The organism is Nonomuraea terrae (genome assembly GCF_044465245.1).
GTDB classification, from domain to species: Bacteria; Actinomycetota; Actinomycetes; order Streptosporangiales; family Streptosporangiaceae; genus Nonomuraea; species Nonomuraea terrae.
Window position 1 is genome coordinate 560,876 of sequence record NZ_JBITLL010000003.1, and the last position, 54,420, is coordinate 615,295.

Genomic DNA, 54,420 nt, shown 5'->3' on the forward strand with positions numbered 1-54,420 from the left:
GATGGGCGGCCTGCCGACGAACCACCTCCTCCGGTTCGCCTACCCCGACGGGCGCGCGCTCTGGGTGGGCAGCGCCGAGGAGCCCAACTCCTGCGTGACGACCACGAACGGCACGGCCAAGACACCCGCGTACATCGGGCCGGGCCTCGCGGCCGCGTACCGCGAAGGCGTCTGGCGGCTCCCCCGGCGGGCCGACCCGTGCGCCGGCGTGCTGGGGCGGCGCGGGCAGGGTGAGTCGCTGGTGTCCGGGGAGCCGGTCGAGGTCCTGGTGTGCGCGCACGGCCGGAACGGCGACCCGCCGCGCCGGCTGCGGCACGGCGAGCGGCAGGCCCGCGAGCCGGCCGCGGAGCTCGACGCGTCCGGCGCCGAGCCGGGCGGCAACACGTGCAGCGGCCCCTCCCGCGACCACTTCTCCCTGGTGTTCGGCTACGCGGAGGGGCCACCGTCAGCCGCCGGCCAGGAGCCGGGCGGCGGGCACCACGACGTTCCCGTCGTCACGGACCCGGATCAGCAGGACGCGGTCGTCCGGATCCGGTAACACGCGCGGAAGCCTTGCCGGGTTCTCATAATTCGCCCCTTTTCTTCCGGTGGAACGGTCGCTTCTCCGCCCTGGTGGTCAATTTTTCTTGGGGATCGCGGTGCGGGGTGGTTCGTGGCGTGAGGGGTTCCGCTCACCTACGTTTTCGGCTGCAGATCACTTCTGTGTGTAACCGAAAGGGGACTCCATGTTCCGTCGTACCCTGGCGGGCGGGCTCGCGCTTGCCGCCGCCGGTCTCGTCCTGGCCACCGCCCCGGCGGCGAACGCCGAAATCTACGCCCCGTACACGAGGGCCGCGGCGATCGTCAACGCGAACGGCATGCTGATCAACTCCAAGAACGTCATCAACTCCCGGCGTGCCGCGACCGGAACGTACTGCGTGCAGGTCAGGAGCCGGGTGGACGTGGCGGATTCGCTGATCCAGCTCACCCCGCGGCACGCCAGGCGACTGCCCTTCATCGCCTACCGCAGCCCGTCGGCGGTCTGCGGCAACGAGGAGAACACGGTCACCGTCCAGGTGTACAGCACGATCACGAACCGGCCCGCCGACGGCGGCTTCGATCTCGCGATTCTCTGACCGGGGGCGATCGTGAAAACCATCCACCGCCTCGCCGCGGGGGCGCTCGCGGGCGCTGCCGTGCTGACGTTCACGGCTCCCGCCGGGGCCGACACGCCGTACGCCCAGGCGTCGGCGCTGGTCGCTCCCGACGGTTCGCTGGAGAACGGCACGAACATCATCCGCGCCTGGCGCGTCGGGGCGGGCGACTACTGCGTCGCGGTCGACCCGAGCGTCAACCTGGAGGAGACACAGGCGGTCCACGCGACGCCGGCGGGCCACAACCACGCCGTCCGTGTGCTGTCGGTTCACGTCGGTGCGCCGATGTGCGGGGACTGGCGGGTCGACGTCATCGGGGTGCACAGCAGGGACGTGCGCGACCGCGGGCGTGACACGGCGTTCTACCTGACCGTCTCCTGACGTCCTGAAGGGCGCCACAGCCGCGCCGGCACCGCGACGACGGTGCCGGCGTGATCCCCGGGCCCGGCCGCGAGACGTGATCCCCAGGCCCCCGGCCGTGAGAGAATAAGAGCACACAGCCCTCTCCGCTTCGGCGAGAGGGTTTTTTCGTGCCCGCGTATCCGTGGTGAGGCTCTTCCCGCGGCGGGCGCTCCCCCTTCTCACCCCGTTCAAGGAGTGCTCTCATGGACCTCGGTCTGACCTGCCCGCGTTTCCTGTGGCCCGGCGGCGACGCCGCCATCGGCGAGCGGTTCGCCGCCGTCGCCGGCGGCGCCGACCGGGCGGGCCTGCGCAGCCTGTGGGTGATGGACCACCTGTTCCAGATCCCGAACTTCGGTGCGGTGGAGAACCCGATGCTGGAGGCGTACGGCGCGCTGTCGTACGCCGCCGCGCTCACCTCCCGGGTCACCCTGGGCGCGCTGGTGACCGGCGTCGGCCACCGCGAGCCCGGCCTGCTGGTGAAGCAGGTCAGCACCCTCGACGCGCTCTCCGGCGGCCGCGCCGTGCTGGGCATCGGCGCCGGCTGGTACGAGGCGGAGGCCCGCGGGCTCGGCCTGCGCTTCCCGCCGGTGGCCGAACGGTTCGAGCGGCTGGAGGAGACGCTGCGGATCGCCCGGCTCATGTGGAGCGACGCGGACGGGCCGTACGAGGGCCGCCATTACCGCCTGGAACGGACGCTCAACGCGCCGCAGGCGAACCCGCCCATCCTCATCGGCGGCAGCGGCGAGAGGAAGACCCTCCGCCTGGTCGCCCAGTACGCCGACGCCGCCAACCTCCTGTACGGCGCCGACGTCCGGCACAAGCTCGGCGTGCTGCGCGCCCACTGCGAACGGCTCGGGCGGCCGTACGAGGAGATCGAGAAGACCCTGCACATGCGCATCGCCGAAGGGCAGAGCATGGAGGAGAGCGTCAAGCGGTGCGCGGACCTGGCCGCCATGGGCATCGACCACGTGATCGCGGCCGTGCCCGACCCGGCGGACGGCGCGTGGCAGGCGTACCTGGCCGAGCTGGCCGAGCGGATCGCCCCCATCACTCCGGCCGGTCGCTGAGACCCTCCAGGAGCGGCAGGCGAAGGACGAAGCGGGCGCCGATGTCGGAGTCCTCGATGGTGAGGGTGCCGTGGTGGACCTGGGCGATCTCGCGGGCGATGGCCAGGCCGAGCCCGGTGCCGCCGACATCGCGGCTGCGTGAGGCGTCCAGGCGGGTGAAGCGCTGGAAGACGATCTCACGCTGCTCGGGCGCGATGCCGGCGCCGTCGTCGAGCACCTCCATGACGGCCGTTCCGCCCTCGCGCCGCACGGTCACGGCGATCCGGCTGTCGGCGTGCCGTTCGGCGTTGTCCAGCAGGTTCGTGAGCAGCCGGGCCAGCTGCAGGCGGTCGCCGGAGACGACCACGCCCTCCCGCGTCGAGGTGGTCACGTGCTTGGCGCGCGCCCGCGCGGTCTCGTCCCTGACGAGACCGGCCAGGTCCACCGGCACCCGCTCGGCGGTGACCTGGGAGTCGAGCTTGTTCAGGGTGAGCAGGTCGGCCACGATGGCCTGCAGCCGGTCGAGGCTGGTCAGCACCTCGCCGCCGACCTCGCGCCACTCGGTGTCCTCGGGGTGCAGCAGGGCCCCCTCGATCTGGGTGCGCATCGCGGTGATCGGGCTGCGCAGGTCGTGGGAGGCGTCGGCGGCGAACCTGCGCTGCTGCTCCATCGCGGCCTCCTGCTGCCGCAGCGCCGTCTGGAGCCGTTCCAGTGTCTGGTTGGCGGTCCGGGCCAGGTCGCGGATCTCGTCGTCGCACTCTGGGACGGGGATCTGCATCCCGCCGCCGCCCGCGCTGATCTCGCCCAGCCTCCTGGTGATGCCGCTGACCGGCGCGAGCGTCCTGGAGACGACGCGGGAGACGCCGAACCAGGTCAAGCCGACGAGCAGCAGCGTGACGCCGATCTGGAAGAGCAGCGCCTCGAGGCTGACGTACCAGGGGATGGCGGGGCCGAAGGCGTAGACGACCCATTCGCCGTCCGGCTGGAAGGCGACCAGGGTCACGACGAGCTTGCACTCCTCGTGGAAGGCGGGCAGGCCGCAGATCTCGGCGCTGTCGTTCGCCAGGCCGCGGCGGGGGATCGCGTTCAGCTGGCGCGGCTCGCCGGACAGGTTGGGCGTCCACGCGACCAGGCGCCCGGCGGCGTCGACCACCTGGATGCCGTCGAGGCCGTCGGCGTCGAGCATCCGGGGCAAGGTGTTGTGCTTGACCATGAGGAGCACGCGTACGGCCTTGCCCGACATGTCGTGCGCCCGGATGTCGGCGACCTCGCTGCGGATGCCGAACAGCACGAACGCGCCGACGACGATGTTCAGCAGCAGCATGGCGATGCTGGCGAACAGCGCCAGGCGTGTCCGCAGCGAATGACTCAACCGTGTGCTCACGCCCCGTCCCCCGGGAGACAGAAGACCACGGGGGCGGCTTTCACCGCTAATTCCGGGAGATTCCTACATAAAAGGGCATGACAAAATCGCCGCGGCCGCACAACCGGCTGTCACGATGAGTGAGCGGATGGCCGTCACCGTCACGAACCGTATGCTGACAAAGAGTCAACCCGCCATTCGTGATTTTTCCTCACATGCGCACCTTGAAGTACATGTGCCCCATCGGCATAGTGGACGGGTCACAGACGTAGCCAGTCGTGGCGGACATTCTTCGGGGGGCGGTACCGGATCACGGCTGCCCTAGCGCACCAGAACGCGCGGAATTGGACATGATGCATGAGTTCGCCCCCGCCGATTCGTACGAAGCTGCTGAGGATCCTGCTGCTTCCGCTGGTCTCCATGGTGGCGCTATGGGGGTTCATCGCGTACTCCAGCGTCGATGAGATCAGGACGGTCTCGCAGACGCAGGACCGGTGGGAGGCCATCGGCGCGCCGGTGCTGCAGCTGATCGTCGAGCTGCAGCGGGAGCGGCAGCTCTCGGCGGAGGCGCCGGGCAGCACGGCGGCCCACCAGCCGCTGGCCGAGCAGCGGCGGGTCACCGACGGCCAGGTGGCACGGCTGCGCGAGGTGATCGGGACCGTGGCCGCCGACCCGGACAGCGGGCAGCAGCCCGAGCAGGTACGGGCGATGGTGCAGGCCCTCGACGGGCTGCAGGAGCTGCGCGCGTCGGCGGACGGCGGCGTGCTGGCGCCGCCGCTGACGATCATCCAGGCGTACGACGGCCTGATCGCCGTGGCCAACCGGCAGTTCAACGACCGCGACGTGCTGAGCGACGTCTCCTCCTTCCAGGCGGTGCGCGGCATGGCCGCCTACAGCACCGCCGCCGAGTACCTGGGCCGCGAGCACGCCGTGCTCACCAGCACGATCGTGCACCGCAGGATGACGCCCACCGACCGGGCCGCGTTCGTCGCCGCGATGACCGGCCGCCGGCTCGCCTTCTCCAACGCGGGGCGCGACGTGGGGCCCGAGCTGCGGGCCAAGTACGACACGCTGGTGGCGAGCTCGGCGTACCAGCGGCTGGAGGCCGTGGAGGACCTGCTGTTCTCGTGGGACACGGGCGGCACGCCACCGGTCGGCGCACTCGCGTGGCGCGGCGACGCCGAGACCGTGCTCGCCGCGATCAACCGCGACACCCAGACGGAGCTGGCCCGCGTCCAGGCCGAGAGCGAGGAGCTGAAGACGGGGGCGTACCTGCGGATCGGCCTCGTCGTGCTGCTGGGGCTGGCCGCGGTGCTGCTGTCGCTGGCGCTGTCGTTCCGGTTCGGGCGTTCGCTCGTGGACGAGCTGACGCGGCTGCAGAGGTCGGCGGTCGAGCTGGCCGAGCAGCGGCTGCCCCGCCTGGTCGAACGGCTGCGCCGCGGCGACGACGTGGATCCGGCCGCCGAGGCCCCCGTGCTGGAGCCCGCCGGCACGGCCGAGGTCGACCGCATGGTGGAGGCCTTCTCCGCGGTCCGCCGCACCGCGGTCGAGGCGGCCGTCGGCCAGGCGGCCCTGCGCAAGGGCGTCGGCCAGGTCTTCCTCAACCTGGCCCGGCGCAACCAGGCGCTGCTGCACCGCCAGCTCGCGCTGCTCGACACCATGGAGCGCCGGGTGGAGGAGCCGGAGGTCCTGGAGGACCTGTTCAAGCTCGACCACCTCACCACCCGCATGCGCCGGCACGCCGAGAACCTGATCATCTTGTCCGGCGCCTCCCCCGCCCGCCGCTGGCGCGACCCGGTGCCGCTGTTCGACGTCGTACGGGCGGCGGTGCTGGAGGTCGAGGACTACACGCGCGTCACCGTGGTGCCGATGCAGCACCCCGCGCTGCTGGCGGGCGGCGCGGTCACCGACGTGATCCACCTGGTCGCCGAGCTGGTGGAGAACGCCGCCGTCTTCTCCCCGCCGGACACGACCGTGCACGTGCGGGGGATGACGGCGGCCAACGGCTTCGCGATCGAGGTGGAGGACCGGGGTCTCGGGCTGACCGAGGCCGGCCTCGCCGACCTCAACGCGCGGCTGGCCGACCCGCCGGAGTTCGACCTGGCCGACAGCGACCGGCTCGGCCTGTTCGTGGTGGCCCGGCTGGCGGTGCGGCACGGCATCAAGGTGGTGCTGCGTCGCTCCCCGTACGACGGGACGACCGCGATCGTGCTGTTGCCCAGCACGCTGCTCTCCCCCGCCGAGCCGCCCGCGCTGACGCCGGTCCTGGCGCTGAGTTCAGCCGAGCAGGCGGGACGAGCCAGGCCGCCGCGTGCGCTCGGCGCGGCGAGCGCGCCGTCCACGTCGGGTACGGACCCGGACGTGCCGTCCAGGCCGCCGCAGGGCGGCGGGGTGGCCGTCGCCTCGGGGCCGCAGCCGTCCACCTGGTTCGAGCCCGGCCCGCCACGACGCCCCGCGCCCACCGAGCCGGGCCCGTCACCGGAGCGGCCGGGGCCGCCGGCCGGGTGGAGTGTCACGGTGCCCGCTCACGAGGCGGACGAGGACCTCGACGGGCTGCCCATGCGGATACCGCAGGCCAGCCTCGCTCCCCAGCTGCGCACCGACGCCCGCGCCGACCGGCGCGTGGCCGCGGAGCGTTCGCCGGAGGAGCTCGCACGGATCATGGCGTCCATGCAACGCGGCTGGCAGCAGGGCCGCAGCCAGGCGGGGCAGGAACACGACGCGCGCAACGGAAAGGACGACCATCCCGATGCCCGATTCCAGAAGTGAACTGAGCTGGCTGCTCGACGACCTCACCCAGCGGGTCCCCGGCGTCCGGCACGCCATCGTGCTGTCCGCCGACGGGCTGGCCATGGGCGCCTCGCGCGACCTGACCCGGGAGGACGCCGAGCACCTGTCTGCCATCTCCGCGGGCAGCCACAGCCTCGCCGCGGGCGCCGGGCGGCACTTCGGCCTGGGCGGCGTACGGCAGACGATCATCGAGCTGGACGAGGGCTTCCTGTTCGTCACCGCGGCCGGGCAGGGCGCCCGGATGGCCGTGCTCGCCTCGGGCGACGCCGATCTGGGCCTGGTGACGTACGAGATGGCGCTGATGGTCAAGCGGGTCGGCGAGCACCTGAGCGCGCAGCCGAGGGGGGCGGCACCGGCACCCGTCTGGAACGGCGCGGGCCGTGACAGGTGAGGATCCCGGGCCGCTGATCCGGCTGTTCGGGCTGACCGGGGGCCGGGCGCGCCCCCAGGGTGAGATGTTCGACCTGGTGGCCATCGTCACGACGGTCTTCGGGGCGCGCCCGCCCGCGGACCTGCAACCGGAGCATCACGCCGTGCTGGCGCTGTGCCGCAGGCCCAAGCCGGTGGCGGACGTCGCGGCACACCTGCGGCTGCCGGTCAACATCACCCGGGTGATCCTGGGCGACCTGCGGCGCGAGGGCCTGGTCGGCATCGAGCGCCCGCGCCCGGCCGCGCAGACGATCGACGAACGCATCTACAGGGAAGTGCTGGATGGGCTACGCAGCCTCTGAGCCGGGGACCACCGCGGTCGCCCCGGCCCTGGCCATCAAGATCCTGGTCGCCGGCGGATTCGGCGTCGGCAAGACGACCATGGTCGGCACGATCAGCGAGATCCGCCCGCTGCACACCGAGGAGCTGCTGAGTGACCGGGGCGTCGGCGTGGACGACACCTCGGGCGTCGAGGAGAAGATCACCACGACGGTGGCGCTGGACTTCGGCCGCATCACCATCCGCGAGGGGCTGTGGCTCTACCTGTTCGGCACACCGGGGCAGGACCGGTTCTGGTTCATGTGGGACGAGCTGGCGCTCGGCGCGCTCGGCGCGGTCGTCCTCGCCGACACCCGCCGGCTGCAGGACTGCTTCCCGGCCGTGGACTACTTCGAGCAGCGCGGCATCCCGTTCGTGGTGGGAGTGAACTGCTTCGAGGGCTCCCGCCGCTACGACCCGGACAAGGTGCGGCGGGCGCTCGGGCTCAACCCGTCCATCCCGATCGTGCTGTGCGACGTGCGCGAGCGCGCGTCGGTCAAGGAGGTGCTGACGACGCTGGTCACGTATGCGGTCGAAGGGCCCTGACCCCCACGGGCTACCCGGGGCGGCTGTGGGCGTGGGTGTTGCGGTAGTGGGACGGCGCGACGCCGTACGCGCCGACGAACGCCTGGCGGAGCGTCTCGGCCGAGCCGAAGCCGCAGCGGGCCGCCACCGCGGGCATCGTCAGCGAGGTGCCCGCCACCAGATGGGCGGCGGCTTCGAGGCGGGTCCGGCGGACGTACTGGCCGGGGGTCTGGCCGAGCTCGGCGAGGAAGAGCCGGGTCAGGTGGCGGGCGCTGACGCCGGCCACCGCGGCCAGGGCGGTGGTGGACAGGTCGCCGCCGAGGTGGCAGCCGACGTGGTCGACCACCCGGCGGACCAGGTCGTTGCCGGGCGGCGGCGCGGCGGTGAACATGCTCATCTGCGCCTGGTTGCCCGGGCGCTGGAGGTAGATCACCAGCTCGCGCGCCACCCGCCGGGCCAGTTCGGGCCCGTGGTCCTCCTGGATCAGCGCCATCGACAGGTCGAGCGCGCTGGTGACGCCCGCGGAGGTGACGAGGTCGCCGTCGCGGATGTAGATCGGGCCGGGGTCGACGCTCACCTCGGGGTGGCGGGCGGCCAGGTCGCCGGCCCAGCGCCAGTGGGTGGTGACGCGGTGGCCGTCCAGCAGCCCGGCGGCGGCCAGGATGGCGGCACCGGTGCAGACGGACGCGACGCGCCGGCTCTCGCGGGCGATGCGGCGCACGTGGGCGACGATCAGCGGGTCGTCGGCGGCCCGCCGGTGCCCCCAGCCGCCGGCGACGACCACCGTGTCGAAGGGGCCGGTGATGCGTTCGAGCGCGTCGCCGCCCGCCAGGGCCAGCCCGGTGGGCAGGGTGATCTGGCGCGCTCCCGGGGTGACGAAGGCCGTCCGGTACGGCTCCCGCGGCGAGCCGATCTTGTTCGCCATGCCGAGGCTGGTGGTGACGGCGGCGATCTCGATCAGCTCGGCGTCGTCGTAGCCCACCACGACGACCAGACGCTCGTTCACGCGCCGAGTGTAGTCCGACAGGACATGCCTCCCAATATTTACGACATATCACCGCAGCGCCTCGGCTGTCGGCGGCGCCCTGCTCCAGCATCGTGAGCATGACCGACACTCCTCACGCCCGGATCGCCCCCGCCGAGTCCCCGGCCGTGCCCACGCACCGGTCGTCGCCGGGCCGGGTGGTCGCGGCGCTCGCGAGCCGCTGGCCCACCTGGTGCGGGCTGGCGGCCACCGCGCTGAACCTCGCGGACGCGCGGGACGGCCGCTCTCTCGGGTTCGTCGTGTACCTGGCCGCGCTCATCTACCTCGCCACGGCGGTGATCGACCGGCCGGGCATGGTGTGGGTGCTGTTCGGGTTCTCGGTGGTGGCGGTGACGCTGCTGAAGGTTTTCGGCGTGGATCCATGGCCGCTCCTGATCGCCGGCGCGGTCACCGTCGTCGTCCTCGGCCTGACCGCCGGGCTGCTGCGCCAAGGTGGGCTCACCGCCGCGCAACTGCCCGCGATGCTGGTCTTCGGGGCCGCCGCCGTGTTCGCGCTGTCCCTCTCCCCCGAGGCCGGGGGCGCTCTCGTGGCGGCGGCCCTGATCGGCCACGCCGTGCAGGACGTCGCCGTCTGGCGGTCCGGCAAGGTCGTGGCGCGCTCGATGGCGGAGTTCTGCGCGGTTCTCGACTTCACGCTGGGGGCGGCGATTCTCGCCCTGATTCTCGTCCCGCTCGGCGGCTAGACTCCGGTCATGAAGGCCGCAGTACGCGCCGCCTACGGACCGCCGGACGTGGTGCGCGTCGCAGAAGTGCCCGAACCGGCGGTCCAGGACGGTGAGCTGCTCGTCGCCGTGCACGCGACGACGGTCAACCGCACCGACTGCGCGTTACGCGCGGCGAAACCGTTCTTCTGGCGGTTGTCCACCGGGCTCGTCCGCCCGAAGGCCGCGGTCCTCGGCAACGAGTTCGCGGGCCGGGTGGTGGCCGTCGGGCGGGAGGTCACGGCGTTCAAGGCCGGTGACCGGGTGTTCGGCTACAACGACGTCGGCTGGGGCGCGCACGCCGAGTACATGACCATCTCCCAGCACGGCACGGTCGCGCTCATCCCCGACGGGCTGGCGTACGACGAGGTGGCCCCCGGCCTGGAGGGCGCCCACTACGCGCTGTCGATCATCCGCGGCGCGGGCGTGCGGGCCGGGCACGACGTGCTGGTCAACGGCGCGACGGGGGCCATCGGCTCGGCGGCCGTCCAGCTGCTCCGGATCGCCGGGGCCCGGGTGACCGCGGTCTGCGAGCCGGTGCACGCCGGCCTGGTGAGCGGCCTCGGGGCCGAGCGGGTGATCGACTACACGGCCGAGGACTTCACGAAGGACGCCGGGCGCTACGACGCCGTCATCGACGCGGTCGGCAAGAGCACGTACGGCCGGTGCCGGCGGCTGCTGAAACCGCGCGGCGTCTACGTCGCGTCGGACCTCGGGCCGCTGTGGCAGAACCCCTTCCTCGCGCTGGCCGGCCCGCTGCTGGGCGGCAGGCGGGTGCGGTTCCCGCTGCCGAGGAACGACGCGGCGACGGCGCGGCATTTCGCGGAGCTCATGGCGTCCGGCGAGTTCCGGCCGGTGATCGACCGGTTCTACCCGCTCGACGACATCGTGGCGGCCCACCGCTACGTCGAGACCGGCCGGAAGACGGGGAACGTCGTCATCACCGTCTCGCGATGAGCTCGGCCTGCCGCGCGACCGCGTCGGTCAGCGCCGCGTCGGCCGCCAGCGCCGGGTCGAGGAAGCCGAGCACCGTGCGCGCGGCCTCCCCGACAGGCCCGGCGGCGGTGGGGGCCGCGTCGTCGCGCACCGGCACGCCGCCGCCGCGCAGGTGCAGCAGCCAGGCCGCGACGACCCGGACCGCCCCGTCCGGCATCCGGCCCGCCGCCCGCTCGGCGCGCAGCACCGGCAGGACGCGGACGGGCACCTTCCGCGACCCGTCCTCGGCGATCTTGGCGAGGGTGTGCCGGATGCGCGGGTTGGCGAACCGCTCCAGCAGCGCCGCCCGGTAGGCGGCCAGGTCGGGGCCGGGCAGGCCGAGGTGGCGCGTGGCCTCCGCCCACCACTCGGCCAGCCAGGCGCGGCAGGCGGGATCGGCGACGGCCTCGGCGACCGTCGTGTGCCCGCGCACGGAGCCGGCGTAGGCCAGCAGCGAGTGGCCGCCGTTGAGCAGCCACAGCTTGCGCCGCTCGTACGGGGTGACGTCGGTGACGAACCGGGCGCCCGCCTCCTCCCAGCGCGGCCGGCCCGCCGGGAACTCCCCGCACAACACCCACTCGGCGTACGGCTCGGCCACCACGGGCGCGGCGTCGGCCCGTCCGGTGGCGGCGGCCACCACGGCGGCGTCCTCCTCGGCCGGGTACGGCGTGATCCGGTCCACCATCGCGGTCACGTACGACGCGGCGCCGGTCAACCCGGTCAGCCCGGCCAGCTCGCCGACCACCCGCTCGGTGACCTCGCCGTTGCCCGGCAGGTTGTCGCACGACACGATCGCCACCGGCCCTCCCCCGGCGCGGCGCCGCGCGGCCAGCCCGGCCAGCAGACGGGCGGGCGCGGTGCGTACCGGGGCCTCGGGGTCGGCGCGCAGGGCGGCGAGATCGGCGCGGACGGCGGGCAGCCCGGTGTCGAGCCCGCCTCCGGCGGCGCGCGCGTAGCCCGCCTCGGTGATCGTCAGCGTGACCACGGCCGGCTCCGGCCGCCGCCAGTGGCGCAGCCAGGCGTCGTGGTCGCCGCCCGGGTGCGCGGCCGACAGGGAGCAGATCACCTCGTACGCGTCCGCGTCCGGGCCGCGGGTGACGAGGGTGTAGAGGCCGTCCTGGGCGGCCAGCCGCTCGGCGATGCCGGTGCTGCGGCCGGTGAAGGCGGCGATGCCCCAGCGGTCGGCGTCCGGGGCGTGCTCGGTGTACCAGGCCTGGTGGGCGCGGAAGAACCCGCCCAGCCCGAGGTGCAGCATGCGCACGGGCGCGGCGGGACGGCCGTCGGCGGCGCGGGACAGGGGCTTCACACGTCTCCCTGGGACGATCTTCCGTCACCTCCACCGTAGCCCGGGTCGGCGGCACTGAGTTGAGTCGATTGACTTAAAATGATGGGGCGGCTTGAATGGGCCTTTGGTCCACGATCGTGGGAGGCATCGTGAGCAACGCCGATGTGCACGTACCGGATTATCCGTTCAGCAACCCCACGGCGCTGGAGCCGCCTGAGGAGTGGGCGCGGTTGCGGGAGGGGTGTCCCGTGGCGCCGATCCGGCTCCCGAGCGGCGACCAGGCGCTGCTGCTGACCCGCTACGACGACGTGAAGCAGGTGTTGTCCGACCCCCGCTTCACCCGCGACCTCGACGCGCCCGACGCCGCCCAGGTGACCGCGAACGAGTCCGGCGGCGTGTTCGGCGGCATGTCCAGCATGAGCAGCGACAACCACAAGGCGTGGCGGCAGCTCATCGGCAAGACGTTCACCGCCAAGCGGGTCTCGGCCATGCAGCCGCGCATCGAGGCGATGACCGGCCACCTGGTCGGCGAGATGGTCAAGCAGGGCTCGCCCGCCGACCTGGTGGGCTCGCTCGGCTTCCCGCTGCCGGTGTGGGTGATCTGCGACCTGCTCGGCGTGCCCGACTCCGACCGCGACACGTTCGCGTACTGGTCCGACACCATGCTGAGCCTGACCAGATTCACCCAGGACGAGATCGACTCGGCGCAGGCCGACTTCGAGAGCTACCTGAAGGCCCACGTCGAGGCCAAGCGGGCCGAACCGGGCGACGACCTGATCAGCGAGCTGATCTCCATCGTGGGCTCGCTCGACGGGCGGCTGACCGAGCAGCTCATGATCGGCACCGCGAAGGGGCTGCTGGTCGCGGGGCACGAGACGACCGCGAACATGATCGGCAAGATGGTGGCGATGCTGCTGGCCGACCGTACGCGCTGGGAGCGGCTGCTGGCCGACCGCGCGCTGATCCGCACGGCGGTGGAGGAGAGCCTGCGCTTCGACGCCAACCCGGGCTTCGGCATGCCGCGTTACCTCAGCGAGGAGGTCGAGGTCGGCGGCGAGCGGCTGCGCGCGGGGACCACGGTCGTGTGCAGCATGGCCTCGGCCAACCGCGACGAGCGGCAGTTCGCCGAAGCCGCCACCATGGTGCTCGACCGGCGGCCCAACACGCACGTCGCCTTCGGCGCGGGCCCCCACTCCTGCATCGGCCAGGCACTGGCCCGCACCGAGCTGCAGACGGTGCTCCAGGTGCTGCTCGACCGCCTGCCCACGCTGCGCCTGGCCGAGCCCGCCGAGGCCCTGATCCGCCGCGAGGGGCTCGTGGTCGGCGGCCTGCAGGCGGTGCCGGTCGCATGGTGAACGTCGCCCGCGCCCGCGAGTCAGGCGGGCGGGCCGCCACGACCCGGGCGGCGATCCTCGACGCCGCCGAGCGGCTGTTCGCCGAGAACGGCGTGGCCGCGGTGTCCAACCGGCAGATCAGCGAGGCGGCCGGGCAGGGCAACCACTTCGCGGTCGGCTATCACTTCGGCACCAAGGCCGACCTCGTTCGCGAGATCGTCCGCCGGCACGCCGCCGCCGTCGAGCACCTGCGCGTGCGGATGCTGGACGAGGTCGCCGGCTCCTCCGACCTGCGTGCCTGGGTGTCCTGCCTGGTGCGGCCGTTCACCTGCCACCTCGACTCGCTGGGGGTGCCGAGCTGGCGGGCCCGCTGCATGGCCCAGGTCACGACCGAGCCGGCCCTGCGCGAGATCGTCATCGACGAGACGGTCGCGACGCCCGCCATGCGCGGCACGCTGGAGGGCCTGGGCCGCGCGGTGCCCGGCGTGCCCGGCCACGTCCACCGCGAGCGCTCCGACATGAGCCGCGTGCTGATCGTGCACACGCTGGCCGAGCGTGAGCGGGCCCTGCACGAGGGCGGCCCCACCACGCGCACCTCCTGGGAGGCGACCGCCGTCGGCCTCATCGACGCCGTGGTCGGGCTGTGGCTCGCCCCCGTCACCGCGCTCCCCGACGACCCCCCGACGACAACGGACACCTGAATGCGCGGCCTCGCGAACAAGAGCATCGTCGTCCGCGGCGGCGCCACCGGCATCGGCGCGGCGACCGCCGAGCGGCCGGCCGAAGAGGGCAGCCGGGTGCTGATCGGCGCCGTCCACGCCGCCGTGTTCACCTCCCGATGACGCCTGGTGACTGGCCTGCCGCGGCGTGCAGGGCGGCCAGGTGGCCGAACACCACCGCGGGGCCGATGGTCGAGCCCGGCCCCGGATAGGTGCGGCCCATGACCGAGGCGGTGGTGTTGCCGGCGGCGTACAGGCCGGGGATGGGGGTGCCGTCCTCGCGCAGCACACGGGCGTGCTCGTCGGTGAGCAGGCCGCCCTTGGTGCCGATGCCGAGGTCGCCGGGGTGCACGCGCATCGCGTAGAAGGGGGCCTTCTCCAGGGGGCCGAGGTTGGGGTTGGGTTTGACGCGCGGGTCGCCGTAGTAGCGGTCGTACGCGGTGCGGCCCCGGCCGAAGTCCTCGTCGACGCCGGTGCCGGCGAACCCGTTGAACCGCTCGACGGTGGCCCGCAGCGCGGCCGGGTCGACCTCCATCCCGGCGGCCAGCTCGCCGAGGGAGCCGGCCTTGAGCAGCAGGCCTGCGTCGTACCATCGCTGCCGACCGGCCAGCAGCGCGGCCGACAGGTAGCGGCGGGCGTGGCGGGCGTCGGTGACCAGCCAGGCGGGCAGCTTGCCGAGGGCGAGCAGGTCGTGCCCGAAGTCGATGTAGGACGCCGACTCGTTGGTGAAGCGCCGTCCTTGCGTGTCCACCACGATCGAGAACGGCATCGAGCGTTCCCACAGGACGAAGTTGGGGTGACCGTCGGGGCCGATCAAGGCCGAGCCCCACCAGGCGTCGTCCATCAGGGCCAGCGCCGCCCCGGCCCGCGCGCCCAGCTCGATCGCGGTGCCGAGATCGCCTTCGGGGGCCGAGGACCAGCCGGGGACGCCGTGGTGCTTCTGCCGCCACTCGGGGTTGTGCGCGAATCCGCCGGCGCCCAGGATGACGCCGTTCCTGGCGCGTACGCGGAGCGAGCGGCCCTCGCGGGAGACGACGGCGCCGGTCACGCGGCCGTCCTCCATGATCAGCTCGGTCAGGGGGGACGACAGCCAGACGGGAGTCTGCTGGTTGCGGACGACGTACATGAGGGAGCAGGCCAGCGCGCCGCCGGAGCCGAGCAGGCGCTTGCCGGTCGCCACGCCGCCCAGCGTGCGGAGGACGAGGCGGGCGCCGCGGACGAAGCCGTCGGGGCTGGACCAGGCGCGGGAGAGCTGCCACACGTCGTCGGTCATGACGGGCACCGGCAGGCCGTCCAGCGCACGGGAACGCCCGGCCCACGGCCCGAGCAGCTTGGCGTCGAACGGCCTGACCTCGATCGCCCGGCCGATCTTGCCGCCGGGCCGGTCGGGGTAGTAGTCGGGGTAGTCCTTCGAGCGGGCCCAGCGCACGCCGTGCCGGTGCAGGAACCGCACGACCTCCGGCGCCGTCCTCAGGAAGGCCAGCTTGCGTTCGCGCGAGGAGGCCGGGCCGACGTCGCCGATGACGTCCTCCATGTACGCCAGCGCCTCCTCCAGGGAGTCGTGCGCGCCGGCGTGCCGCATGAGGGGGTTGTTCGGCATCCATAAGCCGCCGCCGGAGATGGCGGTCGTGCCGCCCCACTTGTCGGTGCTCTCGACGAGCAGCACGTCGAGCTTCCTGTCGGCCGCCGTGATGGCCGCGCTCATGGCCGCGGCGCCGCTGCCGGCGATCAGCACATCGACGATCTTGTCCCATTCCTCTGCCATCGCGGCTCCTTTGCTCGAGCGTGCACGGTCGAACGGGCGCTTTCCGACGGATGCGGGAGACGTTGGAAGCTGCAGCGTAAGTCGGCCAACTTGTTAAATCAAGTGACTTATCAGGACTTCTGGTGCTTGACGGAGCGCCCGTCAGCGCTTACGTTTCCGGCGATCGGTGAAAATATCGTCACATATCCGAAACTTTCGGAAACGGCATCCCCTCCGGAGGTCATCTCGGTGAAGCCGCTGCTCATCGCCCTCGCCCTCATCCTCGCCGCCCCCTTACCGGCCCACGCCCACCCGAGTCAGCCCCGCGACCTGCGGGAGCTGGCTCAGCGGCACGGCATCAAGATCGGTTCGGCCGTCGACGTCGCCGCGCTGCGCGCCGAGGCCGACTACCGCAAGGTCCTCAACCGCGAGTTCAACCACGTCACCGCCGAGAACGCGATGAAGTGGGAGTCGGTCGAGCCGCAGCGCGGCGTGTACACCTGGGCCGACGCCGACGCCGTCGTCGAGAACGCGCGCCGCAACCGCCAGCAGGTCCGCGGGCACACCCTCCTCTGGCACAACCAGCTGCCCGCCTGGCTCACCTCCGGCGTCGCCGACGGCTCCATCGGCGCCGCCGAGCTGCGCTCGATCCTGCGCGACCACATCACCACCCAGGTCGGCCGCTACAAGGGCAAGATCAGGGCCTGGGACGTGGTCAACGAGGTCGTGGAGGAGGACGGCACGCTGCGGCGGAGCATCTGGCTCACCCACCTCGGCCCCGGCTACATCGCCGACGCCTTCCGCTGGGCGCACCGCGCCGACCCGCGCGCCAAGCTCTTCATCAACGACTACAACCTGGAGTGGAACCAGCCCAAGATCGAGACCACGCTGTCGATCGTCAAGGACCTGCAGGCCGAGGGCGTGCCGATCCACGGCGTCGGCTTCCAGGGCCACCTCGGCATCCAGTACGACTACCCCGGCGACTGGGCCAACGTCATGCGCCGCTTCGCCGACCTCGGCCTGGAGATCGCCATCACCGAGCTGGACGTGCGCATGGTGCTGCCGGTGACCCCCGACAAGCTCGCCACCCAGGCCGACTACTACCGCCGGGCCCTCACCGACTGCGTCAGCGTCAGGGCGTGCGAGGAGATGACCCTCTGGGGCTACACCGACCGGCACTCGTGGGTGCCCGGCTGGTTCGAGGGCGAGGGATCCGCGTGCGTCATGGACGAGAACCTCGCGCCCAAGCCCGCGTACCACGCGCTGCTGACGGTGCCCCGTCAGCGCCGCTAGCCGCGTCCGGCCGGACCCGGTTCGAGGCGCTGCAGGAGGCCGTGGACGAACCGGGCCCGGTGAGTCGTGCCGCCGTACGGGAAGTCGACCGTCCAGTGTTGCGGTGCGGGGCCGTCCATGTGCACGGCGCCGGGGAAACTCGCCCCCACGTCGGCCACCACGCACGCCCACGGGACGAGCTCGGCGAAGGTCAGCGCGGCGGCGCCGGAGGGCCGTACGAACCACTGGTTCCACAGTTGCCCGCCGGGACCGAGCAGCACCTCGAACTCCAGCCCCGGCCAGGACGGCAGCGGCCAGCGCAGCACCTGGCAGCGCAGGCTCCCCGCCGTCCTGCTCCCCCGGTACGGTGCCGGCCCGAGCGCCCGGCGCACCGCCGCCGCCTCTTTGGGCGCCCTCGGCGCGTGGGCCGTGCGCGTCCAGTGGGAGTGCGCGGCCCGAAGCTCGCCCCGGGACGCCCCCATGGCCTCCAGCGCCTCCTCGACCCGGCCGGGGTTGAGATCGCGCATACGATGCATCAACGCCAGCTCGAACTCCCGCACCCCGAACGCCATGCCGTCCAGCTTGCCAGCCCCCGTCACCTGTCGCTGATCAGGGCTTTGACGATGAGCTGTTCCTCGCCGGCGGGCCCGTCGAGGCGGAGTGACACGTCCCAGACGCCGCTCATCGAGAACAGCTCTCCCTCGGCCAGGAAGCGGCCCGGCCGCTGCTCGCGGGCGGTGAGCTCCGGCGTGGAGTGACCCATCTCCGGCATGACCGCCGACACGGCCACGGTGTCGGCATCACCCGCGTCCACCACGACCTCCATCGAGACACGGCCGGTGACGGGCTCCTCGATCAGCACGGTGGCGGCGTAACGCGTTCCGGCGGTGCTCGTGCGGAGCGGTTCCGCCGCCGCGTTCCGGCCCGCCACGAACAGCGCCACTCCGACCGCCACCAGCACGGCCACGACCGCGAGCCGCTTCATCGGGCGCTCCCCGCCGCCGCGACGTCCACGGTGAACGGCGCGGTCACGATGCGGTCCGCGGTCGCGTACTGGGCCCAGGCCAGGTAGCGGCCCGGCTCGGGGAAGCTGAAGGTGAAGCGCAGCAGGGAGCCGGGCGTGCCCATCTCGTGGACGTGCCCCATGAACGCGCCGTCCTGGCTGCGGACGAGCAGATGGCCGGTCATGCCGAGCCAGGGCCGTACGTCGCCGGGCGCGTCCAGCTCGATCGTGGCCGGCCGCCCCGCGACGGGGGCCGCCGGCCGCAGCCGTGGCGCCGCGGCCGCCGCCTGGAGGCTCTCGCCCGCCGGATCACCGGCGGGGTGCACCGTGAAGGCGCCGGTGAGGAGCTGGCCGCCGGAGTCCTGGCGTTCGACCTCCGCGTGGGCGAAGTAGCGGCCGGGGCGGTCGGCGCGCAGCCGGACCTCCAGCCGTCCCGGCGCGGTGCGCAGCGGGTGGACGTGGCGGAAGTACCGTCCGTCCTCGCTGGTGACGACCACGTGGGCGATGGCCTCGTGGTGGACGGCGAGGTCGTCCACGGGCCGCCCGGTCGAGCCGTCGACGAGGTCGAGCCGCAGGGTGAACTCCTCCCCCTCCGCCGGCCGGTCCGGCACCGTGGCCACCTTCCCCTGCGCGAACGGCCGCCCGCCCACCGGCGTCGCGGCCGTGGGCGCGGCCCCGTCGGGCGGCGGCGGGGGCAGTGACGACTCGAACACGACGACCATGGCGGCCACCGTCACCCCGGCCGCGGCGCCCCCGGCCAGCAGCATCGCCGACCCCGGGCGGGCGACCGCGCCGGTGAGCACGCCGCCGACCAGCAGCGTCCCGGCGAGGAACAGACCGCCGTAGATCAGGAAGTCCCCCGCCGAGCCGCGTTCGACCAGGACGCGGAAGGGGATGACGGCGACCTCGTCCCCGGCCCGCAGGGTCAGCTCGTGCGGGCCCGTCCGGGTCACCGGGAGCTCTTCGTACGGCGGGTCGCGGGGCGCCGCCTGTGCCGTGCCGGTCACCGTGCGGCCGTCCTCGACCGAGCGGACCTGCAGGCCGATCCGCAGCGGGGTGACCGGCTCGTACGCGACCACCCCGATCCGCAGCGGCCCCGGCACCCGGGACGTCCCCTTGATCACCACCGTCAGCTCGGTGCCGGCGATCGTCTGGGCGATGCGCAGATCGGCCCCGGCCGTGACGTTGTGCGCCGCGGCCGGCGCCGCCGTCGCCAGCGCCAGGACGGCGACGAGGCAGAGTAGTCGGGGGAACCGGAGGAGTCGGGTCATGCCCGCTCGGCGGCGGCGTTCGGCAGGAACATCGCCCCGAGCGCGAGGCCGACCAGCCCCGCGATGACCGGCGCGCCGGTCCACAGCTCGGGCACGGCGGGCAGACCGCCGCCGGTGGCCGAGGCGACCCCGATGAACAGCGCCCAGGTCGCGAACGCCGACAGCCCCGCGAACGCCCAGTACGCCCCCCGCCGCGCGGCCGACGGCCGCAGCCACCGGATCAGCAGGTCGCTCACCACGCCGGCGGCCACGAAGCCGAGCAGGATCGGCAGGTTCTCGAACTCCGTCTGCGCGCCCGGCATGAGGACGGCGATCGCGTACATGACGGTCACCGACCCGAACGGCAGGTTCCAGCGGCGCACCAGGAGCAGCACGGGGGCGAGCAGGACGACGTTGGTGAGCACCATCGCGGCGGCGAGCCGGTCGGCGCCTGGCCCGTCGAGCAGGGAGAACGCCTCCACGACGCGCTCGGCGCGGTACTGCATGGCGTCGCCGTACATGAGGAAGAGCGACACGAGCGTGGTGGCGAACGCCAGCCCGATCAGCGCCGGCAGCAGGCGGCCCAGCGACGGCCGCTCGCCCACGTCGGGGGCGTGCCACGCCGAGCGCAGCGGCGTGGTGACGATGAGGAGCATCGTCACGATGAGCCCGAGATGTGAGGGGCTGAACAGGATGTCGATGCTGGTCTCGATGCCGAGGAACGTGTGCCACATCATGTCGACGAAGCCGAAGGCGGCGAACGCCGGGATGGCGAGCAGCCCGGCCAGGTAACCCTTGGGCACGGCGGCCAGCCCCTGCCGCCCGGCGCGGACGCCCCGCCACGCCTGCCAGAGGATCCACCCCGACACGACGGCGAACCCTGAGTAGAACACGGCGTGCCAGGGCGTGAAGAACGTCTCCAGCTCCGCCAGGTTGGTGTGCGCCCAGGCGTCGATCATCAGCCCGATGCCGAACCAGACCCCGAGCAACGCCGTGACGAGATCTGTCCTGAGGGACACCCATGCGCGAGGTTCTCCCGAATCAGCCAGTAATCGGCGCATACCCGCGTGCGCGACAGCCATCGTGGCTCCTTTCCGTCCGCTCGAATCTATCCAGCGCACCCGGTCTCCGGGGCAAAGCGACGGCGCCCTTAGATCTTTTTGGAGCTGCCGGGAAATGTTGCGCGACATCGCCCCTGACAGCGGAAGGCTTACGCTGTTGCCCCGGCTTGAGAAGGGCGTCTCCTGTGCGGGATGCTGATACGTCAGGCGGCGGTCGATGTTCTGCTCCGGGGGTCGGATGAGGTCTTTGCGCGTTCTGCGCTGGCTGCCCTTCGTCGTGATGTTCGGTGTCGCCCTGATCGATGTGCTCGCCGGCCGGTCCCTGGTGTTCCTGCCGCTGCTCACGCTGGGCCCGGCCTTCGCGTCGGTGTCGGGCGGCGTACGGCGCACCGCGATGGTGGGCGCGGTGGCGCTGGCCATCTGCGTGCCCATGGCGATGCACAACGGCCTGCTGTTCACCTGGGAGAACAACCTCACGGTCGTCAGCATCGCCGGGGTGACCGCGGCGAGCATGCTGGCCGCCCGCCTGCGCCTGCGGCGCGAGCGCGAGCTGGCGAGTGTCCGGCAGATCGCCGAGGCCGCCCAGCGGGTGCTGCTGCGGCCCGTGCCCCGCAGGGCCGGCGACCTGAGGGTGGCGCTGTCGTACACCTCCGCGGCGGCCGAGGCCCAGATCGGCGGCGACCTGTACGAGATCGTCACCACGCCGCACGGCGTGCGCCTGCTGATCGGCGACGTGCAGGGCAAGGGCCTGGCCGCGGTGGAGACGGCGGCCTGGGTGCTCGGCGCGTTCCGCGAGGCCGCCTACGACCAGGCCGACCTCGCCGACATCGGGGAACGGCTGGAGGTCAGCCTGGCCCGCCACCTTGGCCCCGAGCAGTTCGTCACCGCGATCATCGCCGAGGTCCGCGAGGACGAGCTGACGCTGGTGAACTTCGGCCACCCGCCGCCGCTGCTCGTCCTCGCCGGCGGCGAGCCGCGCACGGTCGAGCCGCCGGAGGCCGGCCTGCCGCTCGGCCTGCGCGCCTTCGGCCCGGGGGCGCCCAAGGCGCATCGCGTCCCGTTCCACGGCGGCGACCGCATCCTGTTCGTCACTGACGGGGTCATCGAGGCCAGGAACGCGACCGGCGACTTCTACCCCCTCACCGAACGCGCCGGGCTCCTCACCCGCGACGACCCCCAGGAGGCCCTCGACGCCCTCCGCGCCGATCTCGTCGCCCACGCCGGCGGCCCTCTCCCCGACGACGCCGCCATGCTCCTCCTCCACCGCCCCACCGATGCCCACCCCCGCGAGGCCGGCGTCGAGCCGGAGCCGGTCCACCAGCCGGGGTAGTGCTCGTACGGGGCGCGCGTGCACGCGCTGCCGGACAGGCCGGCGGTCAGCTTCGCGGGCCGCGTACCCGCCCGCTCGCGGACGCGGCGGCGCCGGTGGTCAGCGGGATCGGTCAGAGCGGGGCAAGGACGTGGAGATGCGTACGGCGAGGGCTGACAGGGCCATGGTGAGGGCGAGGCCGTACGTGAGAGGGGTGAAGGCGCCGAACGCGGCGGCCAGTTGCGGGCCGAGACTGCTGCCGACGGCGAGCATGAAGGAGAACAGCGCGAGGGCCGTTCCCCGGGCCGCGCCGGCGCCGGCGGAGACGGCCTCGTTCAGGCCGGGCAGGCCGCCGGCGATGGCGGCCGCGTAGAGCGCGAGCAGCGGCGCCATGGCGGCGTCGCCCGCCAGGCCGAGGGCCGCCAGGGTGACGGCGGCGGCGCCGAGGAAGGACACCGCGCGCGTGGTCGTGGGGATCCGGCCGAGCCACCGCATGGCGAAGGGCATCAGCACGATGGACGGCAGCCCGGCCGCGCGCAGGACCAGGAGGTGGGCCGGAGAGGCCACGCCGTAGACCTGCAGGCCGGTGTAGACGGCGACGAAGACGGCCAGCAGCATGGCCGAGGCCAGGTAGCGCAGGCCGAGCACCCGGTCGAAGAGCAGGCCGGGCACCGCCCGGTAGACCGACACCAGCGAGCCGCCGCCGTCACGCGGCAGGTCCGGCAGCATGACGGCGCGCAGCGCCAGGGCGGCCGCGGCGAACCCGGCGGCCGACAGGCCGAACAGCCCGCGCCAGCCGATCGCGTCCACCAGGAGCTGGGCGGCGACCTGCAGGAGCACGGCCGAGGTGAGGAAGGAGCCGGTCACCGTCGCGATCGCGACCACCCGGCGGCCGGGCGCGACGCGTTCGGCCAGGTACGCCATGCCGGCGGGCGGGAAGATCGCCACCGTGCCGCCCTGCAGCGCCCGCGCCACCAGGGCCGCCTCCGGGGACGGGCTCAACGCGACCAGCGCCGTCGTCAGAGCGGCCAGCGGGAGGCCGGCCAGCAACAGCCTGCGCCGGCCGTACCGGTCGGAAAGAGGGCCGAACGCCAGGAATCCCACGGCGTAGCCGATGCCGAACACCGTCACCAGCCAGGTCAGGTCTCCGGCGGAGGCCCCCCATCCGGCCGCCATGGCGTCGAGCAGCGGGATCACGACGTACAGCTGGCCGCTGACCAGGACGCCGGTGAGGGTGAAAACGGTCAGCGTGCGCCCGAACGGCGCCACAACAGGAGAGACGAGCGTCATGAGCCGGGACCGTAGCCAACCAACTAGTTGGATGTCAACCGTATGGTTGGTTTGCAACCATACGGTTGGAGGTGGCTATGATGGCCGGATGGCACCCAAGGTCTCGACCGCGGCCACCCGGGCGGCCCTGCTCGCGGCCGCCCGGGAGGAGTTCGCCGCCTACGGCGTGGCGGGCGCCCGCGTGGATCGCATCGCCGAGCGCGCCGGAGTCAACAAAGAGCGCATCTACGGACACTTCGGCAACAAGGAGAAGTTGTTCGACGCGGTCATCACCGAGGCGCTCGACGACCTGACCGCCCAGATCGCGCTGCCGGGGGGCGATCCGGCCGACTACGTGGCCAAGCGGGCCGACTACTACCAGGCCCATCCCGAGCTGGTGCGGCTGCTCATGTGGGAGGCGCTCAACTACCGCGGCCAGGAGCTGCTCCCGGGTCAGGAGAGCCGGGTGGAGCGCTGCGCCCGCAAGGCCGCCTCGCTGGCGGCCGCGCGCGGCGAGGAGCCGTCCGCCGAGACGGCGCGGATGTTGTTCGTCCTGACGGGGCTGGCGCTGTTCCCCGCGATGATGCCGCAGCTGGCCCGCATCATCCTGGGCGAGGACGCCGACGACCACGAGGCCATGCGCGACCACATCGCCGGGTTCGTCGCCGCCGCCCTCACACAGCCCAGCCGGTGAGGCGGCCGCCGATGGTGATCATGGGCGGGCGTTCGTCGATGCCGACGTCCTTGGTGCACACGTCGTGCCCGGTCTCCGTCCGGCGGAACTGGGCCAAACGGCGCGACGGGCAGTGACCGGCGGTGATCTTGCCTTGGCGTTCCAGGCGGGACCAGGCGGCGAGCATGATCTGGCAGGCCATGCAGCCGAGCGCCTCGGTCGACTGCGGCGCGTGCTCGCGCGAGCCCAGGTCCACCTGGGCCAACGCGTCCAGCCCCGCGAGGTCGAGCAGGTCGATCAGCAGCCCGATCTCCACCCCGTAGCCGGTCAGGAACGGCACGCGTTCGAGGGCCGAGCGGCGGCCGGCGTACTCCCCGGCGAGGGGCTGGACGAAACCCGCGAGCTGCGGCCAGTGCAGGTTGATGAGCGGGCGGGCGACAAGCTCGGTGACGCGGCCCCCGCCGTTGGGGGAGCCGTTGAGCGGCCGGTCATAGCAGCCTTTGACGTACGCGACCCTCGGATCCGCCAGCAACGGGCCAAGAAGCCCGAATACCAGAGAAGAGCGAAATTTCCGGATATCGGCGTCGACGAACACCACCACGTCCCCCGACGTCACCGCCAGCGACTTCCACAGCGCCTCCCCCTTGCCGCTGAGCGGCTCCAGGTCGGGCAGGATCTCGTCCTGGGCGTGCACCTTGGCCCCCGCCCGCGCGGCCACCTGGGCCGTGTCGTCGCTGGAGCGCGAGTCGATGACGACGACCTCGTCCACGAGCGCGTCGAGCTCCCGCCGGATCACTCCGACGATCTGCCCCACGGTTTCGCGCTCGTCGCGGGCCGGGAGCACCACGCTGACCGTGGTCGCCCCTTTGGCGGCCGCCAGGTCCCGGATGTTCCAGTCTCCGGCGGACGAAGTACGGCGTCGCAACCATCCTTGCACTTCAGGAAGCATGCGAGCCTCCCCCCGTATCCCCACATGTCAGCTTATGTGGTGGTGGCGTGCCGCTCCAGGAACGTGTAGACGTCGGCCTCGTCCACCCCCGGGAACGACCCGGGCGGCAGCGCGGCCAGCACGTGGGAGTTGGCCCGCGCGGACGGCCAGGCGTAGCCCTCCCAGCGCTCGGCCAGCTCGGCGGGCGGGCGCCGGCAGCAGTCGCCGTTCGGGCAGTTGGACTTGGTGCGGTGGGTGGTCTCGCGCCCCCGGAACCAGCGCGACTCCTTGTACGGCACTCCGAGTGTGATGGCGAAATCCCGTTCCCTCGACGGATCGACGTGGGCCACACAGAAGTACGTACCCGTGGGTGAGTCGGAGTACTGGTAGTACACCGAGAACCGGTCGGGTGAGGCGAACACCTGCCTCCCCGACCACTGCAGGCACATCCGCTGCCCCTCGATGGCCCCCTGCTCGTCGGCGGGGAAGACGATGCCGTCGTTCTCGTAGGCCTTGTAGATGGTGCCGCTGGCGTCGTTGCGCACGAAGTGGCAGGCGAGCCCCAGGTGGTGGGTGGCGAGGTTGGTGAAGCGGTGGGCGGCCATCTCGTACGACACCGCGAACACGTCGCGCAGGTCCTCCACCGACAGGGCCCGCGCCGCCTTGGCCTCCTGCAGGTAGAGCGCGGCGGCCCTCTCGGGCACGAGCACGGCGGCGGCGAAGTAGTTGGCCTCGGTGCGCTGACGCAGGAAGTCGGCGAAGTCGCGCGGCCGGTCGTGGCCGAGCGCGAGGTGGCCGAGCGTCTGCAGCAGGATCGTGCGCGGGGTGTGCATGCCGAGCTGCTCGTGCTTGACGTAGATGCGGCGGTTGCGCAGGTCGGTGATGGACCGCACCGAGCGCGGCAGGTCCTGGGCGGTGTGCACGGTGTAGCCGAAGTGCGTGACCAGGCCCTGGATCGTGCTCTGCGACAGGGCGCCCGTACGGTAGCCGACCGCGTCGAGCGCCTCGGCGGCGGCCTTCTCGATGTCGGGGAAGTAGTTGCCCACCTCGCGCTGCCGCCGGCGCAGCTCGGCGTTGGCGACCCTGGCCTCCTCGGGGGTGGCGGTGCCGCGGGCCTGCCGGGCGCGCAGCTCGCCGTACAGGCCGAGGATGTGCTCCAGCACGTCGTTGGGCACGCGCGCGGAGACCTTCAGGCGGGGCAGCCCGAGCCCGGCGTAGAGGGGGTCGCGCTGCGCCTCCTCCAGCGCGATCTCCAGCTGGGCGCGGCGGTTGGGCGGCTGGCGGCGCAGCAGCTCCTCGACCGGTACGCCGAGGGCGGCGGCCAGCGACTTGAGCAGAGAGAGCTTGGGCTCGCGCTTTCCGTTCTCCAGCAGCGAGAGCTGGCTGGGGGCGCGCCCGACGCGGGATCCCAGGTCGGACAGCGTGAGGCCGCGCTGTTTGCGCAGGTGGCGCAGGCGCTGGCCAAACGCGATGAGATCGAGCTCCTGCGTCAAAGACAGCGGTTCTTCGCCCAGCAAGGAGACCATGGCGGCATCTTAGACAGAAAATCGGGCCATTTTCCAGACTTCGCGCCCGGCCAGTCGCGCCGGCCTTGCCCGCGGGCGCCGGAGCTCCGGCATCCCCGTTCTCCCCGGGACATTGGTCTAGGCCATTGGTAAAACTTGCGATTTCTTCGCTACTGAATACCCGTGAGTAATGCACAGTGACGGAATTTCTACGAATGTTCTTCCGGCTGTGGGCTGTTGACCCGGTCCTCTGGGGCAGAAACTCGCCGTAGGCCCCCAGGGGACGGCAAAGGAGTGAACAGTGACAGATCGCCTCAAGGGAGCTGCTGAGCAGCTGCGGAACGAATGGGACAACAGCCCTCGCTGGGAGGGCATCGAGCGCACCTACACCGCCGAGGACGTCATCAGGTTGCGCGGCAGCGTCCAGGAGGAGCACACACTCGCCCGGCTCGGCGCCGAGCGGCTGTGGAGCCTGCTCCACACCGAGGACTTCGTCTCCTCGCTCGGCGCGCTCACCGGCAACCAGGCGGTGCAGCAGGTGCGGGCGGGGCTCAAGGCGATCTACCTGTCGGGCTGGCAGGTGGCCGCCGACGCGAACCTGGGCGGGCACACCTACCCCGACCAGAGCCTCTACCCGGCGAACTCCGTGCCGGCGGTCGTCCGGCGGATCAACAACGCGCTGCTGCGCGCCGACCAGATCACCTGGTCGGAGGGCGTCGAGGACGCGCCGCACTGGCTGGCGCCGATCGTCGCCGACGCCGAGGCCGGCTTCGGCGGCGTGCTCAACGCGTTCGAGCTCATGAAGGGCATGATCGCGGCCGGCGCCGCGGGCGTGCACTGGGAGGACCAGCTCGCCTCCGAGAAGAAGTGCGGCCACCTGGGCGGCAAGGTGCTGATCCCGACCGGCCACCACATCAAGACCCTGAACGCCGCCCGGCTCGCCGCCGACGTGTGCGGCGTGCCGTCACTGATCGTCGCGCGGACCGACGCCCAGGCCGCGACGCTGCTGACCAGTGACGTGGACCCGCTCGACCAGCGGTTCATCACCGGCGAGCGCACCGCCGAGGGCTTCTACCGGGTCAGGAACGGCCTGGAGGCCTGCGTGGCGCGCGGCCTGGCGTACGCGCCGTACTCCGACCTGCTCTGGATGGAGACCGGCACGCCGGACCTGGACGTGGCACGCGCGTTCGCCGAGGCGATCAAGGCCGAGTACCCGGACCAGATGCTCGCCTACAACTGCTCGCCCTCGTTCAACTGGAAGAAACACCTCGACGACTCCACCATCGCGAAGTTCCAGCGCGAGCTGGGGCACATGGGGTACAAGTTCCAGTTCATCACCCTCGCCGGGTTCCACTCGCTCAACTACTCCATGTTCGACCTCGCCCAGGGGTACGCCACCGACGGCATGTCGGCGTACGTCGAGCTGCAGGAGGCCGAGTTCGCGGCCGAGCGGCGCGGCTACACCGCCACCCGGCACCAGCGCGAGGTCGGCACCGGCTACTTCGACCTGGTCAGCACCGCGGTCGCACCCGACTCCTCGACCACCGCGCTCAAGGGCTCCACGGAGGAGGAGCAGTTCCACGGCTGACCATATGAGCTCGCCGGACTCCTCCAGGGCATGCGAGGGCTCCCCGGCGACGGCCGCGCCAGTCCCCCCAGCACTGGCGCGGCCTGCTCATGCCCGGTCCCGGACGCAGAGCCGTCGTCCGGGGCCGGGCGTTCGAGCGTTCACGGGCTCGGCGTCGCGGTCGGCGTCGGGGCTTCGGAGGCCGAGGAGGTGGGTTCCGGGGTCTCGCCGGGGCCGTCCTGCGGGATCGTGGTGATCGAGCCGGACGGCCGCGGGCAGTCCCGCCGCATGGCCGGGTTGCCGCGGCCGCGACCGGCCGGGTTCATGCAGCCCGGCTCGTCGACGCCCGGCCGTCCCGGTCCGGCGGTAGGCGCCGGCGGTCGGGTGCGTCCGCGCCGCGGCGGAGGGCTCACCACCGTGGGCGGCCCCAGGGTGCGTGTGACGATCAACATCGGCACCGTGGACGCGGGCGTCTCGGGCCGGGGTGTCGGCGTCCTGACCGCGCGCACCGGGGGCCGGACCACCGGGGTCGCGGTCACCGGCCGCACGGTCGAGTCGGCGCTTCCGTACGTCCGCACGGCCGGCGGGTCGCTCCGCAGCGCGCCCTCGGCGACACCGAGCCCGTCGCCACCGGAGGCCGCGACGACCGTGACGGCCGCCATCGACACCGTGGCCAGGGCCGCGAAGCTGGCGTGCGAGAGTTGCGCTCCCAACCGGGCTCCCGACCGGGCCCCCGACCGGGCCCCCGACCGGGCTCCCGACCGGGCCCGGCGCCGGCGCGGCCCGGAACGCTCCATCTCCTCGGCGAGCCGTTCGTGTCCTCCCGTGTGCGGTACGGGCGTCCAGGTCTTGGCGAGCACGTCCTCCACCGCGCGGCGCAGGTCCCACGGCTCCGCCACTCCCCCGGCGGCCAGCAGCGCCCGCAGCAGGTCGGCGGCCTTCGGGCGGTCGGCGGGCTCCTTGGCCAGCGCCGCCGCCACGGCAGGACGCAGCAGGGCGGGCACCCCGTCGATCCGCGGCGCCTCGAACAGGATGCGCCGGGTCAGCACGTCGGGCTCCCCGCCCCCGAACGGATGGTGCCCGGTCGCGGTGAAGGCCACCAGGCAGCCCCAGGCGAACACGTCGGAGGACGGCAGCGCGGGCCCGCCGGTCAGCCGCTCCGGCGCCACCCAGCCGGGGCTGCCCATGACCTGCCCGGCCTGCGTGAGCGCGCCGGCCGTGTCCACGTCACGGGCGATGCCGAAGTCGATGACGCGCGGCCCCTTCGGCGACAGCAGCACGTTGCCCGGCTTCAGGTCCCGGTGCACCAGTCCCGCCTCGTGCACCGCCACGAGCGCGGCGGCCACTCCCAACGCGACGCCGTAGGCCAGGTCCGGCGTGAGCGGCCCCCGGTCCAGGACGACCTGGGAGAGCGCGGGGCCCGGGATGTACTCGCTGACCAGGTAAGGACGGTCCCGGTCGGTGCCGTCCTCGACGACGGCGGCCGTACAGAACGGCACCAATCTGCGCGAGAACGCCACTTCCTCAGCGAAGCGGGCCCGCAACGTGGCATCGTTGAGATGCACCGCGTGCGGCGTCTTGAGGGCGACCAGGCCGCCTTGAGGGTGTTCGGCCAGGTACACCACTCCCATCCCGCCCGTGCCGAGGCGGCCGAGGAGCAGATATCGGCCGATGACGACCGGGTCCCCCACCGTCAGCGGTCGCACGCCCGCAGGCATGTCGCTCGCACCACGCGCCATCCGGTTCGCCTCTCCTGTCCGCGGTCACGGCCAAGCACACTGTGGCCGCATCCGGAGAGGCTTTCCGCACGTCTTGCATAAGGGGTATTGGAGGTAAGGCTTTCGTACCCCTTAAGTCAGTAAATACTGTGATCAGGTGGTCTGAAGTGGTGAAACGGGCGACTCAGGAGGCGATCGCGGCGGCCTCTTCCGCCTCGACCTGACGGTTCCAGTCGCGCTTGACCGCCCGCCACGCCTCGTCGTCGACGCCGATCCGCCAGTAACCGGAGATCGACAGCCGGTCGAGGCCGATCCCGCGCTCCACCCGCAGGTGGCGGCGGAGCTCCTTGACGAACCCGGCCTCGCCGTGCACGAACGCGTGCGCGTCGCCCTCGGGGAACTCCAGCCCCCGCACCGCCTCCACGAGCCCCACTCCCACGGGACGGTCGCCGCGGTAGACCCACGTGACGCGCGCGTCCGCGGCCGTCGTCAGCTTCTGCTCGTCCTCGGGCCCGTCCACCTCGACGAACACGTGCGCGAGGGCGCCCGCCCGCAGCGCCTCCAGCGACGCCGCGATGGCCGGCAGCGCGCTCAGGTCGCCCACCAGCAGGTGCCAGTCGGCGTCGGGATCGGGCGCGTAGCCGCCGCCGGGGCCCAGCATGAGCAGCTCGTCGCCGGGCACGGCGCGCTCGGCCCACGGCCCGGCCAGGCCCTCGTCGCCGTGCACGACGAAGTCGAGGGTCAGCTCGAGGGCGTCGGGGTCCCAGGCCCGCACGGTGTACGTCCGCAGCCGCGGCCACTGGTCGCGCGGCATCGTCTCCCGGCACAGCTGCATGGTGAACGGCTCGGGGTAGTCGACCCCGTCATACGGGAAGATCAGCTTCACGTAGTGGTCGGTGAGCCCGGAGGTGGCGAAGTCCGCCAGTCCGTCGCCGCCGAGGACCACGCGTACCATGTGGCGGGAGATGCGCTCGGTCCGCTGGACGACGCCCCGATGTTCAGCCAAAACAGCCCCCTGACAATATGTTAGGTATACCTAACCTTACACTTTCCGCCGCGCCGGCGTACGCCGATCTTGGCAAAACGGACAATAGTCACGCTGCGGCCGTGCCGCCCACCGAATCCGCGCGTTCGGCCACCGCCGTCAGGAACTGTGACATGTGCCGGAAGGCCAACCGCGCCTCGGGCACCACGTCCGCCAGGATCGGGAAGACGTGCGGCATCCGCCGCCACTCCTCGTACCAGACCGGCACCCCCGCCTCCCTGGCCCGCGCCGCCACACGCCGGGCCTCGTCGCGCAGCACCTCCGTCGACCCCGTCACGATCATCAGCGGCGGCAGGCCCGTGAAGTCCCCGTGCACCGGCGAGACGAGCGGGTCACGCGGGTCCAGCCCGGACGTCCAGCGCCGCGCCAGCCAGCGCACCCGGCTCTCCGGCAGCAGCGGGTCCTGCCACCGGTTCTCCCGGCGCGGGCTGTCGGTCAGGTCCGCCCACGGCGACAGGCAGATCGCCGCCCCCGGAAGCGGGATCCCCCGGTCGCGCAGCGCCAGCAGAGTCGCCAGGGTGAGGTGGCCCCCCGCGGAGTCCCCCGCCACGATGACGTCCTCGGGCGCGTGCCCGCGCCCCAGCAGGCACTCGTACGCGTCCAGAGCGTCGGTCAGCGAGTCGGCCAGCTTGTGCACCGGCCCCTGCCGGTAGTCCAGCGCCAGCACCGGCCGCCCGGCGATCGCCGACAACCGCCACGTGATGGACCGGTGCGTGCACGGCGAGCAGAAGAAGTAGCCGCCGCCGTGGAGGTACAGCACCACCTTGCGCTCGTCGACCCCTTCGCCGCAGCGCACCCATTCCCCGCCGCACGCGGTGAACGCCTCCTGCCCGAGCGAGACGTGCGCCGGGTGGGGAACCTGGACCAGCCGCGCGAGGTCACCGAGCCGGGCCGCCCCGAACAACGCCAGCGGGTGGCGCATGAGCAGGCTGGACGCGGGCTTCAAGGTGCCCCACATGAGCCCGATGAGCGCCCGGGCCTGCCAGCTCATGGGGTAGTCCGGCACCACATCCTTGTCGATCCCCATATCGACCCTCCGAGGACTGTTGTTCCCCTTTCAACATCGTCCTACCGGCCAGTAAGTATCTCGTCCCTTACATGGATATTTCGGCCCTGTGACACGGCGCCCTCGCCCTGAGCCCCTTCCCCGACGGGGCGTCGTCCTGGTCTTCTGCCCCAGGAGGGCCGTCCCGCACCCCGGTGATTAATTCGTTGCGGGGCCACCGCCTCGCGGCCGATAATCGCATGTTTCCCATCGGTAAATCCGTGCGCCGACCCAGGCACGTCCCGTCACTGTGCTGTCACTCTCCGGAGGTGTGCGACGACCCCCCTCTACGCCAGGCTCGTCTGGTACGGCTTCAGAAAGCACGCCACCTATGTCGGGGCGGCGCTCGCCGGCGCGTTCACCAACAGCGTGTTCGGCGTGCTGCGCGCCTACGTCCTCATCGCGCTGTGGCAGGCCCGCCCCGGCCTCGGCGGCTACGACGTGGCCGACGCCGTCACCTTCTGCTTCGTCACGCAGGCGTTCATCGGGCCGATGCAGCTCTTCGGCGGCGGCCTGTCGCTGCCCGAGCGCATCCGCAGCGGCGACGTCGCGCTCGACCTCGTCCGCCCCGTCTCCCTGCAGCTGTGGACCCTGGCGGAGGACGTCGGCAGGGCCGCCTACCTGTTCGTCGTCCGCGGCCTGCCGCCCATGCTGCTCGGCGCCGCCGTCTTCGGCATCGTCGTGCCCGCCGACCCCGGCCGGTGGGCGGCGTTCCTGGCCGGGTTCGCCATCGCGGTGGTCATCAGCTTCGGCTGGCGCTATCTGATCGCGCTGTCGGTCTGCTGGCTGCTCGACGACCGCGGCGTGGCCGTCCTGTCGATGGTGCTGACCACGTTCTTCAGCGGCATGCTGGTGCCGCTCAACCTCTTCCCCGGCTGGTTCGGCGACCTGGTCAACGCGCTGCCGTGGGCCGCCATGGTCCAGCTGCCCGCCGACCTCTACCTCGGCAAGGCCCCCGTGCCGGAGACGCTCGCCGTCCAGGTGTTCTGGGCCGTCGTCCTGCTCGGTCTCGGCGCGCTCGGCACGCGGGCGGTCCGCCACAAGGTGGTGATCCAGGGTGGTTAGGACGTACTTCCTGCTGGCGTGGACGTGGACGCGCGCCGCCGCCGCCTACCCGGCCTCGTTCGCCCTGATGGTGCTGCTCGGCTTCGTCGCCGCCGCCCTCGACGTCGCCGTGGTCCTGATCATCTTCGCCAACACCACCGCCCTGGCGGGCTTCTCCCGCGAGGAGGTGCTCTTCCTGTACGGCGCCGCCGGCCTGTCCTTCACCCTGTGCGACACGTTCGTCAGCAACATCGACCGGGTCAGCCAGCACATCAAGGCCGGCACCCTCGACACGTTCCTCATCCGGCCGGTCGGCGCCTGGGTCCAGCTCACCACCGACCGCTTCAACCCCACCAGGGTCGGCCGGGTCCTGCAGGCCGCCGTCGTGCTCGGGTACGCGATCGCCGCCCTCGGCATCGGCTGGGAGCGCGGCTGGATGATCCCCGTCATGGTGGCCACCGGGGTGGTCATCTTCGCCGCGCTCTGGACGCTCGCCGGGGCCGTGCAGTTCGTGCTCACCGACGCGCCCGAGGTCACCAGCGCCTTCACCTACGGCAGCAACCAGCTCACCCAGTACCCGCTCGCCGTCTACGCCCGCGACCTGGTCAAAGGCGTCACGTACGTACTGCCGCTGGCCTTCGTCAACTGGCAGCCCGGCCTGTACGTCCTCGACCGCGACGACCCCTTCGGCACACCCGGGGCCATGCGGTTCCTCGGACCGGCCGCCGCCCTCGTCCTCGCCCTGCTGGCCGCGCTGGCCTGGCGGCAGGGCATCCGCCACTACCGATCCACCGGGAGTTGATGATCATGATCGAGCTGGACCGGGCCGGACGCTCGTTCAAGGTGAAACGGAACGTCGTCCACGCCGTACGCGACCTGTCGCTGACCGTGGCGGCCGGGGAGTTCGTCGGCTGCCTCGGCCCGAACGGCGCGGGCAAGTCCACCACGATCAAGATGCTCTGCGGCATCCTGACGCCCACGTCGGGCACGGTCCGGGTGGCCGGGCTCGACCCGTCGCGGCGGCGCACCGCGCTGGCGCGGCGCCTGGGGGTGGTGTTCGGGCAGCGGACGACGCTGTGGTGGGACCTGCCGCTCGTGGACAGCTTCGCGCTGATCCGGCACCTTTACCAAGTAGATCGAGCGACGTTCCGAGCACGCCTCGCCGAGCTGACGGAGACACTCGACCTCGGGGCGTTCCTGCGCACGCCCGTGCGCCAGCTCAGCCTGGGCCAGCGGATGCGCGGCGACCTGGCGGCGGCGCTCCTTCACGCGCCGGACGTCCTGGTGCTGGACGAGCCGACCATCGGGCTCGACGTGGTGAGCAAGGCCGGCATCCGCGACTTCCTGCGGCGGGTCAACGCCGAGCGCGGCACGACCGTGCTGCTGACCACGCATGACCTGGGCGACATCGAGCGGTTGTGCCGCAGGGTCGTGCTGATCGGCCACGGGCGGCTGGCGTTCGACGGGAGCCTGGAGGAGCTGATGGCCACCGCGCCCGGCCAGGCGTCCATCGAGGAGGTCGTGACCCGCCTCTACACCGCCGGCGCTCAGTAGTAGCTGCCCTCCGGTTGCGGCTCGTAGTCGTCGTCGAGCTCCTCGTCGCGGCGCGCCCAGCGCGAGGGCATCAGCACGGGGATGAACAGGGCCACGCCGAGCAGGGCGTACAGGCCGGTCGTGAGCATCGTGCGGTTGCCGAGGCCGGCGTCCCTGATGATCTGGTGGACCGACTCCCCCGTGGGGATGAACGACAGCGCTCGCGTCTTGTCCAGCGCGTAGACCACCGTCCAGGCCAGCAGCACCATGGAGGGCACGAACGTCGCGAGCGGTGAGATGCGGCCCGCCGCCACCAGCCCGACGACCAGCCCGACGGCGGCCAACGCGCCGAGGGCGATCCACAGGTTCTGGTTGCTGGGCAGGTCGGCCGAGGCGTTGAGTGCGGCCTGCTGGACCGCCCAGCCGCCGCCTCCGATCACGGCCGCGGTCACCACGAGTCCGACAACTAATCCACCCAAATGCCGCAATCTTCTCACCTCTATGTGAACGTGGTGGATCCGACCATAGCGACAAAAGCCATTTACGGCCCAGCCCTTGCGCAGCTTGGAACAAGAGGTCGTAAGACTGCCTGCCCCGTGAGAGCATGGGGCACACCCATGCGTGCGCACCTACCCCTGAGGCTCGCGCGGACAGCCGCCTTCGCCGCCGTCTGCGTGACGCTGGCCGCGTTCGCCCACCTGCTCGGCGGCGGCTCCGCCCCCGAGCCGGGCACCGCCGGCTTCGCGCTGGCGGCGGTGGCCGTGCTGGGGCTCGCGCTGTGCGGCCGGGAGCGTTCGGCGGGCACGATCAACCTCGTGCTGGTCGGCGCGCAGATCGGGCTGCACGAGCTGTTCGCCGGCGAGGGCGCCGCCTACGTCTCGGTGCACGGCCACGCCCAGGGCGGTCTGGCCGTCAACGCCGGCATGCTGCTCACCCACCTGACCGCCACGGTGATCACCGGCCTGTGGCTGTCGCGGGGCGAGGCCGCGCTCTGGTCGGTGCTGCGCCGCCTCGGCCGCCGCCTCGTGCTGCTGGAGCCGCCGGCCGCCGTGCCGGCCGTGCGCCCGTGCGCGCCGGTCGTCCGCACCCGGGTCGTCCCCCCTCAGCCGGGTTTCCGGCACTGCCTGGCCAGGCGTGGTCCTCCACTGCCCGCCTGACCTTCTGACACCTCGTTCTTTCCAGACCCAAGTGGAGATTCCGCATGTCCTTCGTACGCCGTGCGGCGACCGTGCTCGCCGCCACCACCGCTCTCACCGCCGCCCTCGCCCTGCCCGCGCTGGCCCACGTCACCATCCAGCCGGGCACCGCCGAGCAGGGCTCGTTCTCCAAGGTCGCCTTCCGGGTGCCGAACGAGCGCGACGACGCCTCGACCACCAAGGTCGAGGTGTCCTTCCCCACCGACCACCCGCTGGCGTTCGTCACGGTCAAGCCCGTGCCGGGCTGGAAGGTCGAGGTCACCGAGGGCAAGCTGCCCCAGCCCGTCACGACCGAGTACGGCCCCCTGGAGGAGGCCGTCACCAAGGTCGTCTGGTCGGGCGGCGAGATCAAGCCCGGCGAGTTCCAGGAGTTCGAGGTGTCCATGGGGCAGCTGCCCACGGACGTCGACCAGCTCGTCTTCCCGACGAAGCAGACGTACTCGGGCGGTGAGGTCGTCGACTGGGCGCAGGCGCCGAAGGCCGACGGCAGCGAGCCGGAGCACCCCGCGCCGCTGCTCAAGCTGGTGCCCGCGTCCTCTGCCGGAGGCGGTCACGGGGCCGCGCCGGTGAGCGCGTCGCCGGCCGCCGCGGCTCCGTCGGTGACGCCGGTGGCCGCGGCCGGCGCTTCCGACACCACGGCCCGCGTGCTCGGCGGCGCCGGGCTCGTCGTCGGTGTCATCGGCGTCGCGGTCGGCGTCCTCGGCCTGCGCCGCCGTCCCACCGCCTGACGGTCCGTCCCGTGCCGGGGAGCCGATCCCCGGCACGGGGTCAGGACGTGATGTCCTTGCCGGAGAAGCGGGCCCACGCGATCGAGCCGAACAGCGCGATGTAGGCCGCGAACGCCAGCAGGCCGTCCCACAGCGCCGCCCAGTCGATCGGGGCGCGCAGCACGGCGTCGAAGTCGGTGAACCGGGCCGGCAGCAGGTACGGCGTGATCACGTCCAGCTCGGGGATCGCGCGCAGCACCTGGCAGACGACGACCAGCACCATCGTGGCCGCGATCGCCCCGATGGACACCTCGGTGAACGCCGACAGCGCCAGCGCCACCGCCGCGAGGGCGGCCATGCCGGCGCCGACGTAACCGACGGCGACGGCGATCCTGACCAGCCCCTCTCCCATGGAGATCGTGGTGCCGGACAGCAGCGTCAAGGGCCCGGCCGGGAACAACACCAGTCCCGTCAGCAGCGACGACAGCGCCACCACGGCCGTGGCCGCGTAGGCGTAGATGGCGGCGTTCAGGTACTTCACCAGCAGCAGCCGCGTCCGCCCGGCGGGCGCGGCCAGCAGGTAGCGCAGCGTCCCGGCGCCGGCCTCGCCGGCGAGCGCGTCGCCCGCCACCACGCTCACCGTCACCGGCATGAGCAGCAGCACCAGGAACGAGAACGCGAAGAACGTCAGCATGAGGCTGTTGCCCGCCACCGAGGCGATGACTCCGCCTATGCCGTCGTCGGGCGCGCTGACCAGGCTGAGCGCGATGCCGATGATGATCGGCACGATGGCGAGCACGGACAGCATGAGCAGGTTGCGGGGGCGGCGGAAGGTCAGGCCCAGCTCGGAGCCGAGCAGCCGCCAGAACGCGCCCGCCCTGCGGGGCAGCGGCGCCGCAGGACCGCCCGCCCTGCCGGGCTCGGGCTCGCGTGGTGTGCGTTCCGCGGTGCTGCGGGTCTCCGTCACCGGCACGAGCCCCGGTGTCCGCCGCGGCCCCGGCCCCGGTGCGGTCGCCGTCGCGGTCCCGCCGGCGGGCGGCGTCGTGGCCTCCGTGGCCGGTGAAGTCGTACGGGACGGTGTCGCGCTCTCAGCCGTCGACATCGAAGCCCTCCCCTGTCAGTCGCACGAACACGTCCTCGAGGCTCGGCCGGACCACGGCCAGCCCCCGTACGGCCACGTCCTCGCCCACCAGCGCGGCGTTGAGCCGCTCGGGCGCGTGCCCGCCCAGTTCCGCCGTCACCGTGCCCCCTTCGTCCGTGCGGACGTCCGCCAGGCCGAGCGCGCCGAGCACCCGCGCGGCCCCCGCCGCGTCCGGCGTCTCCACCCGGATCCGCGCCGCCAGGCCGCCGCTCAGCGACGCGATGGTGCCGTGCGCGACGAGCCCTCCCGTGCGCATGATCGCGGCGTGCGTGCACATCTGCTCCACCTCGGCCAGCAGATGGGAGGAGACGAACACGGTGGTGCCGTCGGAGGCGATCTCCTTGACCAGCGCCCGCACCTCGCGGGTGCCCTGCGGGTCGAGGCCGTTGGTGGGCTCGTCGAGGACGAGCAGCTCACGCGGCCCCAGCAGGGCGGCGGCGATGGCCAGGCGCTGACGCATGCCGAGGGAGTAGTGGCGGTAGCGCTTGCCGGCGGCGGCCGACAGGCCCACCCGTTCGAGCGCCTCGGCGATCCGGCGTCGCGCGGTCGCCCTGGGCGCGGTCGGGTCGGCGGCGTCGAAGCGCATCAGGTTGGCCGCGCCCGACAGGTACGGGTAGAAGGCCGGCCCCTCGACCAGCGCCCCCACCCGCGGCAGTGCCTCCGCCTGGGGCAGCCCGAGCACGGAGTACTCCCCCGCGGTCGGCTTCACCAGGCCGAGCAGCATGCGGATCGTGGTCGTCTTGCCGGAGCCGTTCGGACCCAGGAAGCCGAACACCGAGCCGCGCGGCACGCTCAGGTCGAGCGTGTCCACGGCGACCTGCCCGCTGCGGAAGCGCTTGGTCAGCCCTCGGGTGACGATCGCCTCGCCCCCGGAGGGCGGGGCCGCCCCGAAGGGCGCCCCCGCTTCGCTCGTGACGGCGGTCACTTGACGCCCGCCGCCCTGGTGATCTCCTCCGGGGTGACCGCGCCGACCAGCAGCCGGCCGTCGTCGGTCAGCAGGGCGGTGACCAGCTTGGTGCTGATCAGCTTGCCCGAGCCCCACGGGCCGCTCACCGGGGTCGCGGACGCGAGCACGCTGTCGAGCAGTGCCGCCCCCTCGCCGCCCTCCTGCGAGGCCTGCGCGGTCACATCGTTCAGGTCGAACGGCACGACCGCCACCGTCGTCCAGCCGTCGCCGACGACCTTCGCCTCGCCCGCGACGTCCTTGGCCCGCTCGGCGTGCTCCTCGGCGTGCCTGCCGGCCTCCTCGGGGAGGGCGAGCGTGTTCTCCTCCACCTTGGCGCCCGCGGGCGGGGTGAAGGTGAAGTTCTCGGCCGCCGGCGGCGTGAACGTCACCTGGGTGAACCCGATCTGGAACGCCGGCTCCGCCGAGCCCTTGGCGAACACCTGGACCTGGAGCGGGACGTACGTCTCGCCGTCGAGCGCGATCCGCACCTCCTGCACCAGCGAGCCCGCGTCCTTCGGCGACAGCACGAGCTGATAGACCGGGCGGCCCGCCACCTCAGCCGTGTTGATCACCCGGACGGTGGTGTGCTCGTCGGCCTGGGCGAGCAGCCGCTCCGCCGCCTGCTGCGGCGTCAGGTCGGGCGTCCGCGGCACGGGGGCCGGGGTGTGCGTCGGGGCGGCGGGCGCCTTGACGCTCACCCGCGTGGCGGTGTTGGTGGCGCTGTCCCAGTACCACGCCTCGCCGCCGTTGACGATCAGGTTGGTCTCGTTCATCTGGGTCGGCATGGCGACGCGCAGCTTGTCGGCGGCGCCGTACCAGACCTTCACCTCATGGGACCCGGACAGCAGGCTCAGCGGCGACGACGCGCCCGCCTGCGAGAGCGCGGGCAGCGACGGCAGGCCGAGCGAGGCCGTCTGCTGCACCGTGCCGGACATGGGCGGAATGCCGCCCTCCTTGCCGGTGGCGGCCGCGGCGTCGGCCAGCAACTGCTCCGCCGAGCGTTCCGGCAGTACGGGATCGCCGCTCACCGCGGCGATCACCGGGCCGGCGCCGATCGCGGCCCCGATCACGGCCGCCGCCGCGATCGGCACTCCCCACCTCACGAACGTGCCTCTGCGCATCTCACTCCTTAACGGTATGTCGATGCTCAGAGCCTGCGTCATGCATCCTGTGGTGAACCTGAGACAGCCTGAGACGCCTCTCAGCCGCGCCCGCGGGCCGGGCCCGGGCACCACGGCCGGCCCGGCCCGGAAGCCGTCCGCACAGGCCGTGGTCGAGCCGGTGGTTAGAGTGCATGGCGTGCGCATACGCCCCCTTGATCGACGTTCGGCCTCATCGGGGGTGACGGGCGGGTCTTGCGCCCGCGGGCGGCTGAGAGTGCTCTCAGCCTTCTCAGCGTCGTCTCAGCGCAGGACCAGGAGAATCACCGCATGAGAGTGCTTGTCGTCGAGGACGAGCGGCGGATGGCGGCCGCGCTCCAACGGGGTCTGCAGGCCGAGGGGTTCGCCGTGGACCTGGCCCACGACGGTGAGGAGGGGCTGCACGCGGCCCGGCAGGGCGACTACGACGTCGTGGTGCTCGACATCATGCTGCCCAGGCTGTCGGGCTACAACGTGTGCAAGCAGTTGCGCGCCGAGGAGAACTGGGTGCCGATCCTCATGCTGTCGGCCAAGGACGGCGAGTACGACATGGCCGACGGTCTCGACCTCGGCGCCGACGACTACCTGACCAAGCCGTTCTCGTACGTGGTGCTGGTGGCCCGGCTGCGGGCACTGATGCGGCGCGACGCGGGACGGCGTCCGTCGGTGCTGGTGGCCGGCGACCTGTCGCTCGATCCGGCGCGGCGCCGGGTGGAGCGCGGCGAGAGCCCGGTCGAGCTGACGCCGCGGGAGTTCGCGCTGCTGGAGTTCCTGCTGCGGCGGCGCGACGAGGTGGTGTCGAAGACGGAGATCCTGGAGCATGTGTGGGACACGTTCGACACCGATCCCAACGTGGTCGAGGTGTACGTCGGCTACCTCCGGCGCAAGATCGACGTCCCGTTCGGCAGGAACGCGCTGCAGACCGTGCGCGGCGCGGGATACCGGCTGGCGGGCGACGGTGGCTGACTCGCCGCTGGTCTGGTGGCGGCGGCAGGGGCTGCGGTCCCGGCTCACGGTCGCCGCCTCGGCGGTGCTCGCGCTGGCGCTGGCGCTGTCGGCGTCGGTGCTGCTCAGCGTGCTCGAACGGGCGCTGATGGACACCGTGGACGAGTCGACGCTCGCCCAGGCGCAGGCCGTGCGGGTGGCGGCCGACGCCGGCACGCTGACCAGCCCGATCACCACCCACGACGGCACGGTCGTGCAGGTCATCGACGCGCGCGGGCGGATCACGCACGTCACGTACGGCACCGACCGGCTGGTGCCGCTGCTGGACGCCGACGCACGGGCCAAGGTCCTCGCGAACGGTGAGGCCACGCTGCTGGACGGGCGGCCGTACGCCATCCCCGGGTTCCTGCGGGCCATCGTGCTCAGCGCGGATCACGGGCAGACCGTGGTGGCGGCCCGGCCCATCGGCGAGATCCAGACCAGCCTCGTCACGGCCGGGCGGGTGCTGCTGGTCGGCACGCCGGTGCTGATCGTGCTGCTGGCGGTGGCGAGCTGGCTCATGATCGGCCGTACGCTGCGGCCGATCGCGGCGCTGCGCCGGGGCGCGGCGGACATCACCCACACCGCCCGGTCGCGCCGGCTGCCGGTGCCGCAGTCGCTGGACGAGGTGCACTCGCTGGCCACCACGCTCAACGACATGCTGGCCCGGCTGGAGGAGGCCGAGCAGCGGCAGCGGGCGCTGGTCTCCGACGCCGCGCACGAGCTGCGCAGCCCGCTGGCCAGCATCCGGCTGCAGCTGGAGGTCGCGCTCGGGCATCCCGACGGGCAGGACTGGCGGGAGACCGCCGAGGGGGTGCTGGAGGACACGATGCGGCTGTCGCGGCTGGCCGAGGACCTGCTCGCGCTGGCCCGCCTGGACGAACGCGGCGGCGTGCCGGCCCGGCGCGAGCCCGTCGACCTGGACGAGGTGGTACGCCGTACCGTGGACCGCTACGCCGAGGTGCGGCTGACCGCGTGCGCGCCGGTCGTGGTCCGCGGCGACGCCCTCGACCTCGGCCGCGTGCTGACGAACCTCCTGGACAACGCGGTACGCCACACCTCGTCCAAGGTGGAGGTGGCGCTGACGGCCGACGGCGTGCTGACGGTCACCGACGACGGGCCGGGCATCCCGGAGGCGGATCGGGAGCGCGTCTTCAACCGCTTCACCCGGCTCGACTCGGGGCGCAGCCGCGACGAGGGCGGTACGGGGCTGGGGCTGGCGATCGTCCGGGAAACCGTCCGCGCCCACGGCGGCACCGTCACCCTGGAAGACGCCGCCCCGGGTCTCCGCGCCGTCGTCCACCTCCCGCCCACCATCTGACCCCGACGCCCCAGGCCCGTCCCCCACGCTTCCCACTACCGACCCCGACGCCCCAAGCCCGTCCGCTCCCTCCCCCTCACCACCGAGACGCGCCAGGCCCGTCCGCACCCTTCCCACCACCGACCCCGACGCCCGCAGGGTCGTCTACAACCTCCCGCCACCGCCGCTGGCCCGTCAGCACCGTTGCCATCTGACCCCGACACCCCAGGCCCGTCCGCTCCCTCCCGTCACCACCGCGACGCGCCAGGCCCGTCCGCACCCTTCCCACCACCGACCCCGACGCCCCTGGCCCGTCCGCACCCTTCCCAGCAGCTGAGTCGCGCCGTCCCTGGGCCTCCGCGCCGTGATGCGCGTCGTGGCCACTCGACGCGAACGCCGCTTCCGCCAGGGGCCGCGGTGACCGCCCTCGCCAGTCCCGTTCGGTACAGGTGTCTAGGCACTGTGGGCGTGGCGTGTTAGGCACGAGTCATGCGTGCAGCGCGCAAGACGCCGCAGGGCCGCCCAGCCGGTGTCCCGCAGGGCCGCCCGGCCGGTGCTCTGCAGGGCCGCCCGGCCGGTGCTCTGCAGGGGCGCCCGGCTGACGCCCCACAGGGTCGCCTGAGCGAACGGACCGGTCGTACACTCGCGCGCCTCGCCGCCGCCGGCCGCGCCGGCGTACGCCTCACCGCTGTCGGCCTCGCCGTACACCTTCGCGTTCACCTGGCGCGCGGACGCCGCCACGGTTTCGTGGCGGCGTCTTGGTGCGCCGGTGGCGCAGCCCTTCCGTGGCTGCACGTCGGTCGCCGGGGTCCCCGGCGCTCACAGGGGTGGAGGCCGGTGCGGACGGCGGATGGTGCTGACGGTCGCCGACGGCGGGATGCCGTACGGCGGGACGGCGGGAGACACGCGTCGCGGGGTCCGCGACGGAACGGAGAGACTCGTCGCCGGGCCGGCACCGTCAACGGCCGGGGAAACGACGGCGGGGCCGTCAATGGCCGCGTCAGCGGCGGCGGGGCCGGAGGGGGCCTGCCGCGTGCCTGGCGCGGGCACGACGGCGGCTTCCGGGGAGGTGGTGCGGATCAGGGGCTGAGAGCCGATGCCCGAAGATCCTCAGGGTGCGGCGCCTTCGCCGGACCCCTCGGACCGAACGGCCCCAGGCCCCTCGAACGGGACGGTCTCATCCCTCGGGCCTTCCAGACCCTTCAGGCTGAACCGGTCCCCATCCCGGGGGTTCGGATGTGCCGATCCCCTGGGTTGAACGCAGCCCCTGGAGATCGGGCGTACGGGTCTCCTTGGCTGAACGCACTCCCTGGAGATCGAACGTTCCAGCCTTCTGGGCCGAACGCAGTCCCTGAAGATCGAACGTTCCAGCCTCCTGGGCCGAACGCAGTCCCTGAAGATCGGGCGTACCGGTCTCCTGGGCTGAGCGTAGCCCTTCGAGGCCGGGCGGTCCGGTCTCCTTGGGGTGAACCGTTCCTGGTCCCTGGGAGTTGGGGGGTTACGTGGGCGGAAACCGTCCTGGAGCGGATTCGGGGCCCTTGGGGGGAGCTTGTCCTGGTTCTCGGGTTGGGGGGTTGAGTTCGGTGGGGTGCGCAGGCCCCTGGTGTGGAAATGGATCGTTCCCGAAGTGGTCAGGCCGCTGTTCCCTTCTCTGCGGTCGCCAGGAAGTCCTGGGCGATGAGCGGCAGGCGCCGGCGCGCGTGGACGACGGCGATGACCCTGCGTACGGCGGGTTCGAGCGAGCGCACCACCAGTCCGGCACGGGCCGCCTGTTCGGCCATCCCGCGATACCAGAGCAAGGACGCCTGCCCGGCTCGTACGGCGTTGAGCCAGCCGTTGCGCTCGTCGGTTTCGAGCACGACCACCGGCGTCACGGCGAACTTGCCGAACATCGCGTCGAGCTCCCTGCGCCGCAGGCTGCCGCGGGCGGGCAGCGCCAGGCGCATGCCGTTCAGCTTGCCCATCGGCACCGGATTGGGCAGTTCGAGCCCGGGCGGGGAGATCAGCACGATCTCCTGGCGTTCGAGCGGGTGGGTGATGAGATCGGTGGGCACGGGGAGATCGGTGAGCCCGAGATCGGCCCGCTGATCCCTGATGGCGCTGACGACCGCGTCTCTGCCGTCGCACCGCACGATGTGCACGCGCACTCCCGGGTGTTCGGCCGCGTAGGCCGGCAGTAGCCGTCCCGCGAGACCGGGTTCGAGGCTCGGGGTGGAGGCGATGCGGAGTTCCGCCTCGGTGACGCCACCCTGGCCGGCCAGTCCTTCGATCTGGTGGACGGCGTCGAGCGCCTCCCTGGCCAGCTTGACCACCCGACGGCCTGGGGCGGTGACGACCACGCCTCGGCCGGAACGGGCGAACAACGTCATGCCGAGCTCTCGCTCGAGATCGCGGATCGCGCGTGACAGCGCAGGCTGCGCGATGTAAAGCGACCTGGCCGCGTCGGTCATGGTGCGGTGCTCCGCAGTCGCGACCACATAGCGGAGCTGCTGGAGATTCATGCCAAAGAAGCTAGGACACCACCCGCCGCGGAGACCGGGAGATAGCAGAGATCACCTCGAATGATTTCGGACCGTAACCGAGCACTGCTACATCCGTGACGGGTGATACATCAGTATGCTTTTGCCCCAAATTTGCCAAGGGTCCGTCAAGTCGCGACGCAAATGCCTGCATTGCGGACAAGCGGGTGAACGGGGAGACACGGTGACAGGCAACGGGCATTACCCACCCCCGCCACAGGGGTCAGGAGAACCACAGCGGCCCCCCTCCTTACCGTGGCCGCCACCAGGCCGCCGTCAGCCACAACCCCAGCCGTACGGCCCGGGCGGCGCCGGCGGCCCTGGCGGTCCGAGCGGCCCGGGCGGCCCTGTCGGCCCTGTCGGCCCTGGCGGTCCGGGACACCCGTACCCGCCGCGGGCCAACCCGTACCCGCCGCCGAGACCGCCGAGGCCGCCATACGGGCAGCCCCAGCAGCAACCGCACCGGCAGCCTCCCCCACCGCCGCCCCGGCCGCCGATGCCGCCGCGGCAGTGGCAGCCCGCGCCGCCGCGCAGGAAGCAGGGTATGGGCGTTGCCGGAGTGCTCGGCATCGTGTTCGGCTCGCTGGCGGCACTGTTCGTGCTGATCGTCGTCGGGGCGGTGATGATCGGCGGCTCGTCCGGCTCGGACACGACGACGCCGATCGCGATCCCGACGTACGAGCCCTCGGACGAGGAGTCCGACGAGCCCGCCCCCACCCGCGACGACGAGCCGGCACAAGAGCAGGAGCAGGAGACCGCCGACCCGCCGGCGCAGCCCGCGCTCAACACGAGCCTGAAGAACAACACCATGTACAGGGCCGGCGGACTGCCGCGGCTCACCTGCCGGGCCGGCAACGCCAGCATCTTCAGCCATGGCCAGCTCAAGGCCCTGATCCTGAAGACCGGCAAGTGCATGGACCGGGCGTGGCGGCCGGTCCTGGAGAAGCAGGGCATCGACTTCAGCCCGCCCGGCTACGCCATCGCCGCGGGGCGGGGCAGGGGCGCGTGCGGGGACTACCCGTCGGCGGGCAGCATGGTGCCGTACTACTGCCCGCGCAACAACACCATCTACGCCTCCACCTCGGCGATGGCGCGCGGCAACGGCAACGCCCGGGGGTACGGCCAGATCATCTCCTGGCACGGCGGCATCATCAGCATGATGGCCCACGAGTACGGCCACCACGTCCAGAACATCACGGGCCTGATGGACTCCTGGTGGAGCGCCACACTCGACACCGGCAGCCAGAACACCAAGCTGGCGCTCAGCAGAAAGATGGAGCTCCAGGCAACCTGCTTCGGCGGCATGTGGATGCGCTCCGTGGCGGCCTCGTATCCGGTCAGCACGGCGAACCGCGGCCGGCTGTTCTGGTTCTACGGCCAGGTGGGCGACCACCCCCAATACCCCCGTGACCACGGCTCTCCCGCGAACAACAACAGGTGGTTCCGGCAGGGGTGGGAGAAGAACCGCACGTTCCAGTGCAACACGTGGCGGGCGCCCTCCTCGACGACCTCGTGATGTTGACGTGCCGTTCATCTCAGCTTGAGCACATGTCTCTGTTGTCCATATATGGGGGCTAGAATCCTGGCAATCTTGTGCCGATGGGGGCTGGACATCAGTTTTGCCTGGTAGGCGTGTAAGGAGCCGGGTGTGAGCAATCGCGATGGGGTAGAGACCGTGCCGGGAGGCAGGAAACGGCGCCCCATGCGACGACCACGCCCGGGATCCGGCCGTACCGCCACCCGCGCCGCCTCCCCCAGGCCCGGCTCCAGCCGGCCGCGTTTCGCGAAGCCGCTGACGCCCGCCTCCGTGCTCGGCTGGACCGCTCTGTCCGCCGTCGTGCCCGGCGCCGCCCACCTGCGCGCCGGGCACCGTCGTACCGGGCTGGTGCTGGTCAGCGTGTACGCGGTGCTGCTGCTGGCGGCCCTGGCCTACGGGCTGAGCGTGGCCAGCAACCTGGAGAACGCCGCCGTCCTGGCCGACGACGGGATGATGATGCTGGTGATCGTCATCGTGTCCGTGGCCGCGCTGGCGTGGTTCGCGCTGCTGGTGACGTCGTACATCGTGCTGGGCCCGAACCGGCTCAACCAGCAGGGCCAGATGCTGACCGGCATCGTGGTGGGCGTGCTGTGCGTGGCGGTGATGTCGCCGTTCGCGCTGACGGCGCAGACCATGGTGACCGCGCGCAGCACGATCAGCGACATCTTCAAGACCACGCCCGACGCCGACGCGTCACTGGCGGCGCAGAACGCCGAGGACCCGTGGAACGGCAAGACCCGGGTGAACTTCATGCTGATCGGCGGCGACGCGGCGAGCAACCGGACCGGCGTGCGCACCGACAGCATGAACGTGGCCAGCGTCGACCTGAAGACCGGCAACACGGTCCTGTTCAGCCTGCCCCGCAACCTGCAGCACGTGCGCTTCCCGCCGTCCTCTCCGCTGCGCAAGCAGTTCCCGAACGGCTTCATGGCCGAGCTGCCGAACGGCGGCCTGCTCAACGAGGTCTGGCAGTACGCCAACGACCACCCGGAGATCATGGGCGGCCACAACAAGGGCCCCCGCGCGCTGATGGACGCCATCGGCTACACCTTGAACCTGCACATCGACTACTACGCGATGATGAACATGTACGGCTTCGCGGACCTGGTCGACGCGATCGGCGGCCTGCGCATCCGGGTCGAGCAGGACATCAAGTGGGGCGGCCTGTACGGCACCGCCGGCACGATCAGGGCCGGCTACCGCAAGCTGTCGGGCGAGGAGGCCCTCTGGTACGGCCGCTCCCGGGTCAACAGCGACGACTTCTCCCGCATGGCCCGCCAGCGCTGTGTCATCGGCGCCTTCGCCCAGCAGGCCACGCCGACGGTCATCCTCACTCGCTTCACGCAGATCGCCGGGGCGGCCAAGCGGCTGGCGGAGACGAACATCCCGCGCCACCTCGTGCAGCCGCTGGTGGAGCTGGCCGTCAAGGTCAAGGACGCGAAGATCACGAGCCTGCAGTTCGTGCCGCCGGAGTTCTACTCGGGCGCGCCCGACTGGGTCAAGATCCGCCAGGCGACGAAGAAGGCGATCAGCGACTCGGCGCGGCCGCCCCGCCAGGCGCAGGCCGCCAACGTGAGCGCCTCGCCGAGCGTGACGTCCTCCGCCGCGCCGAGCACCCGCGCGGCGACGCCGAAGCAGACGCCGACCCGCAACTCACAGCGGGCCGGCGGCGCGAAGACCCTCGACGAGCTCTGCGGTTTCTAAGCCGGTCACGCCAGGGCCCGCTGTCGCGGCAGCAGGGCCATGGCGCCGAGGTAGAGCAGGGCGGCCACGACGAGCAGGCCCTGGTAGCCGATCACCAGGGCCGCGTACTCCAGGCAGCCGCCCACCATGGCGCCGAGCAGGTTGGCGCCGAACGACGTGGTGGCGTCGGCGGTCTCGGCGAAGCGCTTGGCGAAGACGACGTTCGCCGCGAAGATCGGCAGGAACGCCACCACCACGGCGGCCACGGCGCGTAGCGGCACCGGCAGGGACAGCAGCCACTCCGTGGGCACGAGCCAGGCCAGCAGCAGGCCGGCGAAGAGCACGCCGTACATGACGGGCAGCGGCGGGGTGCGGAAGCGGCGGGTCACCTCGACGGCGGCGAGCACGGCGACCAGCACACCGGCGAACACGATCGCGTTGACCACCCACGTGGTGCCGAACAGCAGCGCGAACCCGGTGATGCTCTTGGTCTCCAGCAGCATGAACGCCACGCCCAGCAGGAACAGGTCGGCGTACGGGCGCATGCGCCGGTACGGCCCGGCGACGAGGCGGACGGCGATCAGGCTGACGGCGAGGATCAGGCCGAGCGTGATGAGGTAGATCGGCGGGACCGTCGCGTCCTTGAGGTAGAGGAACGGGCGGTCGTCGTCGGCGGGCGACGGCGTTCCCGCGGCGGCGCCCGGCCACTCGGCGGCGCAGCGCTGGTCGGCGGCGGTCAGCCCGGCGGTGATGACGGCCTGGTGGCCGGCGGTGCTGACCACGTCGACGCAGGGCTTGTGGCCGAACGCGCTCTGCACGGTGGACGCGAGGCGGTCGACCAGCCAGCTCTCGCGGTAGTAGTTGTACATCGAGAACGCGCCGCCCGGCTTGAGGTGCGCCTGGGCCGCCCGCATGGCCTCCTCGGTGAACAGGTAGCTCTCCAGCCGCAGCGAGCTGGCCCCGGAGACGAGGGTGAGCGAGTCGGGCAGGGCGAAGAGGATGAGGTCGTACTTGTCGGAGCTGCGTTCCAGGAAGGCGCGGCCGTCGGTGATGTGGGTGGTGACGCGCGGGTCGGCGTAGGGCCGGTCGGGGTGGACGGTGGCGCCCAGCTCGCGCAGTTTGGGGTCGATCTCCACGGCGTCGACGCGGGCCGCGCCCTTGGACAGGGCGATGGCGACGTCGGTGCCGCTGCCCGCGCCGACGATGAGCACGTCCTTCGGCGGCTGGGCGGCCCGCTCGTACGGCAGGCCGTACTGGCGTTCCAGCTGCAGGCGGGCGGCGGCGGGCATGGTCTGCTGATGCGGGATGCCGTTGACCGCGATGTCGGTGACGGGGACGCTGAGGCCCTGGAGCTCACGGAAGGTGACCTTGTAGTACGGCGACCAGAGCGCGCCGGCGGTCAACGACTCGGCCAGCAGCAGCCCCACCACGGCCGCGGACGGCACGGTGACCAGCCCGACGTAGAGGGCACGCGGACGGGGCACGAGCAGCACCCCGTAGCAGGCGGCCGCGATGATCCCCCAGACGACCGGCGGCGCGCTCAGGAACGACAGCGCCGTGAAGACGGCGATGCCGGTGAGGCTGCCGATGAGGTCGTAGCGGTAGGCCTCCAGGCGCGACAGCTCGGGGAAGCAGCGCCCGACCAGCTCGGCGGGGCCCATGAGGACGGCCGCCGCGGCGCAGAAGATCACCGGCAGGATGAGCCAGGCGGGCGGGCCGGTGGTGGACAGGCTCGTCCAGTACAGGACGCCCTCGGTGTCACGGTCGACCGTCACGGGGAAGGCCAGCACGACGATCACCAGGATCGCCAGCACGACCGGCGAGTAGTACGGCTGCCGCCGCGAGCGCCCCACGCGCAGGAAGCCGAGGCCGATGCCGAGGAAGGAGCCGAGCAGCACGAAGTTCGTGAAGTAGCTGAGGTGGACGATGTTGGACCCCGTCCACCGGATCAGCGCGAGCTCGAGGAAGAGCATGAAGGCGCTGGCGAGGACGAGCCTCGGCCGCACCGCCAGCCAATGGGCCTTCTCACCGTCGTCGACCGGCTTCTGCGCCTGGAGCGTCATGGTGCCTCACCGTAGTGAACGGACCCGGGACACGGAAGTCTGACGCCCCAGAACAAAGATCGTCCACTTCGTGGCAAATGTCGCATTATTGCAGGTCACGAGCCTGCCGATAGCGCTGGACGAGCCGGGACGGATGAAGGAATGTTGGGAGGTTCCTTCCCCTCTCCACACGTTCGGTGGTGACACATGCGGGTCCTGATCCAGCTCCGCCCCTCCCCCGACCTCGTCTCCGCGCTCTCCGATCCCTGCGGGACGGTCACCGCGGCCGACGTCGCCGGTGGGATGCCCGGGGTCGAGCTCGACACGGCCTTCGCGCCCGTGACCGTGCCGCGGCCGGCCGGCGACCCCCTCTCGCTCCGGCCGCTCGACGTCTCCGACGACGCCTGTGTCGTGGTCCGCGGCACGATCCGCGACGACGGGCCCGACCGGCTGCCCGCCCCCGGTGTGGCCGTCTACGCCGACCCGGCCATCGAGGCCGTGCCCGTGCGCGGAGACGGCCCGTCGGTCGGCGACTGGCACGACGTCGAGCGGCTGCTGAACGTCGCGGGCCTGCACGCCGAGGGACTCGACGGCGACGGCGTGGCGCTGGCCGTGCTCGACACCGGGATCGACGGCGCGCACGCGGCCAGGCGGCTCGGCCGGAGCGTCACCCTGGACGCCGGGTCCCGCTGGGGCGCGTCGGCCCGGCCGGGTGAGTCCGCGACCGGCCACGGCACGATGTCCGCGTTCGACGCGCTCATCGCCGCCGCGCACGCCACGCTCATCGACCTGCCGGTGCTCTCCCCGGGGCGCGGCGCCCTGCTGTCGGACGCGCTGTCCGCCTTAGCCCGCCTGCGGACGGCGCTCGAAGCGCAGCCCGAGCAGTCGAGGGCGCTGGTGGTGAGCAACGGGTGGACGGCGGTCGCGCCGGACCTGCCGGCCGGCCACCCGGGTGGCTACTCCGGCAACGCCGCCCATCCGTTCAACCTCATGGTGAGCGCGCTCGATCGGGCGGGCGCCGACGTGGTCTTCGCGGCGGGAGACCACGGGCGGCCGATCGCGGGCGCGTGCTCCCATCCGAAGGCGCTGTCGGTGGGGGCCGTGGACGTCAACGGCGACCGCCTCGGCTACTCCTCCAAGGGGCCAGGGCGGCTGACCGCCCGCAAGCCGGACGTGTGCGCGTACGCGCATTTCGCGGGGTCGGCGGCGTTCGGGGCGGACGAGCCCGACGCCGGCACCGCCGCCGCGGCGGCCGTGGCGGCCGGGCTGGTGGCCGCGGTGCGCACCCGGTGGCCGGCGTCCCGGCTGTCGCCGGCCGAGTTGCGGGCGCTGCTGCGGCGGACCGCCGAGGACCGCAGCGAGGCCGGGTTCGACTACGACTACGGCTACGGCAGCGTGGACCCGGCCGGCATCATCGCCGCGCTCCAGCGGCGGGCGCGGAACGCGGCCTGAGTCAGGCGTGCTCGCGGTCGCACACGCGCCTGCCGATCCCCAGGCCGCGGCGCCGGCGGCGTAACTCGGACGGGTCGTGGCGGACGGGGCGGGTGGCGCGGTGACCGGTGCGAGGAGTCGTGCTCGGTGCGGGTCATCAAGGACCGTTCACGGCAGCGAAGGGCCGCACCGGCCACCGGTACGGCCCTGGTGGTTTCGCTGCTACAGGCACGTGACATCGGATGAGGCGGCCTGTTGGCAGGCGATCGGGGCTTTCGGTCGATCAGCGACCGCCGCCACCACCGCCGCCGCCACCGCCGCCGCCGCCGCCGCCACCGCCGCCGCCGCCACCGCCGCCGCCACCGCCACCGCCACCGCCACCGCCACCGCCACCGCCGATGTTGGTGTTCTGGTTGTCGATGCGGACGTCGGCGCCACCGCCACCGCCGCCGCCACCGCCACCGCCGCCACCGCCACCGCCACCGCCACCGCCGCCGTGGCCGCGAGCGCGGCACCTAGCCGGATTCCTGTGGAACCTGCAGGGGTGGGATTGCGAGATGGTCTCCGTGGTGGTCCGCTGGGCGGAGGTCTCAGCGGCGGCGGGCAGAGCCGATGCCGCGACGGGGACGACGAGGGCCGAGGCCGCCATTGCGCCGGCCGCGAGGAAGTTCTTGATCTGGTTCATTGCTAGATCACCTCTAGCTCGGTTCTCGGGTTGAGGTCCCGACGCATCGGGACTCGGGACGGCCGCGCCGGTCCTCACGGACCTTGGTCGCGGCCGATTGATCTCACGCTAATTTGCGGGCTCGGAGGGGCTGATCTCGTAGAGGCAAAACTCCAGGCTCGCCCTGATTGCCCTATGACCATGAAGAGTGAGCGTTCACATGCCGACGGTTACGAGCGGCAGGCATCGAGTGATCAACGCTCAAGGGTTGTCCAATTCATGTGGACTGTTCCCGGTCCTGGCGCCGAGGCGGTCGCGCGATGTATCGCGTCACAGCGTGACACGGTAAGGCGGTGCCTCCGGCCCGCCTCGGCCTCCGTGAGCGAGGCTTGCCCACCCCTCAACGAGCGCTTGGTTCCGAGAGCCGTTCCGCGAGGTTATGCGGCAGGAAGACCATAGCCTCCATCCGATTGCGCTCGCCTGACTCGCGGCGGCGCACACGGATCAAGCGACTCGCGGGGCCCCGGGCCGACGCCGCCCGGGGTCTTCGCCGGCGCCGTGACTGGTACGCCGTGCCCATGCCGATGCACCCCGGCGGCCGCCCCGGGCGTGCACCCGGGGCGGCCGGATCATCGCCGCGCCCTCGGGCTGCGGGCGGGGAACGCGGGCCTGAGTCAGGCGTGCTCGCGGTTGAACACGCGCGTGCCGATCAGCAGGCCGGCCGCCGTGAACAGGGCGGTCACCGCGACGCCCACCGCGACCGTGGCGGTGGCGTACCGGCCGTGGAAGAGGTCGCGTACGGCCTCCAGCGCGTACCGGAACGGGCTGGCGTGCGAGAGGGCGTCGAGCCAGTCCGGGGCCATCGACATCGGCAGGAACGAGCCCGACAGCAGCACCAGCGGCACCACGGCCGTGCTCATCACCGGCGCGAACAGATGCTCGTTCATGGTGAGCGCGACCGCGTACGACAACGCCGCGAGGCCCGCGCCGAGCACGACGACGAGCGCGAGCCCCGCCAGCAGCCCGGCCGGCGGGACGCGCAGCCCGAAGGCGAAGGCCACCGCGAGCAGCAGCACCGTCTGCACGACCAGCGTGACCACGTTGCCGAGCACGCGGCCGAGCAGCAGCGACAGGCGGCGGGCCGGGGTGACGCGCATGCGCTCCAGCACGCCCGTGCGCTTGTCGAAGACGACGCCGAACCCGGCCATCCCCGTGCTCATCAGCCCGAGCTGGATGATCAGACCGGGGACGAGCGTCTCCCACGTGCCGAACGTGGCGAAGATCGGCCCGAACAGCACCAGGAACAGCAGCGGCTGGATCGCGCCGAAGACGACGCCGGCCTTCTGCCGCAGCATGGCGCGTACGTTGTGGCGGAACAGCACCCAGGTGTCGCGCGGCATCACAGGCCCGCCTCCTCGCGCGGCGCGCGGCCGGTGAGGTCGAGGAAGACGTCGTCGAGCGTGCGGCCTCCGGTCTTCAGCTCCGCCGGCGTGCCCCCGGCCACGATCGCGCCGTGGTCGATGACGATCAGCCGGTCACACAGCGCGTCGGCCTCCTCCAGGTAGTGGGTGGTCAGGAACACCGTCATGCCGTGCTCGGCGCGCAGCGCGCGGATGTGGTCCCACAGTGCGGCGCGGCTCTGCGGGTCGAGGCCGGTGGTCGGCTCGTCCAGGAAGAGCAGCACGGGGTCGTGCAGCAGCGCGAACGCGATGTCGAAGCGGCGGCGCTGACCGCCGGACAGCGCGGCGGCGGGCCGGGCGTCGAGCCCGGTGAGCTCCAGCCGGGCCAGGACCTCCTCGGCCCGGGCGGCGACCTCGCGGCGGCTCAGGCCGTACAGCCTGCCCTGGAGCTCGAGATCGTCCTTCAGCGGCGTGGCGAGCGCCAGTCCGCTGCCCTGGGCGACGTAGCCGATGCGCCCGCGCACCTCCCGCGGCTCGCCGGAGAGGTCGTGGCCGGCCACCGTGGCGGTGCCGGACGTCGGGCGCAGCAGCGTGGTGAGCATGCGCATGGTGGTGGTCTTGCCGGCGCCGTTCGGGCCCAGGAAGCCGACGATCTCGCCCGGCTCCACCGTGATGTCGACGCCTTTGACGGCTTGCACGCCGCCGTCGAAGGTCTTCCCCAGACCTGCGGTCCTGATCAATTAAATCGCCTCCAAATTTAGGGTAACCATAATTTTAGAGTCACTGCAAACTTGGTACGATGGAGGCATGGCAGAGGGGCTACGGGAGCGGAAGAAGCGCGAGACCAGGCAGCGCATCGCCGACATGGCGATGGGGCTGTTCATGGCGCGAGGGTTCGACAACGTGACCGTGGCCGAGGTGGCGCGGGCCGCCGACGTGTCCGTCAACACGGTCTTCAACTACTTCACCACCAAGGAAGACCTCTTCGCCGACCGGCACGACGTGGCCGTCGACCTGCCGGTGCGGGTGCTGCGGGAGCGCGCGCGGGGCGAGAGTGCGGTGGCGGCCTTCCGCCGCGACTTCCTCGACGCGATCGGCACGCGAGACTGGCGCCACGGGCTCAACCCGGGCGCCGACGTGTTCGCCAGGATCGTCGACGACAGCCCGTCGCTGGTGGCGCGGATGCGGGCGCTGCACGAAGAACGCGAGACGGCGCTGGCACGCGCGCTCGCCGACGAGATCGACGCCGATCCCGACGACCTGACGCCCCGGCTCGCCGCCGCCCACCTCCTCACCACCACGCGGGCGCTGACCGACTACGCGGTGCGCAGGCAGCTGGCGGGAGAGCCGTGGGAGAGCGTCGAGCCCGGCCTCAGGGCCGCCGCGGAGCGGGCGTTCGAGCTGCTGGAGCGCGGGCTCGGAGCGCTGGGCGCGCTGGGTGAGCTGGGTGAGCTAGGCGAAGGCCCCGGCGAGCAGGGCGAGGGCCAGGATCACGATCGTGAGGCCGAGACCGAGGCATAGCAGCACCGTGCTGATGATGCCGCAGACGCGGCCGGCCTGGACCTGACCGCGGTTGTCGAAGAAGTAGCCGCTGGCGTCGATCTCGCGCAGCGCCCTGTTGCCCATGGCCCAGGCGAAGGGGCCGAGGAAGGAGCAGATCACCAGGCTGAGGATGCCCAGCACGAGGATGGTGGTGCCGT

General features: G+C 72.3%; 53 protein-coding genes (1 of these 53 running past the window's edge). 28 read left to right on the forward strand and 25 right to left on the reverse strand.

Going from position 1 to position 54,420, the window contains the following annotated elements; genetic code table 11:
* The first annotated feature begins 1 nt into the window (after nucleotide 1).
* From ACIBP6_RS15060 to ACIBP6_RS15075, 4 genes are all read left to right on the forward strand, one after another.
* Nucleotides 2-538, forward strand: coding sequence for a hypothetical protein (locus ACIBP6_RS15060; RefSeq protein WP_397052418.1), 537 nt, complete (start codon nucleotides 2-4; stop codon nucleotides 536-538).
* Nucleotides 539-725: 187 nt separating this feature from the next.
* Complete coding sequence (locus ACIBP6_RS15065; protein ID WP_397052420.1) at nucleotides 726-1,115, forward strand: hypothetical protein; 390 nt, start codon at nucleotides 726-728, stop codon at nucleotides 1,113-1,115.
* Nucleotides 1,116-1,127: 12 nt separating this feature from the next.
* Nucleotides 1,128-1,514: a hypothetical protein gene (locus ACIBP6_RS15070; RefSeq protein ID WP_397052422.1), complete on the forward strand. Its 387-nt coding sequence runs from the start codon at nucleotides 1,128-1,130 to the stop codon at nucleotides 1,512-1,514.
* 224 nt (nucleotides 1,515-1,738) lie between these two features.
* The gene (locus ACIBP6_RS15075; RefSeq protein WP_397052424.1) at nucleotides 1,739-2,602 is read left to right on the forward strand and encodes an LLM class F420-dependent oxidoreductase; all 864 of its coding nucleotides are present in this window, start codon (nucleotides 1,739-1,741) and stop codon (nucleotides 2,600-2,602) included.
* Here ACIBP6_RS15075 and ACIBP6_RS15080 read toward each other — a convergent pair.
* On the reverse strand, nucleotides 2,583-3,965 hold the full coding sequence (locus ACIBP6_RS15080; RefSeq protein WP_397052426.1) for a sensor histidine kinase: 1,383 nt from the start codon (nucleotides 3,963-3,965) through the stop codon (nucleotides 2,583-2,585). The genes ACIBP6_RS15075 and ACIBP6_RS15080 overlap by 20 nt on opposite strands.
* Before the next feature lie 336 nt (nucleotides 3,966-4,301).
* Between ACIBP6_RS15080 and ACIBP6_RS15085 the strand changes: the two genes are divergently transcribed.
* The 4 genes from ACIBP6_RS15085 to ACIBP6_RS15100 are packed head-to-tail and all read left to right on the forward strand — an operon-like array spanning nucleotide 4,302 to nucleotide 8,027.
* Complete coding sequence (locus ACIBP6_RS15085; protein ID WP_397052428.1) at nucleotides 4,302-6,713, forward strand: sensor histidine kinase; 2,412 nt, start codon at nucleotides 4,302-4,304, stop codon at nucleotides 6,711-6,713.
* Nucleotides 6,694-7,125, forward strand: a complete 432-nt coding sequence (locus ACIBP6_RS15090; protein WP_397052430.1) for a roadblock/LC7 domain-containing protein — start codon at nucleotides 6,694-6,696, stop codon at nucleotides 7,123-7,125. Before ACIBP6_RS15085 ends, ACIBP6_RS15090 begins: the two co-directional genes overlap by 20 nt.
* Entirely contained in the window at nucleotides 7,115-7,465 is a 351-nt protein-coding gene (locus tag ACIBP6_RS15095) for a DUF742 domain-containing protein (protein WP_132612766.1), read from the forward strand. Before ACIBP6_RS15090 ends, ACIBP6_RS15095 begins: the two co-directional genes overlap by 11 nt.
* The gene (locus tag ACIBP6_RS15100; RefSeq protein WP_397052432.1) at nucleotides 7,446-8,027 is read left to right on the forward strand and encodes a GTP-binding protein; all 582 of its coding nucleotides are present in this window, start codon (nucleotides 7,446-7,448) and stop codon (nucleotides 8,025-8,027) included. The genes ACIBP6_RS15095 and ACIBP6_RS15100 overlap by 20 nt, the downstream gene beginning before the upstream one ends.
* Before the next feature lie 10 nt (nucleotides 8,028-8,037).
* On the opposite strand, the gene ACIBP6_RS15105 is transcribed toward ACIBP6_RS15100, so the two are convergent.
* A complete protein-coding gene (locus ACIBP6_RS15105) occupies nucleotides 8,038-9,012 on the reverse strand; it encodes a GlxA family transcriptional regulator (protein WP_397052433.1) in 975 nt (324 codons plus the stop codon).
* A 98-nt stretch (nucleotides 9,013-9,110) separates the two neighbouring features.
* Here ACIBP6_RS15105 and ACIBP6_RS15110 point away from each other — a divergent pair, with 98 nt between their 5' ends.
* A complete protein-coding gene (locus tag ACIBP6_RS15110; protein WP_397052435.1) occupies nucleotides 9,111-9,734 on the forward strand; it encodes a hypothetical protein in 624 nt (207 codons plus the stop codon).
* A 9-nt stretch (nucleotides 9,735-9,743) separates the two neighbouring features.
* Entirely contained in the window at nucleotides 9,744-10,709 is a 966-nt protein-coding gene (locus tag ACIBP6_RS15115) for an NAD(P)-dependent alcohol dehydrogenase (protein ID WP_397052437.1), read from the forward strand.
* Here the strand turns inward: ACIBP6_RS15115 and ACIBP6_RS15120 are convergent.
* Nucleotides 10,693-12,033 (reverse strand): mannitol dehydrogenase family protein, encoded by a 1,341-nt coding sequence (locus ACIBP6_RS15120; protein WP_397052439.1) that lies wholly within the window; start codon nucleotides 12,031-12,033, stop codon nucleotides 10,693-10,695. The two genes, ACIBP6_RS15115 and ACIBP6_RS15120, sit on opposite strands and share 17 nt — an antisense overlap.
* 95 nt (nucleotides 12,034-12,128) lie before the next feature.
* Between ACIBP6_RS15120 and ACIBP6_RS15125 the strand changes: the two genes are divergently transcribed.
* The 3 genes from ACIBP6_RS15125 to ACIBP6_RS15135 are packed head-to-tail and all read left to right on the forward strand — an operon-like array spanning nucleotide 12,129 to nucleotide 14,188.
* Entirely contained in the window at nucleotides 12,129-13,367 is a 1,239-nt protein-coding gene (locus ACIBP6_RS15125) for a cytochrome P450 (protein WP_397052441.1), read from the forward strand.
* On the forward strand, nucleotides 13,361-14,047 hold the full coding sequence (locus ACIBP6_RS15130; RefSeq protein ID WP_397052443.1) for a TetR/AcrR family transcriptional regulator: 687 nt from the start codon (nucleotides 13,361-13,363) through the stop codon (nucleotides 14,045-14,047). The genes ACIBP6_RS15125 and ACIBP6_RS15130 overlap by 7 nt, the downstream gene beginning before the upstream one ends.
* Nucleotides 14,048-14,188, forward strand: coding sequence for a hypothetical protein (locus ACIBP6_RS15135; protein WP_397052444.1), 141 nt, complete (start codon nucleotides 14,048-14,050; stop codon nucleotides 14,186-14,188). It abuts the gene before it with no gap.
* On the opposite strand, the gene ACIBP6_RS15140 is transcribed toward ACIBP6_RS15135, so the two are convergent.
* Complete coding sequence (locus tag ACIBP6_RS15140; RefSeq protein ID WP_397052446.1) at nucleotides 14,175-15,830, reverse strand: FAD-binding protein; 1,656 nt, start codon at nucleotides 15,828-15,830, stop codon at nucleotides 14,175-14,177. The two genes, ACIBP6_RS15135 and ACIBP6_RS15140, sit on opposite strands and share 14 nt — an antisense overlap.
* Before the next feature lie 228 nt (nucleotides 15,831-16,058).
* On the opposite strand from ACIBP6_RS15140, the gene ACIBP6_RS15145 reads away from it, so the two are divergent.
* Complete coding sequence (locus ACIBP6_RS15145) at nucleotides 16,059-17,102, forward strand: endo-1,4-beta-xylanase (protein ID WP_397052447.1); 1,044 nt, start codon at nucleotides 16,059-16,061, stop codon at nucleotides 17,100-17,102.
* Here the strand turns inward: ACIBP6_RS15145 and ACIBP6_RS15150 are convergent.
* The 4 genes from ACIBP6_RS15150 to ACIBP6_RS15165 are packed head-to-tail and all read right to left on the reverse strand — an operon-like array spanning nucleotide 17,099 to nucleotide 20,353.
* Complete coding sequence (locus ACIBP6_RS15150) at nucleotides 17,099-17,680, reverse strand: hypothetical protein (RefSeq protein WP_397052449.1); 582 nt, start codon at nucleotides 17,678-17,680, stop codon at nucleotides 17,099-17,101. The genes ACIBP6_RS15145 and ACIBP6_RS15150 overlap by 4 nt on opposite strands.
* Nucleotides 17,677-18,066 (reverse strand): hypothetical protein, encoded by a 390-nt coding sequence (locus ACIBP6_RS15155; protein ID WP_397052451.1) that lies wholly within the window; start codon nucleotides 18,064-18,066, stop codon nucleotides 17,677-17,679. The genes ACIBP6_RS15150 and ACIBP6_RS15155 overlap by 4 nt, the downstream gene beginning before the upstream one ends.
* A complete protein-coding gene (locus ACIBP6_RS15160) occupies nucleotides 18,063-19,355 on the reverse strand; it encodes a hypothetical protein (protein WP_397052452.1) in 1,293 nt (430 codons plus the stop codon). The genes ACIBP6_RS15155 and ACIBP6_RS15160 overlap by 4 nt, the downstream gene beginning before the upstream one ends.
* Entirely contained in the window at nucleotides 19,352-20,353 is a 1,002-nt protein-coding gene (locus ACIBP6_RS15165) for a hypothetical protein (protein ID WP_397052454.1), read from the reverse strand. The genes ACIBP6_RS15160 and ACIBP6_RS15165 overlap by 4 nt, the downstream gene beginning before the upstream one ends.
* Before the next feature lie 280 nt (nucleotides 20,354-20,633).
* Between ACIBP6_RS15165 and ACIBP6_RS15170 the strand changes: the two genes are divergently transcribed.
* Nucleotides 20,634-21,725: a PP2C family protein-serine/threonine phosphatase gene (locus ACIBP6_RS15170; protein WP_397052456.1), complete on the forward strand. Its 1,092-nt coding sequence runs from the start codon at nucleotides 20,634-20,636 to the stop codon at nucleotides 21,723-21,725.
* A 99-nt stretch (nucleotides 21,726-21,824) separates the two neighbouring features.
* On the opposite strand, the gene ACIBP6_RS15175 is transcribed toward ACIBP6_RS15170, so the two are convergent.
* Entirely contained in the window at nucleotides 21,825-22,994 is a 1,170-nt protein-coding gene (locus ACIBP6_RS15175; protein ID WP_397052458.1) for an MFS transporter, read from the reverse strand.
* Between the two features lie 88 nt (nucleotides 22,995-23,082).
* Here ACIBP6_RS15175 and ACIBP6_RS15180 point away from each other — a divergent pair, with 88 nt between their 5' ends.
* Nucleotides 23,083-23,667, forward strand: a complete 585-nt coding sequence (locus ACIBP6_RS15180) for a TetR/AcrR family transcriptional regulator (protein WP_397052459.1) — start codon at nucleotides 23,083-23,085, stop codon at nucleotides 23,665-23,667.
* Here the strand turns inward: ACIBP6_RS15180 and ACIBP6_RS15185 are convergent.
* Nucleotides 23,648-24,595 carry a glucosyl-3-phosphoglycerate synthase gene (locus tag ACIBP6_RS15185; protein WP_397052461.1) on the reverse strand — a complete coding sequence of 316 codons (948 nt, stop codon included), beginning with the start codon at nucleotides 24,593-24,595 and terminating at the stop codon, nucleotides 23,648-23,650. The genes ACIBP6_RS15180 and ACIBP6_RS15185 overlap by 20 nt on opposite strands.
* Nucleotides 24,596-24,627: 32 nt before the next feature.
* Nucleotides 24,628-26,100, reverse strand: coding sequence for a helix-turn-helix domain-containing protein (locus tag ACIBP6_RS15190; RefSeq protein WP_397052463.1), 1,473 nt, complete (start codon nucleotides 26,098-26,100; stop codon nucleotides 24,628-24,630).
* Nucleotides 26,101-26,380: 280 nt separating this feature from the next.
* On the opposite strand from ACIBP6_RS15190, the gene aceA reads away from it, so the two are divergent.
* Complete coding sequence (gene aceA / locus ACIBP6_RS15195; protein WP_397052464.1) at nucleotides 26,381-27,667, forward strand: isocitrate lyase; 1,287 nt, start codon at nucleotides 26,381-26,383, stop codon at nucleotides 27,665-27,667.
* Between the two features lie 140 nt (nucleotides 27,668-27,807).
* Here aceA and ACIBP6_RS15200 read toward each other — a convergent pair whose 3' ends face one another.
* The 3 genes from ACIBP6_RS15200 to ACIBP6_RS15210 all read right to left on the reverse strand — a co-directional run bounded on the left by ACIBP6_RS15200 (nucleotide 27,808) and on the right by ACIBP6_RS15210 (nucleotide 31,436).
* On the reverse strand, nucleotides 27,808-29,352 hold the full coding sequence (locus tag ACIBP6_RS15200; RefSeq protein ID WP_397052466.1) for a serine/threonine-protein kinase: 1,545 nt from the start codon (nucleotides 29,350-29,352) through the stop codon (nucleotides 27,808-27,810).
* 196 nt (nucleotides 29,353-29,548) lie between these two features.
* A complete protein-coding gene (locus ACIBP6_RS15205; RefSeq protein ID WP_397052467.1) occupies nucleotides 29,549-30,370 on the reverse strand; it encodes a siderophore-interacting protein in 822 nt (273 codons plus the stop codon).
* 88 nt (nucleotides 30,371-30,458) lie between these two features.
* Nucleotides 30,459-31,436, reverse strand: a complete 978-nt coding sequence (locus tag ACIBP6_RS15210) for an alpha/beta hydrolase fold domain-containing protein (RefSeq protein WP_246075594.1) — start codon at nucleotides 31,434-31,436, stop codon at nucleotides 30,459-30,461.
* 396 nt (nucleotides 31,437-31,832) lie between these two features.
* On the opposite strand from ACIBP6_RS15210, the gene ACIBP6_RS15215 reads away from it, so the two are divergent.
* The 3 genes from ACIBP6_RS15215 to ACIBP6_RS15225 are packed head-to-tail and all read left to right on the forward strand — an operon-like array spanning nucleotide 31,833 to nucleotide 34,052.
* Entirely contained in the window at nucleotides 31,833-32,519 is a 687-nt protein-coding gene (locus ACIBP6_RS15215; RefSeq protein WP_397052469.1) for an ABC transporter permease, read from the forward strand.
* Complete coding sequence (locus tag ACIBP6_RS15220) at nucleotides 32,512-33,300, forward strand: ABC transporter permease (RefSeq protein WP_397052471.1); 789 nt, start codon at nucleotides 32,512-32,514, stop codon at nucleotides 33,298-33,300. Before ACIBP6_RS15215 ends, ACIBP6_RS15220 begins: the two co-directional genes overlap by 8 nt.
* 5 nt (nucleotides 33,301-33,305) lie before the next feature.
* Entirely contained in the window at nucleotides 33,306-34,052 is a 747-nt protein-coding gene (locus ACIBP6_RS15225; RefSeq protein ID WP_397052473.1) for an ATP-binding cassette domain-containing protein, read from the forward strand.
* On the opposite strand, the gene ACIBP6_RS15230 is transcribed toward ACIBP6_RS15225, so the two are convergent.
* Nucleotides 34,046-34,510, reverse strand: a complete 465-nt coding sequence (locus ACIBP6_RS15230; protein WP_397052475.1) for a hypothetical protein — start codon at nucleotides 34,508-34,510, stop codon at nucleotides 34,046-34,048. The genes ACIBP6_RS15225 and ACIBP6_RS15230 overlap by 7 nt on opposite strands.
* 138 nt (nucleotides 34,511-34,648) lie before the next feature.
* Between ACIBP6_RS15230 and ACIBP6_RS15235 the strand changes: the two genes are divergently transcribed.
* The gene (locus ACIBP6_RS15235) at nucleotides 34,649-35,188 is read left to right on the forward strand and encodes an MFS transporter (protein WP_397052477.1); all 540 of its coding nucleotides are present in this window, start codon (nucleotides 34,649-34,651) and stop codon (nucleotides 35,186-35,188) included.
* Between the two features lie 44 nt (nucleotides 35,189-35,232).
* The gene (locus ACIBP6_RS15240; protein ID WP_397052479.1) at nucleotides 35,233-35,955 is read left to right on the forward strand and encodes a YcnI family protein; all 723 of its coding nucleotides are present in this window, start codon (nucleotides 35,233-35,235) and stop codon (nucleotides 35,953-35,955) included.
* Between the two features lie 40 nt (nucleotides 35,956-35,995).
* On the opposite strand, the gene ACIBP6_RS15245 is transcribed toward ACIBP6_RS15240, so the two are convergent.
* The 3 genes from ACIBP6_RS15245 to ACIBP6_RS15255 are packed head-to-tail and all read right to left on the reverse strand — an operon-like array spanning nucleotide 35,996 to nucleotide 39,142.
* On the reverse strand, nucleotides 35,996-37,036 hold the full coding sequence (locus ACIBP6_RS15245; RefSeq protein WP_397052481.1) for an ABC transporter permease: 1,041 nt from the start codon (nucleotides 37,034-37,036) through the stop codon (nucleotides 35,996-35,998).
* On the reverse strand, nucleotides 37,023-38,000 hold the full coding sequence (locus ACIBP6_RS15250; protein WP_397052483.1) for an ABC transporter ATP-binding protein: 978 nt from the start codon (nucleotides 37,998-38,000) through the stop codon (nucleotides 37,023-37,025). The genes ACIBP6_RS15245 and ACIBP6_RS15250 overlap by 14 nt, the downstream gene beginning before the upstream one ends.
* Nucleotides 37,997-39,142, reverse strand: a complete 1,146-nt coding sequence (locus ACIBP6_RS15255) for an outer membrane lipoprotein carrier protein LolA (RefSeq protein WP_397052485.1) — start codon at nucleotides 39,140-39,142, stop codon at nucleotides 37,997-37,999. Before ACIBP6_RS15255 ends, ACIBP6_RS15250 begins: the two co-directional genes overlap by 4 nt.
* 309 nt (nucleotides 39,143-39,451) lie before the next feature.
* On the opposite strand from ACIBP6_RS15255, the gene ACIBP6_RS15260 reads away from it, so the two are divergent.
* Together ACIBP6_RS15260 and ACIBP6_RS15265 are read left to right on the forward strand one after the other, a co-directional pair.
* Nucleotides 39,452-40,126 carry a response regulator transcription factor gene (locus ACIBP6_RS15260; protein WP_397052487.1) on the forward strand — a complete coding sequence of 225 codons (675 nt, stop codon included), beginning with the start codon at nucleotides 39,452-39,454 and terminating at the stop codon, nucleotides 40,124-40,126.
* Nucleotides 40,119-41,465 (forward strand): sensor histidine kinase, encoded by a 1,347-nt coding sequence (locus ACIBP6_RS15265; RefSeq protein WP_397052489.1) that lies wholly within the window; start codon nucleotides 40,119-40,121, stop codon nucleotides 41,463-41,465. The genes ACIBP6_RS15260 and ACIBP6_RS15265 overlap by 8 nt, the downstream gene beginning before the upstream one ends.
* A 432-nt stretch (nucleotides 41,466-41,897) precedes the next feature.
* On the opposite strand, the gene ACIBP6_RS15270 is transcribed toward ACIBP6_RS15265, so the two are convergent.
* Nucleotides 41,898-42,164, reverse strand: a complete 267-nt coding sequence (locus tag ACIBP6_RS15270) for a hypothetical protein (protein WP_397052491.1) — start codon at nucleotides 42,162-42,164, stop codon at nucleotides 41,898-41,900.
* A 911-nt stretch (nucleotides 42,165-43,075) separates the two neighbouring features.
* Nucleotides 43,076-43,945, reverse strand: coding sequence for a LysR family transcriptional regulator (locus ACIBP6_RS15275; protein WP_397052493.1), 870 nt, complete (start codon nucleotides 43,943-43,945; stop codon nucleotides 43,076-43,078).
* Between the two features lie 562 nt (nucleotides 43,946-44,507).
* On the opposite strand from ACIBP6_RS15275, the gene ACIBP6_RS15280 reads away from it, so the two are divergent.
* Together ACIBP6_RS15280 and ACIBP6_RS15285 are read left to right on the forward strand one after the other, a co-directional pair.
* On the forward strand, nucleotides 44,508-45,479 hold the full coding sequence (locus tag ACIBP6_RS15280) for a neutral zinc metallopeptidase (RefSeq protein ID WP_397052495.1): 972 nt from the start codon (nucleotides 44,508-44,510) through the stop codon (nucleotides 45,477-45,479).
* Nucleotides 45,480-45,665: 186 nt separating this feature from the next.
* On the forward strand, nucleotides 45,666-47,204 hold the full coding sequence (locus ACIBP6_RS15285) for an LCP family protein (RefSeq protein ID WP_397052497.1): 1,539 nt from the start codon (nucleotides 45,666-45,668) through the stop codon (nucleotides 47,202-47,204).
* A gap of 5 nt (nucleotides 47,205-47,209) precedes the next feature.
* Here the strand turns inward: ACIBP6_RS15285 and ACIBP6_RS15290 are convergent, their stop codons facing one another.
* The gene (locus ACIBP6_RS15290) at nucleotides 47,210-49,246 is read right to left on the reverse strand and encodes a spermidine synthase (protein ID WP_397052499.1); all 2,037 of its coding nucleotides are present in this window, start codon (nucleotides 49,244-49,246) and stop codon (nucleotides 47,210-47,212) included.
* A gap of 186 nt (nucleotides 49,247-49,432) precedes the next feature.
* Between ACIBP6_RS15290 and ACIBP6_RS15295 the strand changes: the two genes are divergently transcribed.
* Nucleotides 49,433-50,677: a S8 family serine peptidase gene (locus tag ACIBP6_RS15295; RefSeq protein WP_397052501.1), complete on the forward strand. Its 1,245-nt coding sequence runs from the start codon at nucleotides 49,433-49,435 to the stop codon at nucleotides 50,675-50,677.
* A gap of 262 nt (nucleotides 50,678-50,939) precedes the next feature.
* Here ACIBP6_RS15295 and ACIBP6_RS15300 read toward each other — a convergent pair whose 3' ends face one another.
* From ACIBP6_RS15300 to ACIBP6_RS15310, 3 genes are all read right to left on the reverse strand, one after another.
* Nucleotides 50,940-51,341, reverse strand: coding sequence for a hypothetical protein (locus ACIBP6_RS15300; RefSeq protein ID WP_397052503.1), 402 nt, complete (start codon nucleotides 51,339-51,341; stop codon nucleotides 50,940-50,942).
* 653 nt (nucleotides 51,342-51,994) lie between these two features.
* Entirely contained in the window at nucleotides 51,995-52,720 is a 726-nt protein-coding gene (locus ACIBP6_RS15305) for an ABC transporter permease (RefSeq protein WP_397052505.1), read from the reverse strand.
* Nucleotides 52,720-53,460, reverse strand: a complete 741-nt coding sequence (locus ACIBP6_RS15310; protein WP_397052507.1) for an ABC transporter ATP-binding protein — start codon at nucleotides 53,458-53,460, stop codon at nucleotides 52,720-52,722. The genes ACIBP6_RS15305 and ACIBP6_RS15310 overlap by 1 nt, the downstream gene beginning before the upstream one ends.
* Before the next feature lie 67 nt (nucleotides 53,461-53,527).
* On the opposite strand from ACIBP6_RS15310, the gene ACIBP6_RS15315 reads away from it, so the two are divergent.
* Nucleotides 53,528-54,241: a TetR/AcrR family transcriptional regulator gene (locus ACIBP6_RS15315; protein WP_397052509.1), complete on the forward strand. Its 714-nt coding sequence runs from the start codon at nucleotides 53,528-53,530 to the stop codon at nucleotides 54,239-54,241.
* On the opposite strand, the gene ACIBP6_RS15320 is transcribed toward ACIBP6_RS15315, so the two are convergent.
* Nucleotides 54,173-54,420, reverse strand: the 3' portion of a protein-coding gene (locus tag ACIBP6_RS15320; RefSeq protein ID WP_397052510.1) for a DUF4190 domain-containing protein. The gene runs 46 nt beyond the window's last position; the window shows 248 of its 294 coding nt (coding positions 47-294); its start codon lies off the right edge, out of view; it ends in the stop codon at nucleotides 54,173-54,175. The genes ACIBP6_RS15315 and ACIBP6_RS15320 overlap by 69 nt on opposite strands.

What these genes read in the sequence shown, in the direction of transcription:
- ACIBP6_RS15060 (WP_397052418.1), top strand. Translation starts at nt 2, where the DNA reads ATGGGCGGCCTGCCGACGAACCACCTCCTCCGGTTCGCCTACCCCGAC.
- ACIBP6_RS15065 (WP_397052420.1), top strand. Translation starts at nt 726, where the DNA reads ATGTTCCGTCGTACCCTGGCGGGCGGGCTCGCGCTTGCCGCCGCCGGT.
- ACIBP6_RS15075 (WP_397052424.1), top strand. Translation starts at nt 1,739, where the DNA reads ATGGACCTCGGTCTGACCTGCCCGCGTTTCCTGTGGCCCGGCGGCGAC.
- ACIBP6_RS15085 (WP_397052428.1), top strand. Translation starts at nt 4,302, where the DNA reads ATGAGTTCGCCCCCGCCGATTCGTACGAAGCTGCTGAGGATCCTGCTG.
- ACIBP6_RS15090 (WP_397052430.1), top strand. Translation starts at nt 6,694, where the DNA reads ATGCCCGATTCCAGAAGTGAACTGAGCTGGCTGCTCGACGACCTCACC.
- ACIBP6_RS15100 (WP_397052432.1), top strand. Translation starts at nt 7,446, where the DNA reads ATGGGCTACGCAGCCTCTGAGCCGGGGACCACCGCGGTCGCCCCGGCC.
- ACIBP6_RS15110 (WP_397052435.1), top strand. Translation starts at nt 9,111, where the DNA reads ATGACCGACACTCCTCACGCCCGGATCGCCCCCGCCGAGTCCCCGGCC.
- ACIBP6_RS15115 (WP_397052437.1), top strand. Translation starts at nt 9,744, where the DNA reads ATGAAGGCCGCAGTACGCGCCGCCTACGGACCGCCGGACGTGGTGCGC.
- ACIBP6_RS15125 (WP_397052441.1), top strand. Translation starts at nt 12,129, where the DNA reads ATGGGCCTTTGGTCCACGATCGTGGGAGGCATCGTGAGCAACGCCGAT.
- ACIBP6_RS15130 (WP_397052443.1), top strand. Translation starts at nt 13,361, where the DNA reads ATGGTGAACGTCGCCCGCGCCCGCGAGTCAGGCGGGCGGGCCGCCACG.
- ACIBP6_RS15135 (WP_397052444.1), top strand. Translation starts at nt 14,048, where the DNA reads ATGCGCGGCCTCGCGAACAAGAGCATCGTCGTCCGCGGCGGCGCCACC.
- ACIBP6_RS15140 (WP_397052446.1), bottom strand. Translation starts at nt 15,830, where the DNA reads ATGGCAGAGGAATGGGACAAGATCGTCGATGTGCTGATCGCCGGCAGC.
- ACIBP6_RS15155 (WP_397052451.1), bottom strand. Translation starts at nt 18,066, where the DNA reads ATGAAGCGGCTCGCGGTCGTGGCCGTGCTGGTGGCGGTCGGAGTGGCG.
- ACIBP6_RS15160 (WP_397052452.1), bottom strand. Translation starts at nt 19,355, where the DNA reads ATGACCCGACTCCTCCGGTTCCCCCGACTACTCTGCCTCGTCGCCGTC.
- ACIBP6_RS15170 (WP_397052456.1), top strand. Translation starts at nt 20,634, where the DNA reads ATGAGGTCTTTGCGCGTTCTGCGCTGGCTGCCCTTCGTCGTGATGTTC.
- ACIBP6_RS15175 (WP_397052458.1), bottom strand. Translation starts at nt 22,994, where the DNA reads ATGACGCTCGTCTCTCCTGTTGTGGCGCCGTTCGGGCGCACGCTGACC.
- ACIBP6_RS15180 (WP_397052459.1), top strand. Translation starts at nt 23,083, where the DNA reads ATGGCACCCAAGGTCTCGACCGCGGCCACCCGGGCGGCCCTGCTCGCG.
- ACIBP6_RS15185 (WP_397052461.1), bottom strand. Translation starts at nt 24,595, where the DNA reads ATGCTTCCTGAAGTGCAAGGATGGTTGCGACGCCGTACTTCGTCCGCC.
- ACIBP6_RS15190 (WP_397052463.1), bottom strand. Translation starts at nt 26,100, where the DNA reads ATGGTCTCCTTGCTGGGCGAAGAACCGCTGTCTTTGACGCAGGAGCTC.
- ACIBP6_RS15210 (WP_246075594.1), bottom strand. Translation starts at nt 31,436, where the DNA reads ATGGGGATCGACAAGGATGTGGTGCCGGACTACCCCATGAGCTGGCAG.
- ACIBP6_RS15225 (WP_397052473.1), top strand. Translation starts at nt 33,306, where the DNA reads ATGATCGAGCTGGACCGGGCCGGACGCTCGTTCAAGGTGAAACGGAAC.
- ACIBP6_RS15235 (WP_397052477.1), top strand. Translation starts at nt 34,649, where the DNA reads ATGCGTGCGCACCTACCCCTGAGGCTCGCGCGGACAGCCGCCTTCGCC.
- ACIBP6_RS15240 (WP_397052479.1), top strand. Translation starts at nt 35,233, where the DNA reads ATGTCCTTCGTACGCCGTGCGGCGACCGTGCTCGCCGCCACCACCGCT.
- ACIBP6_RS15245 (WP_397052481.1), bottom strand. Translation starts at nt 37,036, where the DNA reads ATGTCGACGGCTGAGAGCGCGACACCGTCCCGTACGACTTCACCGGCC.
- ACIBP6_RS15255 (WP_397052485.1), bottom strand. Translation starts at nt 39,142, where the DNA reads ATGCGCAGAGGCACGTTCGTGAGGTGGGGAGTGCCGATCGCGGCGGCG.
- ACIBP6_RS15260 (WP_397052487.1), top strand. Translation starts at nt 39,452, where the DNA reads ATGAGAGTGCTTGTCGTCGAGGACGAGCGGCGGATGGCGGCCGCGCTC.
- ACIBP6_RS15275 (WP_397052493.1), bottom strand. Translation starts at nt 43,945, where the DNA reads ATGAATCTCCAGCAGCTCCGCTATGTGGTCGCGACTGCGGAGCACCGC.
- ACIBP6_RS15280 (WP_397052495.1), top strand. Translation starts at nt 44,508, where the DNA reads ATGGGCGTTGCCGGAGTGCTCGGCATCGTGTTCGGCTCGCTGGCGGCA.
- ACIBP6_RS15285 (WP_397052497.1), top strand. Translation starts at nt 45,666, where the DNA reads ATGCGACGACCACGCCCGGGATCCGGCCGTACCGCCACCCGCGCCGCC.
- ACIBP6_RS15290 (WP_397052499.1), bottom strand. Translation starts at nt 49,246, where the DNA reads ATGACGCTCCAGGCGCAGAAGCCGGTCGACGACGGTGAGAAGGCCCAT.
- ACIBP6_RS15295 (WP_397052501.1), top strand. Translation starts at nt 49,433, where the DNA reads ATGCGGGTCCTGATCCAGCTCCGCCCCTCCCCCGACCTCGTCTCCGCG.
- ACIBP6_RS15300 (WP_397052503.1), bottom strand. Translation starts at nt 51,341, where the DNA reads ATGAACCAGATCAAGAACTTCCTCGCGGCCGGCGCAATGGCGGCCTCG.
- ACIBP6_RS15305 (WP_397052505.1), bottom strand. Translation starts at nt 52,720, where the DNA reads ATGCCGCGCGACACCTGGGTGCTGTTCCGCCACAACGTACGCGCCATG.
- ACIBP6_RS15315 (WP_397052509.1), top strand. Translation starts at nt 53,528, where the DNA reads ATGGCAGAGGGGCTACGGGAGCGGAAGAAGCGCGAGACCAGGCAGCGC.